57 protein-coding genes, 1 tRNA gene and 1 CRISPR repeat array (1 of these 59 running past the window's edge) are annotated in these 56111 nt (G+C 55.0%); of the genes, 30 read left to right on the plus strand and 28 right to left on the minus strand.

Annotated elements, in window-relative coordinates:
• Nucleotides 1-119: 119 nt before the first annotated feature.
• From ACLQMU_RS06510 to cas3, 8 genes are all read right to left on the minus strand, one after another.
• On the minus strand, nucleotides 120-350 hold the full coding sequence (locus ACLQMU_RS06510) for a hypothetical protein (RefSeq protein WP_443673621.1): 231 nt from the start codon (nucleotides 348-350) through the stop codon (nucleotides 120-122).
• A gap of 68 nt (nucleotides 351-418) precedes the next feature.
• Nucleotides 419-1305: direct repeats of the CRISPR family, unit length 32 nt; unit sequence ATTTCAATCCACGTACCCGCACGGGGTACGAC.
• A 231-nt stretch (nucleotides 1306-1536) separates the two neighbouring features.
• Nucleotides 1537-1827, minus strand: a complete 291-nt coding sequence (gene cas2 / locus ACLQMU_RS06515; RefSeq protein WP_422149059.1) for a CRISPR-associated endonuclease Cas2 — start codon at nucleotides 1825-1827, stop codon at nucleotides 1537-1539.
• A 10-nt stretch (nucleotides 1828-1837) separates the two neighbouring features.
• On the minus strand, nucleotides 1838-2869 hold the full coding sequence (cas1c, locus tag ACLQMU_RS06520; RefSeq protein ID WP_422149060.1) for a type I-C CRISPR-associated endonuclease Cas1c: 1032 nt from the start codon (nucleotides 2867-2869) through the stop codon (nucleotides 1838-1840).
• 51 nt (nucleotides 2870-2920) lie between these two features.
• Nucleotides 2921-3607, minus strand: a complete 687-nt coding sequence (gene cas4 / locus ACLQMU_RS06525; RefSeq protein ID WP_422149061.1) for a CRISPR-associated protein Cas4 — start codon at nucleotides 3605-3607, stop codon at nucleotides 2921-2923.
• Nucleotides 3604-4485, minus strand: coding sequence for a type I-C CRISPR-associated protein Cas7/Csd2 (gene cas7c / locus ACLQMU_RS06530; protein WP_422149062.1), 882 nt, complete (start codon nucleotides 4483-4485; stop codon nucleotides 3604-3606). Before cas7c ends, cas4 begins: the two co-directional genes overlap by 4 nt.
• Entirely contained in the window at nucleotides 4482-6380 is a 1899-nt protein-coding gene (gene cas8c / locus ACLQMU_RS06535; RefSeq protein WP_422149063.1) for a type I-C CRISPR-associated protein Cas8c/Csd1, read from the minus strand. The genes cas7c and cas8c overlap by 4 nt, the downstream gene beginning before the upstream one ends.
• Entirely contained in the window at nucleotides 6377-7060 is a 684-nt protein-coding gene (cas5c, locus tag ACLQMU_RS06540; RefSeq protein ID WP_422149064.1) for a type I-C CRISPR-associated protein Cas5c, read from the minus strand. The genes cas8c and cas5c overlap by 4 nt, the downstream gene beginning before the upstream one ends.
• Nucleotides 7061-7068: 8 nt before the next feature.
• Nucleotides 7069-9264, minus strand: a complete 2196-nt coding sequence (gene cas3, locus ACLQMU_RS06545) for a CRISPR-associated helicase Cas3' (RefSeq protein ID WP_422149065.1) — start codon at nucleotides 9262-9264, stop codon at nucleotides 7069-7071.
• Between the two features lie 1104 nt (nucleotides 9265-10368).
• On the opposite strand from cas3, the gene ACLQMU_RS06550 reads away from it, so the two are divergent.
• A complete protein-coding gene (locus tag ACLQMU_RS06550; protein WP_422149066.1) occupies nucleotides 10369-10707 on the plus strand; it encodes a nucleotidyltransferase family protein in 339 nt (112 codons plus the stop codon).
• Nucleotides 10697-11053 carry a HepT-like ribonuclease domain-containing protein gene (locus tag ACLQMU_RS06555; protein WP_422149067.1) on the plus strand — a complete coding sequence of 119 codons (357 nt, stop codon included), beginning with the start codon at nucleotides 10697-10699 and terminating at the stop codon, nucleotides 11051-11053. The genes ACLQMU_RS06550 and ACLQMU_RS06555 overlap by 11 nt, the downstream gene beginning before the upstream one ends.
• 464 nt (nucleotides 11054-11517) lie before the next feature.
• Here the strand turns inward: ACLQMU_RS06555 and tfrB are convergent, their stop codons facing one another.
• Both tfrB and tfrA read right to left on the minus strand, forming a co-directional pair.
• Nucleotides 11518-12993, minus strand: a complete 1476-nt coding sequence (tfrB, locus tag ACLQMU_RS06560; RefSeq protein WP_443673622.1) for a fumarate reductase (CoM/CoB) subunit TfrB — start codon at nucleotides 12991-12993, stop codon at nucleotides 11518-11520.
• Nucleotides 12990-14618, minus strand: coding sequence for a fumarate reductase (CoM/CoB) subunit TfrA (gene tfrA, locus ACLQMU_RS06565; RefSeq protein WP_422149069.1), 1629 nt, complete (start codon nucleotides 14616-14618; stop codon nucleotides 12990-12992). The genes tfrB and tfrA overlap by 4 nt, the downstream gene beginning before the upstream one ends.
• 61 nt (nucleotides 14619-14679) lie before the next feature.
• On the opposite strand from tfrA, the gene ACLQMU_RS06570 reads away from it, so the two are divergent.
• The 4 genes from ACLQMU_RS06570 to ACLQMU_RS06585 all read left to right on the plus strand — a co-directional run bounded on the left by ACLQMU_RS06570 (nucleotide 14680) and on the right by ACLQMU_RS06585 (nucleotide 21254).
• Nucleotides 14680-16077, plus strand: coding sequence for an aspartate kinase (locus tag ACLQMU_RS06570; RefSeq protein WP_422149070.1), 1398 nt, complete (start codon nucleotides 14680-14682; stop codon nucleotides 16075-16077).
• A complete protein-coding gene (gene purM, locus ACLQMU_RS06575) occupies nucleotides 16068-17066 on the plus strand; it encodes a phosphoribosylformylglycinamidine cyclo-ligase (RefSeq protein ID WP_424040514.1) in 999 nt (332 codons plus the stop codon). Before ACLQMU_RS06570 ends, purM begins: the two co-directional genes overlap by 10 nt.
• A gap of 412 nt (nucleotides 17067-17478) precedes the next feature.
• On the plus strand, nucleotides 17479-19824 hold the full coding sequence (locus ACLQMU_RS06580) for an Orn/Lys/Arg decarboxylase N-terminal domain-containing protein (RefSeq protein ID WP_422149072.1): 2346 nt from the start codon (nucleotides 17479-17481) through the stop codon (nucleotides 19822-19824).
• The gene (locus ACLQMU_RS06585) at nucleotides 19821-21254 is read left to right on the plus strand and encodes an APC family permease (protein ID WP_422149073.1); all 1434 of its coding nucleotides are present in this window, start codon (nucleotides 19821-19823) and stop codon (nucleotides 21252-21254) included. The genes ACLQMU_RS06580 and ACLQMU_RS06585 overlap by 4 nt, the downstream gene beginning before the upstream one ends.
• Nucleotides 21255-21435: 181 nt before the next feature.
• Here the strand turns inward: ACLQMU_RS06585 and ACLQMU_RS06590 are convergent, their stop codons facing one another.
• The 3 genes from ACLQMU_RS06590 to ACLQMU_RS06600 all read right to left on the minus strand — a co-directional run bounded on the left by ACLQMU_RS06590 (nucleotide 21436) and on the right by ACLQMU_RS06600 (nucleotide 22938).
• Complete coding sequence (locus ACLQMU_RS06590) at nucleotides 21436-21975, minus strand: ZPR1 zinc finger domain-containing protein (protein ID WP_422149074.1); 540 nt, start codon at nucleotides 21973-21975, stop codon at nucleotides 21436-21438.
• A 4-nt stretch (nucleotides 21976-21979) separates the two neighbouring features.
• Entirely contained in the window at nucleotides 21980-22348 is a 369-nt protein-coding gene (locus ACLQMU_RS06595; RefSeq protein WP_422149075.1) for a cell division protein SepF, read from the minus strand.
• 92 nt (nucleotides 22349-22440) lie between these two features.
• A complete protein-coding gene (locus ACLQMU_RS06600; RefSeq protein WP_422149076.1) occupies nucleotides 22441-22938 on the minus strand; it encodes an RNA-binding protein in 498 nt (165 codons plus the stop codon).
• A gap of 219 nt (nucleotides 22939-23157) precedes the next feature.
• Between ACLQMU_RS06600 and ACLQMU_RS06605 the strand changes: the two genes are divergently transcribed.
• The 4 genes from ACLQMU_RS06605 (at nucleotide 23158) to ACLQMU_RS06620 (ending at nucleotide 26079) form a co-directional block, all read left to right on the plus strand.
• A complete protein-coding gene (locus ACLQMU_RS06605) occupies nucleotides 23158-23388 on the plus strand; it encodes an LSM domain-containing protein (RefSeq protein WP_011991105.1) in 231 nt (76 codons plus the stop codon).
• An 11-nt stretch (nucleotides 23389-23399) separates the two neighbouring features.
• Nucleotides 23400-23582: a 50S ribosomal protein L37e gene (locus ACLQMU_RS06610; RefSeq protein ID WP_422149077.1), complete on the plus strand. Its 183-nt coding sequence runs from the start codon at nucleotides 23400-23402 to the stop codon at nucleotides 23580-23582.
• A gap of 9 nt (nucleotides 23583-23591) precedes the next feature.
• A complete protein-coding gene (gene purF / locus ACLQMU_RS06615; RefSeq protein WP_422149078.1) occupies nucleotides 23592-25022 on the plus strand; it encodes an amidophosphoribosyltransferase in 1431 nt (476 codons plus the stop codon).
• Nucleotides 25023-25380: 358 nt separating this feature from the next.
• On the plus strand, nucleotides 25381-26079 hold the full coding sequence (locus ACLQMU_RS06620; RefSeq protein WP_424040878.1) for a class I SAM-dependent methyltransferase: 699 nt from the start codon (nucleotides 25381-25383) through the stop codon (nucleotides 26077-26079).
• Here ACLQMU_RS06620 and ACLQMU_RS06625 read toward each other — a convergent pair.
• Nucleotides 26077-26151 (minus strand) — tRNA-Met (locus tag ACLQMU_RS06625). The genes ACLQMU_RS06620 and ACLQMU_RS06625 overlap by 3 nt on opposite strands.
• Before the next feature lie 118 nt (nucleotides 26152-26269).
• On the opposite strand from ACLQMU_RS06625, the gene trxA reads away from it, so the two are divergent.
• Nucleotides 26270-26671 (plus strand): thioredoxin, encoded by a 402-nt coding sequence (gene trxA, locus ACLQMU_RS06630; protein ID WP_424040879.1) that lies wholly within the window; start codon nucleotides 26270-26272, stop codon nucleotides 26669-26671.
• A gap of 86 nt (nucleotides 26672-26757) precedes the next feature.
• On the opposite strand, the gene ACLQMU_RS06635 is transcribed toward trxA, so the two are convergent.
• Nucleotides 26758-27021 carry a hypothetical protein gene (locus ACLQMU_RS06635; RefSeq protein ID WP_422149081.1) on the minus strand — a complete coding sequence of 88 codons (264 nt, stop codon included), beginning with the start codon at nucleotides 27019-27021 and terminating at the stop codon, nucleotides 26758-26760.
• A gap of 130 nt (nucleotides 27022-27151) precedes the next feature.
• Entirely contained in the window at nucleotides 27152-27712 is a 561-nt protein-coding gene (locus ACLQMU_RS06640; protein ID WP_424040880.1) for a hypothetical protein, read from the minus strand.
• Nucleotides 27713-27868: 156 nt separating this feature from the next.
• Between ACLQMU_RS06640 and ACLQMU_RS06645 the strand changes: the two genes are divergently transcribed.
• A complete protein-coding gene (locus ACLQMU_RS06645) occupies nucleotides 27869-29422 on the plus strand; it encodes a class I adenylate-forming enzyme family protein (protein WP_424040881.1) in 1554 nt (517 codons plus the stop codon).
• A 93-nt stretch (nucleotides 29423-29515) separates the two neighbouring features.
• Nucleotides 29516-30136, plus strand: a complete 621-nt coding sequence (locus tag ACLQMU_RS06650; protein WP_422149084.1) for an RAD55 family ATPase — start codon at nucleotides 29516-29518, stop codon at nucleotides 30134-30136.
• Nucleotides 30137-30274: 138 nt separating this feature from the next.
• Here the strand turns inward: ACLQMU_RS06650 and ACLQMU_RS06655 are convergent, their stop codons facing one another.
• The 3 genes from ACLQMU_RS06655 to aspS all read right to left on the minus strand — a co-directional run bounded on the left by ACLQMU_RS06655 (nucleotide 30275) and on the right by aspS (nucleotide 34143).
• A complete protein-coding gene (locus ACLQMU_RS06655; protein ID WP_422149085.1) occupies nucleotides 30275-30517 on the minus strand; it encodes a hypothetical protein in 243 nt (80 codons plus the stop codon).
• A gap of 1434 nt (nucleotides 30518-31951) precedes the next feature.
• Nucleotides 31952-32854, minus strand: a complete 903-nt coding sequence (locus ACLQMU_RS06660; RefSeq protein ID WP_443673623.1) for a methionine synthase — start codon at nucleotides 32852-32854, stop codon at nucleotides 31952-31954.
• Nucleotides 32851-34143, minus strand: a complete 1293-nt coding sequence (gene aspS / locus ACLQMU_RS06665; protein ID WP_424040882.1) for an aspartate--tRNA(Asn) ligase — start codon at nucleotides 34141-34143, stop codon at nucleotides 32851-32853. Before aspS ends, ACLQMU_RS06660 begins: the two co-directional genes overlap by 4 nt.
• Nucleotides 34144-34330: 187 nt before the next feature.
• Here aspS and ACLQMU_RS06670 point away from each other — a divergent pair, with 187 nt between their 5' ends.
• On the plus strand, nucleotides 34331-34840 hold the full coding sequence (locus ACLQMU_RS06670) for a hypothetical protein (RefSeq protein ID WP_422148897.1): 510 nt from the start codon (nucleotides 34331-34333) through the stop codon (nucleotides 34838-34840).
• Nucleotides 34841-34980: 140 nt separating this feature from the next.
• Here the strand turns inward: ACLQMU_RS06670 and ACLQMU_RS06675 are convergent, their stop codons facing one another.
• The 4 genes from ACLQMU_RS06675 to ruvC form a co-directional block, all read right to left on the minus strand.
• On the minus strand, nucleotides 34981-35895 hold the full coding sequence (locus ACLQMU_RS06675) for a polyphosphate kinase 2 family protein (RefSeq protein WP_424040883.1): 915 nt from the start codon (nucleotides 35893-35895) through the stop codon (nucleotides 34981-34983).
• Nucleotides 35896-36271: 376 nt separating this feature from the next.
• Nucleotides 36272-37279, minus strand: a complete 1008-nt coding sequence (gene ruvB / locus ACLQMU_RS06680) for a Holliday junction branch migration DNA helicase RuvB (RefSeq protein ID WP_424040884.1) — start codon at nucleotides 37277-37279, stop codon at nucleotides 36272-36274.
• Nucleotides 37276-37884 (minus strand): Holliday junction branch migration protein RuvA, encoded by a 609-nt coding sequence (ruvA, locus tag ACLQMU_RS06685; protein ID WP_422148900.1) that lies wholly within the window; start codon nucleotides 37882-37884, stop codon nucleotides 37276-37278. The genes ruvB and ruvA overlap by 4 nt, the downstream gene beginning before the upstream one ends.
• A gap of 4 nt (nucleotides 37885-37888) precedes the next feature.
• Nucleotides 37889-38359, minus strand: a complete 471-nt coding sequence (ruvC, locus tag ACLQMU_RS06690) for a crossover junction endodeoxyribonuclease RuvC (protein WP_424040885.1) — start codon at nucleotides 38357-38359, stop codon at nucleotides 37889-37891.
• Between the two features lie 175 nt (nucleotides 38360-38534).
• Here ruvC and ACLQMU_RS06695 point away from each other — a divergent pair, with 175 nt between their 5' ends.
• The gene (locus ACLQMU_RS06695) at nucleotides 38535-39128 is read left to right on the plus strand and encodes a hypothetical protein (RefSeq protein ID WP_422149199.1); all 594 of its coding nucleotides are present in this window, start codon (nucleotides 38535-38537) and stop codon (nucleotides 39126-39128) included.
• Between the two features lie 218 nt (nucleotides 39129-39346).
• Nucleotides 39347-40024, plus strand: coding sequence for a flavodoxin family protein (locus tag ACLQMU_RS06700; protein ID WP_422149200.1), 678 nt, complete (start codon nucleotides 39347-39349; stop codon nucleotides 40022-40024).
• A gap of 61 nt (nucleotides 40025-40085) precedes the next feature.
• On the opposite strand, the gene ACLQMU_RS06705 is transcribed toward ACLQMU_RS06700, so the two are convergent.
• From ACLQMU_RS06705 to cofD, 3 genes are all read right to left on the minus strand, one after another.
• The gene (locus ACLQMU_RS06705; RefSeq protein ID WP_443673624.1) at nucleotides 40086-41273 is read right to left on the minus strand and encodes a HEAT repeat domain-containing protein; all 1188 of its coding nucleotides are present in this window, start codon (nucleotides 41271-41273) and stop codon (nucleotides 40086-40088) included.
• A gap of 191 nt (nucleotides 41274-41464) precedes the next feature.
• Entirely contained in the window at nucleotides 41465-42406 is a 942-nt protein-coding gene (locus tag ACLQMU_RS06710; RefSeq protein ID WP_422149202.1) for a PEGA domain-containing protein, read from the minus strand.
• Nucleotides 42407-42526: 120 nt separating this feature from the next.
• Nucleotides 42527-43429 carry a 2-phospho-L-lactate transferase gene (gene cofD / locus ACLQMU_RS06715; protein WP_424040886.1) on the minus strand — a complete coding sequence of 301 codons (903 nt, stop codon included), beginning with the start codon at nucleotides 43427-43429 and terminating at the stop codon, nucleotides 42527-42529.
• Between the two features lie 39 nt (nucleotides 43430-43468).
• On the opposite strand from cofD, the gene ACLQMU_RS06720 reads away from it, so the two are divergent.
• The 6 genes from ACLQMU_RS06720 (at nucleotide 43469) to ACLQMU_RS06745 (ending at nucleotide 48767) form a co-directional block, all read left to right on the plus strand.
• On the plus strand, nucleotides 43469-44674 hold the full coding sequence (locus tag ACLQMU_RS06720; protein ID WP_422149203.1) for an HD domain-containing protein: 1206 nt from the start codon (nucleotides 43469-43471) through the stop codon (nucleotides 44672-44674).
• A 91-nt stretch (nucleotides 44675-44765) separates the two neighbouring features.
• A complete protein-coding gene (locus tag ACLQMU_RS06725) occupies nucleotides 44766-45251 on the plus strand; it encodes a hypothetical protein (RefSeq protein ID WP_424039080.1) in 486 nt (161 codons plus the stop codon).
• Between the two features lie 11 nt (nucleotides 45252-45262).
• Nucleotides 45263-45715, plus strand: coding sequence for a hypothetical protein (locus tag ACLQMU_RS06730; RefSeq protein WP_422148738.1), 453 nt, complete (start codon nucleotides 45263-45265; stop codon nucleotides 45713-45715).
• Between the two features lie 97 nt (nucleotides 45716-45812).
• Complete coding sequence (locus ACLQMU_RS06735) at nucleotides 45813-46367, plus strand: UbiX family flavin prenyltransferase (protein WP_422148739.1); 555 nt, start codon at nucleotides 45813-45815, stop codon at nucleotides 46365-46367.
• Nucleotides 46360-47598: a UbiD family decarboxylase gene (locus ACLQMU_RS06740; protein WP_422148740.1), complete on the plus strand. Its 1239-nt coding sequence runs from the start codon at nucleotides 46360-46362 to the stop codon at nucleotides 47596-47598. The genes ACLQMU_RS06735 and ACLQMU_RS06740 overlap by 8 nt, the downstream gene beginning before the upstream one ends.
• A gap of 5 nt (nucleotides 47599-47603) precedes the next feature.
• The gene (locus ACLQMU_RS06745; protein ID WP_424039076.1) at nucleotides 47604-48767 is read left to right on the plus strand and encodes an aconitase X; all 1164 of its coding nucleotides are present in this window, start codon (nucleotides 47604-47606) and stop codon (nucleotides 48765-48767) included.
• 18 nt (nucleotides 48768-48785) lie between these two features.
• Here the strand turns inward: ACLQMU_RS06745 and ACLQMU_RS06750 are convergent, their stop codons facing one another.
• Both ACLQMU_RS06750 and ACLQMU_RS06755 read right to left on the minus strand, forming a co-directional pair.
• Entirely contained in the window at nucleotides 48786-49142 is a 357-nt protein-coding gene (locus ACLQMU_RS06750; protein WP_422148742.1) for a DUF5946 family protein, read from the minus strand.
• A 90-nt stretch (nucleotides 49143-49232) separates the two neighbouring features.
• The gene (locus ACLQMU_RS06755) at nucleotides 49233-49562 is read right to left on the minus strand and encodes a hypothetical protein (protein WP_422148743.1); all 330 of its coding nucleotides are present in this window, start codon (nucleotides 49560-49562) and stop codon (nucleotides 49233-49235) included.
• A gap of 181 nt (nucleotides 49563-49743) precedes the next feature.
• Between ACLQMU_RS06755 and ACLQMU_RS06760 the strand changes: the two genes are divergently transcribed.
• From ACLQMU_RS06760 to ACLQMU_RS06795, 8 genes are all read left to right on the plus strand, one after another.
• A complete protein-coding gene (locus ACLQMU_RS06760; RefSeq protein WP_422148744.1) occupies nucleotides 49744-50085 on the plus strand; it encodes a hypothetical protein in 342 nt (113 codons plus the stop codon).
• 109 nt (nucleotides 50086-50194) lie between these two features.
• A complete protein-coding gene (locus tag ACLQMU_RS06765; protein WP_325410395.1) occupies nucleotides 50195-50413 on the plus strand; it encodes an ATPase in 219 nt (72 codons plus the stop codon).
• Between the two features lie 155 nt (nucleotides 50414-50568).
• Nucleotides 50569-51153, plus strand: coding sequence for a V-type ATP synthase subunit E (locus ACLQMU_RS06770; RefSeq protein WP_443673625.1), 585 nt, complete (start codon nucleotides 50569-50571; stop codon nucleotides 51151-51153).
• Between the two features lies 1 nt (nucleotide 51154).
• On the plus strand, nucleotides 51155-52204 hold the full coding sequence (gene ahaC / locus ACLQMU_RS06775; protein WP_422148746.1) for an ATP synthase A1 subunit C: 1050 nt from the start codon (nucleotides 51155-51157) through the stop codon (nucleotides 52202-52204).
• Nucleotides 52197-52517 carry a V-type ATP synthase subunit F gene (locus ACLQMU_RS06780; protein ID WP_422148747.1) on the plus strand — a complete coding sequence of 107 codons (321 nt, stop codon included), beginning with the start codon at nucleotides 52197-52199 and terminating at the stop codon, nucleotides 52515-52517. The genes ahaC and ACLQMU_RS06780 overlap by 8 nt, the downstream gene beginning before the upstream one ends.
• Before the next feature lie 4 nt (nucleotides 52518-52521).
• Nucleotides 52522-54261, plus strand: a complete 1740-nt coding sequence (locus tag ACLQMU_RS06785; protein WP_422148748.1) for a V-type ATP synthase subunit A — start codon at nucleotides 52522-52524, stop codon at nucleotides 54259-54261.
• Nucleotides 54258-55676 (plus strand): V-type ATP synthase subunit B, encoded by a 1419-nt coding sequence (locus ACLQMU_RS06790; protein ID WP_422148749.1) that lies wholly within the window; start codon nucleotides 54258-54260, stop codon nucleotides 55674-55676. The genes ACLQMU_RS06785 and ACLQMU_RS06790 overlap by 4 nt, the downstream gene beginning before the upstream one ends.
• A 6-nt stretch (nucleotides 55677-55682) precedes the next feature.
• Nucleotides 55683-56111 carry the 5' portion of a V-type ATP synthase subunit D gene (locus tag ACLQMU_RS06795; protein WP_422148750.1) on the plus strand. Its footprint extends 231 nt past the window's final position, so the window shows 429 of its 660 coding nt (coding positions 1-429); it begins with the start codon at nucleotides 55683-55685; the stop codon falls past the right edge of the window.

Raw genomic sequence — 56111 nt, forward strand, 5'->3', positions numbered from 1 at the left:
CGCGAACTGGCTCGGCTTCGCGCGCCGCTTCTGACAAAATTGCTGGCGGAGTAACACCCCATTTCACGTTCAAACTTTCACACCTTCGCACTTTCTCACCCTATCACCCTGGCACCTTGTCATTCCTTCCCACCGCCCAACTCGACGTGCCAGCGGTAGGCGACCCAGAACCCGAAGATCGCACCGGCCGGTCCCGCGGCGGCGTAGGCAAGCGGCGTGGGCCGGGCCAGCGCGCCCAGCGTGCCGTTGGGGAAGCCGATCGCCAAGCCGTCGGGATTGAAATAGGCCCAGGCGTATCCGCCCACGCCGACGATCAGGGGGCTGATCCAATACCAGAAGCTGCGCCGCACCGGGAAGGCGATGTGCGACCCGCACGGGGTACGACCAAAAATGCCAACCAGACCAATGGTTACAATTTATTTCAATCCACGTACCCGCACGGGGTTCGCCTTCACTGAAAACCAGGCTCTTTTGCCCGCACGCTTATTTCAATCCACGTACCCGCACGGGGTACGACTCCAGGCCCAGGGTGGTTTGGAGGGACTCGCCAAATTTCAATCCACGTACCCGCACGGGGTACGACCCCCTTTTCCAGCGCATGTATCGTGATCTCCGGCCAATTTCAATCCACGTACCCGCACGGGGTACGACTCCTGCCGTGCTTCTGGAGGATGAGATGCCGGAAATTTCAATCCACGTACCCGCACGGGGTACGACCCAGGGAGCCATGAACGAGTTTCCAAGGTGGAAATTTCAATCCACGTACCCGCACGGGGTACGACGCAGATTCCAACTCCTGCGCCGGTCTATATGGAATTTCAATCCACGTACCCGCACGGGGTACGACTCTCCTACGTCGTCCTCTCGGTGCGGTCGTTCGATTTCAATCCACGTACCCGCACGGGGTACGACGCCCGTTTTCACGCGCATAGAGGAGAGGATCATATTTCAATCCACGTACCCGCACGGGGTACGACACGGGTCCACTGTCACACCGGCCGCGGCCTGTACATTTCAATCCACGTACCCGCACGGGGTACGACCTAATTTTCTTGATCTTCCTGAGGATCCATCTGAATTTCAATCCACGTACCCGCACGGGGTACGACGCCGTAAGACCGCCCGGTGATAGCAACCCATATATTTCAATCCACGTACCCGCACGGGGTACGACGTCCACGACCGATCTGATCTCGCAGATCGATATTATTTCAATCCACGTACCCGCACGGGGTACGACACGATATCATGGAGATGTTCGCCGATGATGTAAATTTCAATCCACGTACCCGCACGGGGTACGACCGCAAATTATCTGATTATGTATATGCAGGAATAAACAGATAATTGTTTTTTATTTGAGAAACCGGGTTCAGAATTTTAGAAATTTCAACCTCTCTGCCGGATTTGGCATGTCTTCTGTATCACAATCATTCACGATAAATTCGGGCGATCCCGGAAAAGTGTTAAATAAAAGATTCAAAAAATCTCCGCGAACCTTCAGGGAGAACCATGGCCGCTTCCGGTTCGCATCCATCATGTTACCAGCAGCCCTTCGGGATCATACCCGGTCTCATTTCCTAGATGTTCAACCCGGTTCTGCCAGTTGGACCCCAGATAATAAAACCGGATGCTGTCCCGGTCCTTATCCATAATCTCGTTCAGGGAATGTTTAAGCTTTGCAAACTGGGTGGGATCGACAAGACACTCGAAGACGGAATTCTGTACCCGCTGCCCATAGTTCACGCACTCCCGCGCAACCTGTCGGAGCCTTCGCCGGCCCTCCGGAGTTTCCGTGTTTACATCATAGGTGACAAGAACCATCATTATCGACACCTCAGTTCATGAAGAATGGAGGATAGCCATCGATATCCCCGCGCAGGAACCGGGCCATCAGGAGGGCTTGGACATACGGCAAAAGACCGATCTCAATCTTCTCGTTGAGGTACGGATGCGTGATCTCGTCCTGCTTCCTCTTCTGCCACGCACCCAGCACGACCTTGCGTCCCTTGTCGGTCAGGATGATTCCCCCACCCTCTTTGTGCAGGAAATCCTCCCCGCATACCTGCTGGAGATTCACCATGCTCAGCGCGAGACGATCCGCAAGAAACGGCCGGAATTCCTCCATCATGTCCAGCGCAAGGCTTGCCCTTCCGGGCCGGTCGGTATGGAAGAACCCGACATACGGATCGAGCCCTACGGTCTCCAGTGCCGATTCCACATCGTGGGCAAGGAGCGTGTAGAGAAATGATAGAAGGGCATTCATATTGTCGCGGGGCGGCCGTCGGTTTCTTTCCCGGACAAAGAACGTATCTTTCTGTTTGAGGATCAGTTCGTCCATTACATCGAAATAAAATTTCGCGCAGTTCCCTTCGATGCCCCGCAACGCATCGGCATTGGGGCACTCCTCAATCTTCGACAGGTTCTCTATCAGGAGATAATCTGCATTCCTGATAGATTCGCACCGGATTGTATCGCCATGATCCCGGATGCTTCTCCCAAGAACCGTCCGGCAATTGACGATCTTCGCAGTGATGAAACATCTGGCGATATCCAGTGATGCCCCGGTGTCATCAGCAATACGGTACTGGGTACGCCTGAGCAGAACATTTCCCCGTACGCGGCCATTCACCCGGCCCATAAATTTTCCATAGGGTGTGAGAAACGAAAGCCCGACATTATTGTCCGTGCACAACTGCATCAGCTGAGGGCTCGCTCCCATGTAGCCAAAACAGACAATTCCTTCGATGTTATGGATGGGGATCCGGAAACGCTCATCGCTGCCGACTTTCACGATAACATTCTCACCGTCGCGGTGCAGGAAGGATTCCGGGGTCGTGACATAGAGGGTGTTGAGCAGTTTTCTCATTGCATCCACACCCCTTGATGGCATCGAATTCCTACTGCAATAGGCAGGCACTCACAGGTCAAGAGCACACGCCTCCCGGATATGTCTCCCGATATAATTCCGTACCGGACTTTTCTTCTTTGTCAGTTTCGGAACACAGATATCGACAAGGGAGCAGAGGGCACAGTTCTTTCCGGCTTCCGCTTCCGGCGTAATCCCATTCCGGAAAATCGTATGCATTTCATCGGCAAGCGATCGTACCGTGCTGCGCAGATCATCCGTGATGGCAAGGTGTTGTCTCCTGCGGATCTCATTGTAATAGAAATCGGCTGAGTCAATCCGGATGCCAAACATCTCTTCAAGGCACATGACCTGTGCACAGAGCTGGACCTCGTCACGCTCATCGATCTTCGGTTTTCCCCGTTTGTACTCCACGGGTTTCATCAGCCACAGCCCTTCATGATCGGGAATCGGGATTCCGTGATCAGATCGGGTGTACTCGATCACATCCGCAATACCGGTAAGTCCGAGCGTGTACGAGACAAGAGGATATGCACGGGAGATAACAACATCTCCCCGTGACTCGTTGAAGAACGGATCATCGACCCGCTCATGAACGAAATGCCCCTCCTGTGTGCGGAGATTTTCCTGCCACTGCTGTTCGACATGGATCAGCGCCCACTGCCGCCTGCAGAAACAAAAATGCTGGATACCGGATAACGAGAGCAGCTCGTCATCGGTATATCGGGGTCCACTCATAACTTTTCGACAACCTCGACTCCCTTGGGAACATCTTTTGCTACCGTGACTTTGTAATCCGCAAACGAACGCGGCGGAAGATCTTTTGATAACCGTTCGACTTTGATCTTGTCGAACAGGATATGCGACTGGCAGCACCCGAGTTCGCTGTCATGCTTGAAGACGATCAGTTTCCTTGCGGACATTTTCCCTCTCGCAGCGGAATGGTCGTGCTCGAACATGTTTACGAGGCTCTCCCAGAGAAGGGCAAGATCTTCTTCGGAGAAGCCGGTACCTACTGTTTTTTTACCTTTGTCAATTTTTGCCAAATTAGCAGAAATATAGCCCTCGGCACGATAGAGACCATACGGTACGATCTGTTTCTTCCCCATTGTCTGATTTTTAGTATCAGTTTCCTTTTCATTGGTTACCGCACAGCGTGTGATCGTGACCTCCTGCTGAAAGATCGGATCCTGACTCCGAGCGAAATTTAGCTGTACTGGACCCCGTACTTGACCGAAATTCGCTTCCTTTCCAACCATTACAGCACCGAAGGTACGAACATCAAAAAAGTTTTTACACATGAATTGGATCAATTCCAAAGCTTCTTCCTTTTTCGGATTTTTTGTATCCTTAACCTTAACTGCTGTATATGCCTTCTTATTTTGATTGTCAAGAACAGATCCAGAACGGACATATATATCATATCCATCTGCGCCCTGTTTCACCAGATCAACATAATCGCGAATCTTCCGCTTAAGACAGACATCAGTTACGATTCCATATCCTGTCTGGGGATCAATTCGTGGCATATTTCCCATATCGGGATCTCCGTTCGGGTTTCCGTTTTCGACATCGAACAATAATACAAACTCATAACGGTTTTTTATTTCACTCATGGTTTTTCCTCCTTTGAATTTTGATCGGTTTCCTCACTTTTCCTGAAGTGCCGCTGATGATAATATCCCAACATGAACATACCTTGATCCTCAAGATTGAGATATGGTGGAACCTTATCAACTGATGAAATAATTTCACTGTTTAATTTTGAGAAATATGTCTCTAATTTGGGTTTTTCGGATTTTATTTTCGACAAATGATGTTGATTGAGTTTCATTAAAATTGGGAAAACAATTGCAGGCGATGATGATGCACTCGCAAAATAACTATCTCGAATTGTTCTCTTTATCCCAGACTTAGGATTATCTGGATCTTTATGTGCTGTAATCTGTGCAAATTCCATGACTGCGAATAATCTTCCAAGACGATACGGTATATTAGTACTTTCTTCGTTAAGACTCACGGTAATCAAATCCTCTTTCAAGTTAGTCAAGCCGGCTCGGCTCATTCTCAACAGGTAGGCTTTGATGAATCCTGCCTGAACGTAATCCGGGCGACTCAAAGATTTTTCATCATCGATCCGAGGAATTTTCACACGCTTCATAATCGAAGTATACATTTGAATTGGGTACTGTCGATTGGTGAGGATCGCTCTGATGAGAGTATCTTCAAGCAATGGGGGGATCTTTTTAAGTTGTGATTCTGAAAAACCCGAATCTTGATTGTCCCCTTTTTTTGTCCGGGATTTATTTCCTTTTTGGTGGGGGAGAGTCGCTAATAACAACCTGAAAAATGAGATGTTCCTTGGGCCCCGATTGCCAATTTCCATATCGAGATGATGTCTGGCGATGTGGGTAATAAAATTCCCAAATGTATCCTGATACCAAAATTGAACGATATTTCTTCCTTTATTGGAAGAAAGGCCGATTATAAAAAAATTTGTTTTTTCTAGGTCAAATTTATCCTTCAAATTCTGGCCCGTCTTCACCTTGATGAGGATATCATTAATCAGCTGTTCCGTATCAAAATCTTCTTCTGTAGCAGAATTATTATTGATCAATCCCGTTACGAGACTTCCGATATTTTCTTTCGTTTCGGCCCAAAAGACAATTACTGTATCACCGATTTGAATTTTGTTCTCGCTTTTCGGTCTCAAGAGATAATTGAGGGCTATCGTATATTTTACCATTGAGTTTTTTCCTACCGGGGCGTTCTCTCCCTGTTCCCTTCCGTACGAACAGAATGCCGGGTCGTTGAAACTTACAAGAGGTGCTTTGACTTTTGGATCCACATTGATCGGGTTATGTCTCCGAGCGATACTTTCAATTTTACCGGTAACAAGACATTGTCCATAGATTTGATTTTCTTCCGAACTTTCATTGAAATAATTCATCCAGACGTTTTGTGAAAATGGTTTTTCATGGAGATATCCCTCTCCTATTCTAAAAACAAAATTGGTATTGTTATCGAATAGTTCAAGATTTCTAATCACTAGAGGATTATCGTGAAAGGATTCGGGTCTCCAATTGTCGAGAAATTTTAAGAAACTGATGATTTCAGGCATACTGTTGTCGTTAAAAAGGTCATGATGAAATTTTTTAAAAGCCTCGAAACATGCCTTCGAATTTTTGGTCACCCTATATTTCGATACTATATCCTCTTTCTGTTGTTTGTCGGTTTCTTGTGTTTTCTCTATTCCGAAAACGTACTTCAGATTATCACGTAGGAAGAAAGGAGTTTTATCCGATGAACGGGATTGCTTGAAGGGAACATTCATTGAAATCGGTTTTGGTTTTTTCCCCCCAGTTCTTTGGTCTATAATTCCTTCGAGCGATCCTTCGTCAGAAATTTCCAGAACGAATGATATCGGCACGCTGCTGTACCCGGGTCGCGGAAGATCAGGATTATTATCACTTAATATATCGTAATAACGACATAACGCTTGGAGGATCATGAGAACGAACCCTCTTGTTTGCATTTGTTAATATCGATCACACCATCGATCATCTTGGCTCTGAAGAAAACTGCACGAATATTATCGGTATTCGTAAAATCCAAGTCCCAAAGCATCACCCCGAAATCTTTGGTTCCTTCCTTCAATCCATGGTATTGTGATTTGGGAACCTCTCCATCAATTAATTCAAAATTCGCCGGGAACTCCCTACATCCGAAATAGGGTTGATGAAAAAATTGACCTTTTCGCATCCTTCTAAGTGCGATATTATAATGTTTCTCCACAGTTTCCTCTCGACCGGCCTTATTTGTCAGCTCAAAATGTGCTTCGATGTAATAGCAGATATCACGAAGAATTATCGATGCTCGTTGAACAGCTTCCTTATCGGGGTCTTGGGAAAGCATAACTTCTTCACCGTTCATCGCTTTTTTTATCTTATCTTTTGGGATTTTTCCCGGGCGTTCATTTCTTCGAATGTTATCAAATTTTATCGGATTCATAACGTGAATCTTATCGATAATCCAAACTATTTCCGGTTTCCAATAGATCGCTTCAAGAATCCCCCTTGCGGACGATGGAGTCATCACATCATAACTGACCCTTTCTGATTTTAATTCCGGTCGCGTAAAGCAAGCATAATCTCCCCAAACTTTAAGGATAATACCATATCCGATATCCATCACCTCCTTCAGTAATTTAAGAATGGCATTTCCATCCGATTATCTTTTGCATTTAATAATCCAACATTCATATCATACCATTTTTTGTCATTCAGAATGTGGAAACGATCTTCAACAAAATCAACTAAGTGTAATCTCTCCAACTCGTTGAATTCTATCGGAAAGATGCTAATTGTATACCCTTGAATTTTCCGGATATTCTGCCAAAGATCTTTTCCTTGACGTAGATTAGTAATTGCTGATTTGGCTTCATCATCATATGGAATGATAAGCTCTTTCGTTCCATCTTCAATCAGTTTAAACGCAGCAGATATATCCTCAAAAGGAAATTTGTAGTTTTTCGATCGTTTCTCAATCATTTTTAGGATGCCCTCTTTATCAAGACCTTCGCCCTCATAGAAATATAGTTCTTTAAAGTAATATTCAACAGAATCTAGGGAAAGAATATCATCATCTTCAAATTTTTTTATCGTTTTTTCTCCAATTGATGCAATTCGTCTTTGCCAAGAGGTTTCAGATATGGCATCATCGTCATTAGACCTGAAAATGAAAACCTCCCCACATGGCAATTTCCCTTCACGGTTGCACCTGCCGGCAGCCTGTGCAACCGAATCGATACCGGTCATGGTCCGGTACACAACCGGGAAATCGATATCGACACCGGCCTCGATCAGCTGCGTTGAGATGACCCGGCAGTCCTTCCCCTCGCGAAGCCGGGTCTTGATCTCTGCGATCTTTTTCCTGCGATGAACCGGGCACATACGGGCACTGAGATGATAGCAATTTTCGGAGTCTTTGATCGCATCGTACAGTTTCTTTGCATGGTTTCGGGTATTCACAATACAGAGAACCTGCCGGTGACCGGTCAGCCGGGTAGAAAGTTCCGCATCGCTGAGCGGGCCAAGATTCGTCACGTTCACCCGCTTGAAAGTTTTATACAATCGATCCGGCGATTGCATGATCTCCCGGGGCCGGGCTTTTTCATCGAGCAGATCCCCCAGTCGCGGTTGTGTCGCGGTACAAATCACGACCGTTGCGCCAAAGTTGCGTACAAGTTCCGACAATGCCGCAAGACAGGGAAGCAGGTACCCGGTGGGGAGCATCTGCGCCTCGTCAAGGATGATGACGCTCTTTGCGAGATTGTGCAGTTTGCGGCAGCGGGAGCGTCGGTTGGAAAAGAGCGATTCAAAGAACTGGACATTGGTAGTGACAACGATAGGCATGTCCCAGTTTTCAGTTGAGAGCATGAGTGACTCGCATACAGGATCATCATTCCCATGCTTCACGGTTGCCGGATCAAAATTGCTGTGATGCTCCAGCACATTCCGGCTCCCAAAAATGTTCCGGAACACTTCCGCGTTCTGTTCGATGATGCTGGTATACGGGATAATATAGAAGATCCGTTTCAGGTCATGGGTCCTGATATGTTCAAGCGCAAAGGCCATTGAGGAAAGTGTTTTTCCTCCGCCGGTCGGGACGGTCAGGCTGAAAATACCGGGTGGCAGCGAGCCGGCATTGACGCATTGCTCAAAAATTTCCTGCCGTTCGCGGTTGATGAGTGTATCTTTCGCATCGGAACGTATTTCCTGCATGTGGGCTTCGAATTTCCTGTTCAGGATCGCAAACGATTCGTAATTCCCACGGGATGAAGATTTTCCAGGAGAACAGAATTTTTCTGTGTCGAGTGAATCTGCATCCACAAGGCAGGAGTAAAGCATCCGCGTAAAGAATGAAACACAAAAGCCGGTTTTATGCGGAAATGGGTGTAACCTGAAAGGCCCGATTGCCTGCGTGTCAATCGAAATCTCCGTGTGGTACGCAGAATAATCCGGAATTTTCACCTTCTGCAATCGTTCGCAAAGTCCTCCTTCAGCGCTCCCGTAATTCAAAAGACCCCCGTGATGACCGGCAACAAGGTAGGCAAACATCAACCCTGCAGGGTACTGGTCATTTTTGAACAGCCGGGTTCCCTCAATCGCTCCGCCTGTTGAGTGATCAACGGAGATCTTCTCTCCTTCGAGACGTTTCTGGAATTCACGGGAATATTTTCCAAGATCGTGAAGGAGCCCGCTGGCATATGCAAGGTCGCCGGCAGAAAAATCATCCGCAAAAGTCCGGGACAAGTGCCCGACATTAATCAGATGATCCCGGAGGTTTTGCCAGTTGGATTTATCCGGGTTTTTGGTTGAGTGGGCGTAGTACATGATTCATTCTTCTATGATGATGTGGTCGGATCATTCGCAGCAGATTATACTATGATGAATAATTTTTTGTGGCTATCCTTAACCTTTAATATTACTTCACGCACCGTGAAAGTAAAAATCATACCAAATGAGGTATCCCGGGAACGATCTCAAAACCCCCCCTTCTTTTCATTTCCCTGTGCCAGAGTCCGATCCGGAGGGAGATCCGCCTCCCAAAAGCGTACATTAGCGTTTAATCGGAGCACGTTTTACCCGTAAATATGGCAATCTGGGGACAATACGACCGAATCCCAAAATTTTGTGCAAAACTGCACCCGTTTTGTACACTTTTTCGCGTATCGCCGCACCGGCAGGGTGGGAGGAGGATCGATTCTCCGACGGAGACTGCCCCCCGGCACCGGTCTTGGTGATCCTGCATATTTCATGAGTCCGGGGCCCTTTTCCCGTTTCCACGTCCTCCAGCCCATCAGGAAAAAGATCGCCCCGCCATTTGGGCCTGTTTGGTCTCTTTTTTACGCCCGCCAACCCGATCAATCCATCAAACTGACGATATTTCGGGGTTTTTGCAAAACAATAGGCCCCCTTTTTCGCGATTTCGTCCCCCAAAATCCACCGGACTGCTTAATCCGGACCCTTTAGAGCCCCCGTTTCCCGGCATTCCCTGGTCGGGCACCGTAGGTTTTCAGGGAGCAGTAATCTGGGGACTGCCCTGGTTCAAACAAAATTCTCCGTTATGAAATCTCCCGGATACCTTTTGCGGCCTCATATCTTCGCTCTGGCGAATCCACATCCAACCGGCACCTTTTAATAAGAAACGGCCGCTGGAAGGCTGCTATTTAGTGCCTCACATCTCCGACGTGAGAATGCCCTTTTGATCCCGAATTAGTGCCTGTTTTTGGGGAATTAGTGTCTCCCGGCCGGAAAATGAGGGTGATCGGAATCCAAAACGGGCCCGGAATACTTCATGTCACAAGGGATCCGGCATTTCGGGATCCCTTCCCCGTTAGCTTCTCCCCTGGTGCCATCCATACCCTTATGTTGACCGGTTGCCCAACAACTACTCAATCACAGAAGATCCGCAGAGGGTTAAGGAAGGGAGTGCGAATGACCGGGCAGCCCGTATCGCAACAAAAAAGAAACCGTGCAGGAACGAGTCGTGCCGTAAAGAGACTCGCAGCAGCAGCCCCGGCCATCCGCCAAAAATTCGGCGTGACAAAACTCGGCATGTTCGGCTCGTTTGCCCGGGGAGAGCAGACAGCCAGAAGTGATGTCGATGTACTCGTTTGCTTTGCACCGGGATGTGCTACGCTCCATAACTTCATTTGCCTCTCGGATTATCTTGAAGCGCTGTTTAAGCGCAATGTGGATCTCCTCACGGAAGATTCGCTCTCGGATCTGATCCGGCCTTATATCGAGCGGGATGTGATCTGGATTGAAGGATGACAGGATTCTTCTTATCCACATTCACCGGGAGATCGTTTTTCTTACCACAATTAGCACCGGTCGGAAGTATGAGGACCTCTTAAGCGACGAATATTATGCCCATGCGGTAATCCGGGCAGTCGAGGTGATTGGTGAAGCCGTAAAGAACCTCTCCGCACCGCTCAAAGAGCGTCATCCCGAAATTGAATGGCGGGAGATTGCCGGCATGAGAGACAAGGTGATCCACCGGTATTTCGAGATCAACTGGCAGATTGTCTGGAATGTCATCAATGAGAATCTTCCGGCAATTGAACCGAAGATTGCCGATCTGATAGAGGAGACTGGTGCCGTTTCCGGTACGTCATAGCCTACCCGCAGGATACTCAGATATGGTACTGCAATGACAAGCCCCTTTTAAAAAATATCAGAAACCTTACGCGGCGGGGGCGAAAGCCCAAGAAGAGCGTCTTATTCCTGCGAGCCACCGTCGATCCACTCCCCTAGGGATCGGTTTCTCCGACGTAAAATTAAAAAACGCTCATAGCGGCCTCCGGGCGGTCGATCTCCCTATCAGATGACCAAATGGTCGATCCCAAAAACCCTGCCAACAGAAGCCCGCTATTGTGCAGGTTTAAGTGGCCTTTAAACCGGGGCTTTTTTAAAAATAAGCGATTAAATCAGGATTTTCCCGGGGCGTGGACATCGGTTCCTGTGGAGATGGGATCCGGGGTCTGGAAACGGGAAATCAGAGACCAGATTGGGTCCGGATTTGGTGAGAGGGGGGTAGGATTGTGGGGTGGTGGTTTAGACTCAGGTTACTGAATAACACCGTTATTCTGTTTTCTTCTTCTCTGCCTGCCGGTCCTTCTCCCGGTACCCTTCGAGCAAAACCGTCATGATGTTTTTCACCGGCTTGTCCGAATGGCTCGCGATATGGAACTCGCAGAACGGGCAGGAGGTGATCACGACATCCGCACCGGTCTTTCTGATCTCTTCGCGTCGCTTCTCCCCGAGGGCTGCCGCTTCTTCGGGAAGGCCGGACTTCACCCCGCCGCCGGACCCGCAGCAGATGGCCGGCATCTCGACAAGATCGACTACCTGCCGGATCAGCTGCCGGGGCTCGTCTTTGATGTCCTGGCCCCGCATCAGGTGGCAGGGGTCATGGTAGGTCGCTTTCACCGGGAGCCGGGCCGGGGGCTCGATCCCGTATTTCGTGAGCACCTCGTTAATATCCATGACCCTGAACGGGGTGACATAATCGTGCTTGAGCGTCGAGCCGCACCCGGCACACATCGTCATCACGGTGTCGATCCCCCGGGTCTGGAACGCATCGATGTTGCGTTTCCTGAGCGTATCGATATAATCCAGCTGGCCGGTACGGATTAAGGGTGAACCACAGCAGATCTGTTCGCGGGGGATGATCACGCGGATGCCGTTTCTTTTGAGTACCTCGATCGCGTCGAGTGCAGACTGCTGCTGGCGCAGGTTGTACATGCAGCCGACAAAGAATCCCACGGTGGCTTTCACCGGCCCGTACGGTTCGATAATCGTGCCTACCTGCTCCATGAAAGACGGTGCGGTCCGGACAACGCTGCGGCCGGTCTCTTTGATAAGGGCTGCGACTTGAAGATGACGGGGGAGCGCGAACCCCTCCTTGTTTGCGAGCGCCCGGAGTTTTTCGATCGCTTTTCCCGGGATCTGGATATTCTTGGGGCAGACCTTCCAGCAGGCCTGGCAGCTCGTGCAGGTGAACAGGCCGTCCCGCACCGCATCCGGCACCCGGCACCCGGTGTCCCGCGGGTCGAGGGCAAGGCGCATCTCCTGCCTCATCGCGGTGGGCCCGAGAAATTTTGTTACGTCCATCGCGGGGCAGACCGAGACGCATGCCATGCATTCGATACAGTCCCTGAGCGGTTTTATTTCATCGATCTCAGCCTTGGCAGGGAGGCGTATTTCCCTCCCGGCTGCGGCCGGTTTCAGCGAAGCGATCTGCTGGATCTTCGGGAGAAGATCAACGATGAGGTCCTGCCTGACCGGCAGGTTCAGCGGCGCAATCGTGATACCGTCTTTTGCCTCCTCCATGCAGGCAAGCACCGGTTCCCCGTTCACCCGCACGGCGCAGCTTCCGCACTGCCCGGAGCCGCAGCAGTACCGGTACGCGAGCGTGGGATCGATGGTGTCGTGGATCGCATGCAGGATGTGGAGGACCCGGGCGCCTTCATGTACGCTGACCGTGTAGGATTCTGGCCGGGGTGCTTTGTCCTTTTTCGGGTCAAACCGCTGGATCGTTACGTGCAGTTCCTTCATGCCGCCACCTTCCGCCCCTCGATCCCCTCGCGGTTTTTCGAGATGTACGTGTGGCCGTAGGGCGAATGCGCCGCGTCCCATTCCTGCACAATGTCGATCCGCATGTGGGCGCCCCGGGATTCGGGCCGGATCAGGGCCGAACGGCAGATGAGCGAGGCCGTCAGGCACATATTCTCCACGATACAGCAGTCCGCAAGGTTCTTTTGCGACACGGCTTTGAGCGGCGCCTGCATGAGCCGGTCTGCAGTTGCCAGCGCATTTTTGAGCCCAGCCTCGTCCCGGAATATCCCGGCACCCTTCCACATCGCATGCTGGAGTTCATCCCGGGCCATGGCCGGGTTTTCCGTGCCGGAAAGGAACCGGTCGAGACGCTTTTCTGCTCCTGCGATCTGCGCCGGGTCGATCTTCTTTACCCGCTTTTCCGTTCGGGCTGCAGATTCCCCGGCGCGTTTCCCGAAGACCTGCGTGTCGGCAAGGGCATTCCCGCCAAGACGGTTCGCGCCCTGCACGCCCCCGGCCGATTCGCCGCAGGCAAAGAGTCCCGAGAGCGTTGTCCGGCATTCTGGCGTGATCTTTAGTCCGCCCATAATGTGGTGGGCGGTCGGGGCAACCTCCATGGGCTCGGTCCGGATGTCCACGCCAAACTTGAGGAACTGTTCGAGCATCACCGGCAGCCGGGTCTCAATCTGCTCTTTTGGCAGGTGGGTCACATCGAGCCAGACCCCGCCGCGTTCCGTGCCCCGGCCGTTTGCGATCTCGGTTGCAATCGCCCGGGCGACCACGTCCCGGGTCGAGAGCTCCATCCGGTCGGGGTCGTATCTTTTCATGAACCGTTCGCCGAGCCGGTTTACAAGGATGCCCCCCTCACCCCGGACCGCTTCGGTGATGAGCCTGCCCCGGGCATCGTACGGGTACACCGCACCGGTCGGATGGAACTGGATCATCTCCATGTCGATGAGTTCTGCCCCCGCCCGGTACGCCATCGCAAACCCGTCCCCGGTCCCGCTCGATGAATTGGTCGAGACATCATACACCCGTGTCCCACCGCCGGTTGCAAGGATCGTGCTGTCGGCTTTGAGAACCACCAGCGCACCGTTCTCGTCCAGTGCCATCGCTCCTGCGACCCGGTCGCCATCTTTAAGGAGATCGATCACGGTCACCTCTTCCAGTTTTGGGACCTCCGCAGCATCGAGCTGCTCGACCAGTGTCGTCATCATCTCGTGACCGGTCCTGTCGCCGGCGTAGCAGGTCCGGGGGAACCGCTGGCCACCGAACGGGCGCTGGGCGACCTCGTTATTTTCCGTGAAGTCAAAAACCGCCCCCCACCGGATGAGGTCGTCCATGCGCAGCGGGGATTCCTTCACGAGAATCTTTACGAGCTCCGGGTCATTGAGGTAGGCCCCTCCCCTGAGCGTATCCTCGTAGTGGATCTCGCAGGAGTCCTCCTCGCGCAGCACCGCGTTGTAGCCTCCTTCGGCCATGGTGGTGCATCCTCCCTTTCCCGCGATGGTTTTCGAAACAAGCACGGTGTCACCGTACGGTGCAGCCTCGATCGCCGCCCGTACTCCCGCACCACCGCTGCCGATCACCAGCACATGGCAGTCCACCACGTCATCTGCACGCATATTATAATTCTTTGCGTCGTATAGTTACATAAATAAATGGTACATGCCAGAGTGAACCGATATGAGATTTCTGATGAAATTCGGCGGAACTTCCGTTGCCGATGCACAATGTATCCGATGCGTTGTTGACATCCTTGAAAAACACCACAAGGCAGGAGACGAAGTGGCAGTCGTGGTCTCCGCGCAGCGTGGCGTGACCGACCAGCTCATCGCGATCGCAGAAAAACTTCCCACCGCAACGGACTGCTCGGAGGTTGCGCCGCTCGTTGCCGCGCTCCGCAAACGGCACATGACCACTCTTGAAGGGGCTGCACCGGATTACCTCGAAGAAGTGGGAGCAGTTATTGAAAAGCGCCTCGCGAGTCTCCAGCACATTCTCTCTGCCATCCACAACCTGCGGGAGCTCACGCCCCGGTCGAAGGATTACGTCATCTCGTACGGCGAACGGTTGCTCGCCCCGATTATCGGTGCAGCTCTTCGCCAGCGGGGCATCCCGTCGACCGTGCTTGACGGCTGCGAGGCCGGTATCCTCACGACCCCCCAGCATGGCGAGGCAACCGCGCTCTGTGAGAGCGACGGGCGGATCAAAAAGAGAATCGAACCGCTCTTAAAGGAAGGGATCCCGGTCATCATGGGGTTCATGGGCTGCACCGGAAGCGGGATCATCACGACACTCGGGCGGAGCGGATCGGATTATTCCGCGTCCATCATCGGTGCCGGGATGGATGCGGACGAGATCTGGATCTGGACGGATGTCGATGGCATCATGACATCAGATCCACGGGTGATTAACGACGCCCGGGTCCTCAAAAGCGTGTCGTACATCGAGGTCATGGAGCTCTCGTACTTCGGCGCCAAGGTGATGCACCCGCGTTCGATCGACCCGGCGATGAGAAAGAATATCCTTGTGCGGGTGAAAAACACGTTCAACCCCGGCGCTCCCGGTACCATGATCGTGAGAAACGGCCACCGGGACAGCCGCGTTGTAAAAGCGCTCACGTATATCGATAAGGTGGCTTCTATCAATATCAACGGCGCCCAGATGATCGGCAGACCGGGGGTTGCCAAGGCAATTTTTACTGCGCTCGCCGATAAGGAAGTGAACGTGATGATGATCTCGCAGGGCTCAAGCGAGGCGAACATCTCGCTTATTGTTGACGAGTCGCACATTGATGCTGCGGTAAACGCGCTTGCTGCTCTCGTTAAAGACGGGGTTGTGCGCGAGGTGACGCACAACAAGGACGTCTGCGCTGTTGCCGTGGTCGGGGCCGGTATGGCCGGCGCCGCAGGAACGGGCGGGCGGATTTTTACCGCACTTGGCCTGGCCGGCGTGAACGTGATGATGATCTCGCAGGGGTCAAGCGAGGCGAATATCTCGTTTGTGGTCAGGCAGGAGGACGGCCCGCGTGCGGTCCGGGTACTGCACGACGAGTTCCGGCTCTCGGAGGAATGCAATTGACTGAGAATGAGTACCGCAACGCGGGAGTCGATATCGACCTTGAAGCGACCGCGATAAAAGCCCTGATAAAGAACCTGAGTTTCCACAGGAAGGGCAATTATACGATGCTCGGGAGCGTCGGGCATTTTGCCGGCCTGATCGATTTTGGCCCCAAAGCCCTTGCCCTCACCACCGATGGCGTGGGAACCAAGATGCTTGTCGCCGACCGGCTGCAGGACTGGAGCACGGTCGGGATCGACTGCATCGCGATGAACGTGAACGACCTCTACGTGATGCACGTGGAGCCGATCGCGTTTGTGGACTATATCGCAACCGACCGGCTCTCGGTGGAAAAGATGGCGCAGATCGGCCTTGGCCTTAACGAGGGAGCCCGGCAGGCAAATATCGACATCGTGGGTGGCGAGACTGCGTCGCTCAAGGGTCTGGTAAACGGCCTCGACCTTGCCGGTACCTGCATGGGGGTTCAGGCCAAGGACAGGATCGTGACCGGGGAGAAGATCCGGCCCGGTGACATGATCGTCGGCGTTCCCTCCACGGGGATTCACAGCAACGGCCTCTCGCTTGCACGAAACGTTGTGGAGAAATACGCGGACTACGATGAAAAGCTGTCCAATGGAAAGACACTTGGCCGGGAACTTCTTACACCAACCCGGATCTACCATGAGAGCCTTAACATCGCCGATACCTGCACGGTGCATGGGATGTGCCACATCACGGGCGGAGGCCTGCTGAACTTCCTGCGGCTCTCAAAATTCGGGTTCCGGTTCGACGCCCCGCTCCAGCCGCCCGGGATCTTCCGGTGGATCCAAGAAACCGGCAGGATTTCCACGGTCGAGATGTACCGCACCTTCAACATGGGGATGGGGTATGCCTATGTCGTGCCACCGGCGTCGGTGGAAACGGTGACAAAGGCAGTCGACGGCGCCCGGGTGGTCGGGGAAGTTATCGAGAAACCCGGTGCGTGGCTCGGGGATGTGCAGGTTACATAAACGGGCAGGTTTTTTCGCCGGAATTTCCCTAAAAAACGTTTTTTTGTCCTTTTCCTGACAAGAGAATTCCCCAAAAGAACTTCCTGTTTTAATTCTCTCTCATTTGTGTCTCCGGAATGCGCTTTTCTCCAGGATCGAAGGTAATTTAATTAACCAATATCATCAAGCCACTAGTATTCAGGTCTGCCCCGGTGAGTACTTCAGGATCCTGATATGGTTGGTTTCGCAGCAGGATCCATTTACCTAGCGCAAATTGTGGTTCGGATAAAAGATTTTGCAGATCTGAACAGGTAAATACGCAATGCTGCACGGAACAATCCTGCAGAGGATGTGTCTGATTGTATCTGGTATTACAAATTCCGCAAACGACCGGCCGGGCAGGCCGTAGGTACCAATTGCACCGGAGTGGATTATGACAGAAGTTCTCAACCCAAAAGAGCAGATGCTGGTCGCGGTTGTCGATGATATGCACATGACCGACACCCCGCAGGGCCGTGCCATCAGGAGGATCATGGACGGGATCCGGCAGTTCGGGATTCGGGTGGGTGACGTTTCCTCTCCGAACGATGCCCGTGCGGCATATTCCGCCCTTGCCGAGATCGATTGTATCCTCATTAACTGGAACGTAGGTGGCGGTTCGCCGAAAAGGCATGCCGAGACAACACGGCTCATTCGGGAAATCAGGGAAAGAAATGAGAAGGTGCCTATCTTTCTCCTGGGGGAACCGACCAATGCCGCCCCGACTGACATGACCATCGACATGGTAAAAGAGATCAATGAGTATATCTGGGTGATGGAGGATACGCCGGCGTTTATCGCAGGCCGGATCACCGCAGCGGCGAAACGGTACCGCGAACATCTGCTTCCACCCTTCTTTGGGGAACTGGTGAAGTTTTCAAAGGACTTTGAATATTCCTGGCATACCCCGGGCCATGCCGGCGGCACCGCGTTCATGAAGTCCCCGGCCGGGCGTGTGTTCCACGATTTCTTCGGGGAGCAGCTCTTCCGCTCGGACCTCTCGATATCGGTCGGCGAACTGGGATCGCTGCTTGACCACTCCGGGCCGGTGGGCGAAGCGGAAAGATACGCAGCGAAGGTCTTTGGCGCCGATCAGACATATTTTGTAACAAACGGCACATCCACTGCAAACAAGATCGTCTTTTTTGGCCGGGTGACCAAAGACGATGTCGTTCTTGTCGACAGGAACTGCCATAAGTCAAGCGAGCACGCGCTCACGATGACCCACTCGGTGGCAGTCTACCTCCAGCCGACCCGGAACCGGTACGGGATCATCGGACCTATCCCTCCTCATGAAATGACACCAGCGGCCATCAAAACAAAAATTGCCGCATGCCCGCTCGCCAGGGGTCTCCCGAGTACAAAGCCCGTCCATGTGATCATCACCAATTCCACGTACGACGGTCTCTGCTACCATGCAAAGCAGGTCGAGGAAATGCTCGGGAAAAGCGTGGACAGCATTCACTTTGACGAGGCGTGGTATGCCTACGCACGGTTCAACCCGCTTTACAAGGACCGGTTTGCGATGCGGGATGGGGCAAAAGACAAAAACGGCCCGACCGTCTTTGCCACCCAGTCCACCCACAAGCTGCTTGCGGCCCTTTCCCAGGCCTCGATGGTACATATCAGGAACGGGAGGATCCCCATCGACCATAACCGGTTCAACGAGGGATTCATGATGCACAGCTCCACCTCGCCGCTGTACACCATCATAGCATCCCTTGATGTCTCCTCAAAGATGATGGAAGGTGCATCCGGCAGGGTGCTCACGACAGAGTCCATTGAAGAGGCGATCCGGTTCCGGCGCACGATGGCACGGGTCAGTCACGAAATCGAAGGGAGCGCGAAAGGAAAGGGTGGCAAGCGAAAGGACTGGTGGTTCGGCATATGGCAGCCGGATATGGTTGTCGATCCAAAAACCAGAAAGAAGATTGCATTCCAGGATGCCCCCATTGATGTGCTCCGGGACAATCCCTCAGCGTGGGTACTCCACCCGGGCGAGAAGTGGCACGGCTTTTCCGGCCTCCCGGACAACTACTGCATGCTTGACCCGATCAAGGTTACGGTGCTCATGCCCGGTGTCAATGATGACGGGTCGCTTGCTGACTGGGGCATCCCGGCGGCAATCGTGGTCAAGTTCCTCGACACCCGGGGAATCGTCAACGAGAAGTCCGGGGACTACTGCATCCTGTTCCTTTTCTCCATGGGGATCACCAAGGGGAAGTGGGGCACGCTCGTCACTGAACTCTTCGAGTTCAAGCAGAAGTATTCGGAAAATGTTTTGCTTGAAGAGATGTTTCCCGACCTTACCGGCGGGTATCCCGATCGTTACACGGGCATGACCATCCAGGATCTTACCAGGGAAATGCACGCATTCAAGAAGGAGCACAAGATGTGCGACCTGCTCCAGCAGGCATATGCCGTCCAGCCGGAACCGGTCGTTACCTATGCTGAATCGTTCTCAAAACTGGTCAGAAACGAGGTCGATTACCTGCCCATTGAAAAGGCGGGAGATCGTATCGCGGCAACCGGCATCGTCCCGTATCCGCCCGGTATCCCCCTGCTGGCGCCCGGAGAAAAGACCGGGAAACTCAAAGAGCCGGTCCTCCAGTATCTCAAGTCCCTCCAGGACTTTGACAATGCCTTCCCGGGTTTTTCGCACGATACCCATGGGGTCGAGAATGTGAACGGGAAGTACATGATGTACTGTATTAAAGATAAAAAGGGGAGAAAAGCATGAGCGAAACGACAAAAGAAGCAACCACCGCCTTACCCCCGAAGAAGATCCTCGGGGTCTTTGCCCTGGCCATGATCAACGTGGCAGCGGTCTTAAGCATCAGAAATTTCCCCTCCATGGCGGAGTACGGATGGTCCAGTATCGGCTGGTACGTTATCGGGACGATCCTCTTTTTGATCCCGATCTCGCTTGCCGGTGCAGAACTGGCGACCGGCTGGCCTGTAGGCGGGGGTATCTATGCGTGGGTGAAACAGGCGTTTGGCGACAAGGGCGGGTTTACCGCAATCTTCTGCGAGTGGTCCAACAACCTCGTCTGGTTCCCGACCGTGCTTGCCTTTATCGCCGCAACGCTTGCGTATGCCCTCACCCCGACGCTCGCGAACAACCCGCACTATATGTTTGTCGTCATGATGGCCGCTTTCTGGGGCACGACCCTTATCGCGCTCGCAGGTCCCGAAGTCACGAGCAGGTTTTCAAATATCGGTGTTATCCTCGGGGGCATCATCCCGTCGATCCTGATTATCATCCTTGGTGTCGTGTGGGTCCTTGACGGTACAAAAACCGTGCTGCCCCCCTTTTCGCTGGGTGCGGTGCTCCCGACGATCAACATTTCGACCCTGCCCTTCTTTGCAACCATCGTCCTGCTCTTCTCGGGTATGGAAATGGCGGGTTTCCACGCCCTTTCGACAAGGAATCCCCAGAAGGACTACCCCAAGGCCATGGCGTTCTCCGCAATCATCATCTTTTTCTGCACCGTGCTTGCCACGCTTGCGATCGCTTTTGTGATCCCGGCCGACAAGCTCAACCTCGCATCCGGCGTGATGCAGGCCATCCAGTACTTCTTTGTCTCTTTTGGCCTGCCCGGTTTTGTCGCACCGATGGCCCTCCTGATTACGGTTGGCGGTATCGTTTCGCTCGCAGCATGGCTGATCGGCCCGGCGCAGGGCCTTGGCGTTGTTGCAGAAGACGGCAACATGCCGCCGCTGTTCAACCGGACCAACAGGCACGGTGCCCCGGTGGCGATCCTGCTCATCCAGGCGATCATCGGCTCGGTCATCGCCCTCCTGTACGTATTCCTGCCCTCGGTGAATGCCGCGTACTGGCTCCTCTCGGCGGTGACGACGGAACTGCTGGCCATCGTGTACCTTCTCGTCTTTGCCGCGCTTATCAAGCTCCGGTACAGCCAGCCTGACGCACCCCGTCCGTTTAAAATCCCCGGGGGAATGCCGGGGGTCTGGCTCGTTGGCGGCCTTGGTGCATTCGGGGTTATTTTTACCTTTATCGTGGGACTGCTCCCCCCGGCTTTCTATTCGAGCGGTCCGCTCTATGTCGGGGCTGTTCTGTTTGGGACATTTGTCCTTGCTGTCCCGCCGCTGGTGTTCCTGAAGTTCAGGAAGCCCTCATGGAAGAAGGGTGCAACAGAGCAGGAATAAGATCTACTTTTTCAGTATACCTCAATGAAATACAGACAAATCATAAGTATCCGTACCCGATTTTTTGTCAGGGCACCTCGTTTCCGTTTTGGGATATGACGGGATCCTGGCATGGGTGGTGCCAGGGAATAACCTGTATCCAGGATCCGACCGGCCGGAAACAATAGGAAAAAGCCCGGTCTTATTCTCCGCATGCATCCGGCTCATCTGCTACATAGACCGTTTTCTCTGCCTTATCCGATACAAGCGCGCTGTTCCCCATCGGATCCTGCAGGATCAGCGTGACTGGCAGCCCGCCGGCTTTGACACTTTCGATCTTTTCGAAGAGCAATCGACCGTTCTCTTTTTCCGTCTCGTCCCCGTCCCTCACTGCGGCCCTGACGGCCTGGGCGATCCGGTCAAGCACACCTTCAACATTGGTCACGAATCCTTCACAGGCCGGGCCCGGGTCGATACGGACGCCAAGCTCCGGGATCTCGATGACACCGGTCATGCTCCGCACCACCCGCACGTCGAGATCCTCCCTGGTCGTCACCGGGAGTTCGTACCGCACCGGCTCGGTGTTTTTCAGGAGCTGGGTATCCACGTACCGGTACCCGCAGGACGGGCATATGGCAGAGATAATAAGAATATCAGAAAAATAGGGAATATTTTCCGTCTGGTAGAGATATTCTATTTCGGTATTGCAGTATGGACACGGTCCCGGAACGATCGTGCGCAAAGGGTTATGCCCCGCCAATCTTGTCGCGCGAGATCTTCACGGACATCGGAGTAAGGACGACGTACCGCTGGTCGCCGAGGCCGATGATATCCCCGTTAACGTCTTTTGCAACTTCCTTTAAGTCCTTTAAGACCCGCTCGTAGGAAATCTTGTCCATCTTCAGGCGCGAGATATCGACGATCACGATGTTCCCGTTGTAGACCTCGTCCTTGACACGGGGCGTATCCTTGAGATCTGCAATAGTTGCGATCTTTACCAGGAGCGCAGGTGAACCGCTTCCGTGCTCCTCGTAGGAACTGAGGTCCAGATCCATGTAATCATCGTCGGAACTGGTGGCATTTTTCCCTAAAAGTGTGTCTATGATCTTAACCATAAAAAAACTGTACGAAGAAACTTATTTAATAGTATCGATGTAAAAGGCAGAAATGGCCTGATTTTCCAGCCGTATTCATCGTTTTGGAAATGTTAAAGTTCAAGGTTCCAGAGTTCATCGCCGACATGATGAAAATTTTTGCACATCTTTCCCTGTGCGCTCGCCCGTATTGCCGGAGCGTCCAGGAGCGCCACACCGATCGCCAGCGGCTTTTTGTGCCGCTCGTCAACGATCTGGACCGGGCTTCCCGCTATGACGTCCTCGCTGACCGCGACAATCCCCGGTCGCATCACATCTGCGCCATTCACCACGTACGGGATTGCACCGGCATCAACGGTGATCATCCGCTCGGGAAACGGGCACTGCACCGCCCCCCGTAACGTGGGAAAAACCCATTTGCCGGCATCCATCAGCAGCGGTTTCTTGTTCACCAGATAGAGCGCGACATCTGCGTTGGTTTCCAGGATCTCGATCATGTCGGCATGAAAGAGCGCAGCAGATGGCCCGATCTGGAGCGCGAGCCGGTCCAGCAAATCTTCAGCCTGGCCCTTCCGGATGGAATGTCGTTTTTTTACAATAATTTTTTTCATTGTCCTGCTCCTATATTCTCCCGGGCAAGGGCTAAAAATTTTCCCCGGTGTCTTACGCGATCCACCACCTCTTCCGAAACAGTCACGAATCCCGGGCAACGGGGCTCATTTTCGAGAGGGACCAGAAACCTTCTTGTCTCTTGCAGATCTACGCTATGTTTAAGTAGAGTGCTCACGCACATATATTACTCCAGAGCGATGGTAACACAGGGTATGAGTATGACCAAGAGACCGTTGGATATTTTAGATCTGGTGCTGAACCGCCAGCCCGTTATCGTCTCCCTCAAAGGCGGGAGAGAGATCCGGGGGGTTCTTCAGGGTTACGACGTTCACATGAACCTCGTCCTTGACAAGGCTGAGGAAACAGAGAACGGGCAGGTTGTCAAGGTAGGCACGCTTATCGTCCGTGGAGATAACGTGATCTATATCTCGCCATCGCTGGAATCATAAGGTGAAATACTATGTCAAAAGGCACTCCGTCAATGGGAAAGATGAACAAGATGACCCACATCGCCTGCAGGCGCTGTGGCAGGATCTCGTTTCACGCCCAGAAGAAAGTCTGCTCTTCCTGCGGGTTTGGCAGAAGCACCAAGATGCAAAGTTACAAGTGGCACAGCAAGAGACCAAAAACTCCGACGCATTAGAGCAGTACCATGTGTGGTATCGTTGGCATCGTCGATGCTGGCGGTGTTTCCATCCAGCTCTACTATGCCCTGTATGCGCTCCAGCATCGTGGCCAGGAGAGCGCCGGGATATCCACGTTTGACGGGACAAGCCTCTGTAAGTTCAAGGGGCAGGGACTTGTCGCTGATGTTTTTTCCCCTTCTGTTTTAAACGATCTTAAAGGCACGGCCGGCATCGGCCATGTGCGGTACCCGACGACCGGTGCGAACCTGCCGGAGAATATCCAGCCCCTGAATTTCCAGTTCAAGGATCGGTTTATCTCGGTCGCCCACAACGGGAACCTGGTCAACACCTGCGAACTCCGGCGGGAGTACGAACAGGCGGGCCAGATCTTTACCACAACGACCGATACGGAGATCATCGCGAAGATCTTAATCGATGAAATCAGTACCTCAGGCTGCGTTGAGGACGCAGTACACCTCTGTATGAAGCGGATGCAGGGCTCATACTCGGTTGTAATCATGATTGATGGTGTCATCTACGCGTTCCGCGACCCTCTTGGCATCAAACCGTTCTGCCTCGGGAAAATTGAGAAAGGATACATCGTGGCGTCCGAGAGCGTGGCGATTGATGCACTGGGGGGAAAGTTCCTCCGCGATATAAAACCCGGGGAACTGATCCGGATGGATGCTGACGGTGTCCGGTGTACGCAGATCGCGGTGGCAGGCAGGCGGGCCCATTGTATATTCGAATACATCTATTTCGCCCGGGCGGACGCGATCATCGACGGAGTACTCGTGTACGATGTGCGCCGGGCTATCGGCCAGAAACTCCACGAAGAGGCACCGGTCAAGGCGGATTCGGTCTGTTCGGTACCGGACTCCGGTACTGCCTACGCGATTGGGTATGCAGAACGATCCCGGGTCCCGTTCGTGGAGAGCCTCATGAAGAACCGGTATATGGGCCGGACGTTTATCATGCCGACGCAAAAAGAGCGTGAGCGGGCCGTCCGGATCAAGCTCAACCCCATCCCGGCGCACCTCAGGGACAAGTCGGTTGTCCTCGTCGATGACAGTATCGTGCGGGGGACGACCTCAAAACGGATTATCGAGATGATGCGGGATGCGGGTGCACGTGAAGTGCACATGCGGATAGGATCGCCGGCGATTAAGGCCCCCTGTTATCTTGGTGTGGATATGCCGACCAGGAAAGAGCTGATCGCAAGCGACAAGGCGGAAGACGATGTCCGGCGTTGCATTACCTCAACCTCGCTCCATCATATCTCACTCGATGCGCTCGTAAAAGCTATCGGGTTTGATCGCGACGATCTCTGCACGGGATGCCTCACCGGCTGCTACCCGCTGCCCATCGATGGCGAGACCGCGAACCCCCGCCAGGTGGATTTTGTTGACGGCACGTTCCAGTCAAAACTTGAGTCCTTCGAAGCGGAGACCACGTAACCTTTTTCTTTTTCATCTTCTGGTGAAAGCCACATTTTTTAAATGCAGCCCCCTTTACGCCAACCCTGCCCCGGGGGGGCGGGGGCGTATGCGATGGACCCGGGATTACCTGTAACAAACGGAAACGTCCCCTGGAGCACATCTGCATACTGGTAATACGGCGTCGTCGCTAGCCGGGGGAGGCCTCTGGCGTGCGGGGGAGGCAGCCCAGGAAGAGCGTTTTATAATCCTCTTTTGGGAGTTCTCCAGAGCATTTTGTTACCTCCATTCAGGCAAACTCATATTTTTGTCCTGGCGCAGACAACCCGGAATACTACAGAACCAATGGAATTTTTCCCGACTAAGGAGGGAGTGTTGTATGGAGCATATCAGGAAGGCCTTTGATGCGGTGGCCGCGGAATATGATGCACAGCGCGAACATGTCATCCCTGACATGCGGAACTACTACAGCGCTGCTGTCTGGGCAGCGGAGAGCCCGTCGCATACTCCTGCGATCCTTGATATTGGGGCGGGAACCGGCCTGTTAACCGCGCTCCTGCTTGAAAAATACCCGGCCGCGAACGTCACCCTGCTCGATATCGCGGAGAAGATGCTTGCCGTCGCACGGGAGCGCTTTTACGGCCGGGAGAATGTTTGTTTCCGGGCCGGGGATTATGCACAGGTGGACCTTGGCGGGCCTTACGACCTTGCCTGTTCCGCACTCTCGATCCATCACCTCGATCCCGGCGACAAGCGCCGGCTCTTCGGGCGGGTGTACCGGGCCCTCGTCCCGGGCGGGATTTTTGTCAATGCCGACCAGACCGAAGGAGAGACGCCTTACTTCACGGAAAGGTACCGCGAGTACTGGAATGATTTCCTGAAAAGCGGGCCGCTTACCTCAGAAGAGCGGACAGAGATCCTGACGCGCCGGGACACGCTGGACAGGAATGAGAAACTATCCGTGCAGCTCCAGTGGCTTCACGAGGCCGGGTTCACCGATGTCGATGTGGTCTACAGGAACCGGACGTTTATCGTGACCGTGGCGAGGAAAGAAAATACGGCAGAAACAGGCCAGTAGCGAGGGATGGATTTGAACCATCGATCTACGGGTTATGAGCCCGTCGGGATATCCTGACTACCCTACCTCGCTTCCGATTAATCAGGGTTATAATATAGACGGCGGGCGCTGATATACTTTACTCACTTGACAGTCGGGGCAGCATCCCTGTTCGCTAGATTCAATTAGCAGCGATGCCCTATTCACAGGTATGGACGATAACGAGCTCAACGAGGTCCGAGAAAAAAGGATGGCGGCACTAAAAGAGAAGCTGGAGCACCAGAGCGTTGCAGGTGGCGTGATCCAGGTCGATCAACTGCACATCAACGACCTGCTCCAGAAACATCCGGCGCTTGTGGTTGATTTCTGGGCCGAATGGTGCGGGCCGTGCCGGAGGGTGGGACCTGTCATAGAAGAACTTGCACAGGAGTTTTCCGGGAAGGTCACGTTCGGGAAGTGCAACACAGACGAGAACCAGCAGCTGGCACTGCAGCTCAATATATCAGCGATCCCGAATATTGTCTTCTTCTCGCATGGCAAGATGGTGGACCGGGTGATCGGGGCATACCCGAAGGAAGCAATCCGGGAAAAAATTATACGGAATTTCCCGTGAGCGGTACGAGCGGGTTTTTTGCGGGAGGGCACTCCTGCCGGATCCCCCTCCATTCCTGATTAAAAAAAAATATTCCTGATCCCGCGTTATTCGCAGTACGGATCGTTTAAGAATTCTTCGTAGACTTTCTTTGGCTGCCTGCCGCCGCGGTGACTCCCGTGCGACCGGTGCTGGGATTCCGCATGTTCTTCCTCGTTCTCTGCCGCATCGAGATTATCCCCGACCGGTTCCTGCGGCCGCTGTTCCGCTGCCGGATGGGGCGGCTGGTTAGGGTGATCCCGCTGACGGTGATAGGTGCCCCGGTCATGGTGCTGGCGGGGTGGTTGTTCCTGATGCGTTTCCTCAGCCATAGATATCAGATATCATACGGGTCAGGATACAGAAAAAACTTATCATTCCCGGTCTGGTCCGGGGATGCGAGGACCGCGGTTCCGTTGAACGCATACTCAGACCCCAATGCTGGTGGATCGAGGGGGAGGCTCATTCTCCTGAATACAGCGTCCCTTCCTGGATTTCGATGATGAGGGCACCCAGCTCCTCGACAACCTTGAGCAGGTTCGGGCCGGCCGTGATTACCGGCCGGGCATTGTCGAATTCGCCAATCGACAGAATCCAGGTATTTCCCCAGATCTCAAACCGGAACAGGCGCTTTTTCCAGAAAATGCCTGCCGGTATCAAGATAACACCGAGAACGCTGCACGTAATTCCGCCGAGCAGGAGTGGTGTGTTCCCGCCCAGACCCAAGAACGCGGTCAGTATCCCCGCGAGCAGGATGACGATCCCAAAAGCGATAAGGCCGGGGCGGTACCGCCCGGACTGCACGATACCGACACCCCGGATGTCTGCGATGCTGACCTGCTGGTAGAGAGATTCTGTTTTCACATCAAAAAAATTCCTGACGGACGAGTAGGCGATAAGCCGTTTGCTGGTCACGGCAATGCCGATCTTTGCCCTGACCGGATAATACATCCGCAGACTGTCATACTCCTTAACCAGGTTCTCATTCTGTGCAAACCCGATAAAATTACGAATATCTGTCATGCCCGCACTGATCCTTTACGGTAATTTTGGTATCCAATTATTACAAAATTGCGGTTGGGAGTTCGATTATCGTTTATCCCACTCCGGCCGGATCCATAAAATGAACACGTATATACATCAACGTCCCATTCGTATCATCAGATCATTCCGGTGGCCATGTCCAACGTTACCACGCTTCTCGATGCAAAAAGCGTTCCCGAGGCCAAGGCAGCGCTCGTCTGCCCTTCGCGAAACGAGACCTACAGTTATAAAAAACTCCGCGAGGAGATGAACCGGGTCGGGAGCGGCCTTTGCAGTCTGGGCATCAGGAAAGGTGACCGGGTCTGCATTTATCTCGATAGTTCGCCTGAGTACCTGATCAGCTATTTTGCGATCTGGCGGATCGGTGCCGTCGCGGTCCCGACCAATATCGTATACCAGGCAGAGGAGCTGCTGCATGCGGCGAGCGACGCCGGCGCCCGTGCGGTCATTACGGATGTGCGGGGTGCCCGTATTGTCGCTGAAGTACAAAAGAAGGCCCCGGCCCTTGCCCATATCATCTGTGTGGGTGGAAACGGCACCGGCAGCGGCGCCGATATCGTCGAATGGGAATCGTTTCCTCCGGCACCGGCATCCATGCGTGCGGTCAACTGCGCGATGGATGACCTCTGCCACATCCAGTACACGGCCGGTACGACCGGCAAGCCCAAGGGTGCAATGCTCTCTCACGGCAACTGGATGACGGCACTCGATGCGGAGCGGGAAGCCCTCCGGCTCCGGCCGGACGATGTGTATCTCGGGATTTACCCCATGGGGCATGTCGGCTTCTCGTGGGGGCTTGCCGTCCTGCGGGCCGGGGGGACCTTTGTGATGATGGAACGTTTCGACCCCGACCGGTATCTCGCTTTGGCCAAACGGCATAAGGTAACCGTCCTTGCCGGCATGCCGCCGGTCATCCATACGCTCGTTCACAGCGCCCCGGCTACAGAGGACTATCTTCGCACAGCCCGGCTCATTATATCGGGAGGGGGGCAGCTGCTGCCTGCGATCTGGGAGGCGTTCGACCGTCGCTACCACATCCCGGTCGCAAACTCGTACGGGCTTTCCGAGACGATCGTGATCGGTTCGGGCACGACCACCCTGCCCGAATACCCGGCACTTACCCGGAACTACCAGAGCGTGGGAGTCGCAGCAGGGTATACGGAGGTCAGGATCGTCGATGTGGACGATCCGGAAAAGGAGATGCCCCCGGAGGAGACCGGGGAGATCGCGCTTCGGGGACCGTCCGTTGCACAGGGGTACTGGAACCAGCCGGAAGCGACAGCCGCCGTGTTCCGCCATGACGGCTGGTTCTTGACCGGGGATATCGGGAACATGGACCGGGACGGTGTCCTTTTCATCACCGATCGGAAAAAGGACATGATCATCATGTCGGGCTGGAAGATCTATCCGACCGAAGTGGAGAACGTGATTATCCAGCATCTGGCAGTTGCGGATGTGGCAGTTTTTGGTATTCCCGATGAGCGCAAAGGGGAAGTGCCGGTAGCCGCGATCGTTTTACGCGCCGGATCCACACTTTCGGAAACGGAATTTGATTCGTTCTGCCGCATGCACCTTGCCGGCTACAAGGTTCCGCGCAAACTCGTGTTCACAGACGAGCTCCCCCGCGTCCACGGCTGGAAACTCCTGCGCCGCACCCTGCGGGAAAAATTCGGACAAATCGGGTCCTGATACAGAATTACGGGAATATTCTGCGACAAAATGCTGCAATCCCCGGAAACTTTTTAAATTCACGGCCGATACTATTAGCCGGAGCATCCCGGCGTGGATACAAAAAGTCAGATTGCAGACGTTCCTGTCACCGGCAGGCCAAAGAAGCGATCGACCGGCATTGTGGGCCTCAACCTCCTTCTGGACGGGGGATTTCCCGAAGGATCCGTTATCATGGTGTACGGGACGCCGCTCGCCGGCGTCGATCTCGCGGCGATGCAGTTCTGGAAGGTGGAAGGCGAAGAAGGCACGTACCTGATGAACGACGGGGAGGTTGAGACGGATATGGTGGACGCAGCTGACCTTCACCCCGAAATGTACCTCACCCAGATGGTGGGGGGCAGGATTGTCATCGATTCTCTCTCCACGATTATCATCAAATACGGCATCGACAGCGCGCTGAAATTTATGAAGCTCGCACGCGAGGAAATGCGCAAGCGCCGTGCGAACCTGCTGTTCATCGTCTATACCAACGTACATACTCCCGTCGAGATGACACGGATCATGCGGGCAGCAGATCTTGTCATAGAACTCAAAACGGAGGTACACCAGAGCGAGATCGAGCGGACGCTTGCGGTGCACAAGATCCGCGATGCCGCCGCCCCCCAGCGTCTCCTGCCGTTTATTATTACCGAGCGGGGGATCGAGGCTTCGACGACGTCGAGAGTGGTGTAAGGGTTTTCTTCTCCTTTTTTCGTGGCTGTTGTTGTGATTTGGGGAGCCGGATTTTTTCATGCGATCTTCCATGGCTACGGAGGACTGCGGAAAGCGATTCACATGCAACTGCGGTAAAATGTAAAATCTAAAGTCCAATCACATACGCAGGAAAATAAAACCGGAAATGATCACGATTAAACACACTATGAGGAGACCTGCAAAATACGTCAAAAACATTTTCTTTAATCTTTTTCCAAGGATGAATTTATCAACATAAGTTGATTCGATTTTTTCAATCTCGACAGCAATTCCCGCAAGGATTCCACCAATAAAACCCCCTATAGTTGATCCCCCTGCAACTATGAGAGCAATACCCCAGTCACTTGGTTGGATGGTCATAATAAAGTGGATTGATTTATAGGAACTAAAAATATTGTTGAATAAATTCCACAGACCAGCATTGGAATGTAGCCCGCCGTGACCAAACGAGCACTCGCCCCCTCCGCCCCCTCGCGCTCGACGGGTGGCACGGCCACACCCGTCTCGCTAGGGGGAACAACCGGAGATCCCAATTCCCAGTTTTCTCAGCTGACACGTTGACCATCGGAAAGCCGCCCTGCCCCGCGAAGCGGGGAACTCTCACAATACGACCGAGCCCCATTCCGCCGACCGTGTGGGTCTAGCGGTGCGACCCGCGAAAGGGAGGCGGTGGTGGCGAAGGGCGGGATCGGCCACCTCGACCTCTCAAAAAATGGGTGGCCCCCCTCCCCCCACTGTGTGGTCCGCAAAAAAAGTGATCGGACCGATCAAATTCAAAACCGGTCGGGGTGACCACTCTTGTTCCAGTATCCCGGCATGCGCTTCCACTGGAGGTTCAGACGAGACAGGGTGGTCGGACCGATCAAATTCAAAATCGATCGGTCTGACCGGTTTCAAAAATGATCGGGGCGACCCTCCGCACAAACGGATCAAAGGTAGCCCCCCATCCCCCACTTTGCATTCCGCAAAAAAAGTGATCGGACCGACCGATCACAAAAGAGATCGCCCCGGCCCTGTATTCATGCGGGTAGGTGGTCCGGGTTTCCTAAAAAAATCTCCGGCTCAGTGATGGAAGATTAAAAAAAAAGATCCGGTCATGAGCTGAGGATTTTCAAAAAAAATCCGGTTGCGATCCGGCGGTTCCGGGAAAATTCCTGTCCATCCCATGGGAGGGGGGTGTACTAACCCCCCATGGACCCTGATCTGAGATATGCTATTCCGGGCCCGTATTGAGCCCGGATTCACCCTTTCGGGATCCAAACGGAGCCCGTATCGGGCTCCGTTTAAAAACAAGCCCATATTGGCCGTATTTCGGCAATCGGACGAAATAAAAAGTTCGCGTATTCGCGTTTGGAGGCCCGATCTCAGGCCCGGATGGGTTTTTGGTTGATCCCGGAAAAAGTGGCCCGTAATGGGCCTCTACGGGCCGTTTACGGGCATTATATGGGGCTCAATTTTGGCGTATTTTGGCAAACGGGGCAATTAAAACACGTATTTTCCATGCGAACCAAAAAGGAGCGTTTTACGGGCGTATTTTTCGGGTATTACCAGGGAAAAGCATAAGCAATTCCGGCATGTGCCATCATCGATCGGTTCCCGCTCGTACGGGAACACCGATCAGCAGTACGTCGATTCTTTTCTTTTTTTTTAGAATAGATCGGATCGCAAGCCCGCAAATTCCGGAAAAAAATCCGGCTCAGCAGCTGATGAGATGGGCGTGATATGCAGAAAGGATGGTGGAAATACCCGGGAATTTTTTTTACCGGCCAGCAAATCTTAAGCTGCTAACCAAAGTTACAGAGCGAGCCGCACTTCCCGGGCAGCCTCAGCCATGTTCTTGAGTTTCCAGAACGCGGACTCCCGGGACCGCATCCGCAGGCCGCAGTCGGGGTCCACGAGCAGGGATTTCGCCCCGAAGATTTCGACTCCTTTCTCAATCCGCTTTTTGATCTCTGCAACCGGCTCAACCGCCTCGACACCTGAATCCACGCAGCCGTAGCCGATCATCCGGCCCGCAAGGTCCCGGGAGCCAAAGAGGGCGAGGTTCGCGGGGTTCTTCGAGAACTCGAAGTCCAGAACGTTCACGTTGATTTTGAGGATATCGTCGATGACGGTTTCGAGCCCGCCGCAGACATGCATGCAGGTCGGGATTTTTACCGCGCCCGCGATCAGTTCCACGGCTTGCTTTCCCACGGCAAGATCGGCGACCCCGGTCGAGAAGATCGGCTCGTCGATCTGGATGAGCGTGGCGCCGGCCGCTTCGAGGTACCGGGCCTCAACGGCAAGGGCCGCCGCGAGGTCGAGGGCCAGCTCTTCCTTGTTCCGGTACATCGGCGTGCTGATGTGGAGGCCATGGGCGAGCGTGGACGGGCCGGTGATGATGCCCTTGACGTACGGCGATTTGGACCGGGCGTATTTTGTGTCCGCTGCGGTGATCGCCCCCGAGGCCGGCTGGATCTTCCCCACCACATCCTGGCCTTTGATCCCGGGCAGTTTACCGGAGAATGCCTGGATCATGTCGCCCCGGACCTGGCCGTCAGAGATAATGTCGATGCCGGCTGCGAGCTGGTCGGCAACAGCGGTCTCGACCGCAGGTTTCAGGGTATCAAAAAGGGCTTTGAGTCCGGTGCCTTTGACCACCGGGTAACTCCCCACCACCGTTGTCGCAAGGACCTTGTTGATGAAATACGCTTTCATGGCACGAGCCGGTGCATGTCTCGCGGGAAGAGGACTGCTTCACGGACGTTTGACAGCCCGAGCATGGTCATGATCAGCCGTTCAGCGCCAAGCCCCCATCCCGCGTGGGGCGGCATCCCGTACCGGAACGGGCGCAGGTAGAACTCGAAACTCTCGGGGTTGAGGCCCTTCTTTTTGATCTGCTGCACGAGCAGGTCGTACTGGTGGATGCGCTCTGCGCCGCTCGAGAGTTCCATCCTCGGGTGCATGAGGTCGAATGCCTTGCAGACGGACGGGTCGTCCTCATACGGCATCGCGTAGTAGGGCCGTATTTCGGTCGGCCAGTCGGTGATGAAGTAGTGGGCGCCCATCTCGTCGCCGATCGCGTGTTCTGCGGCGGCGGAAATGTCATCGCCATACTTGATCGGTTCGCTGCACGATCTCTGTGCGATCCCGATCGCCTCACTGTAGGGCAGCCGTGTGAACGGGGCTTTGGGCACGGCAAAGTCAGTGCATTCGAGGTTTGCCAGCTGGTCGCTGCAGGACCGGTTCACGTACTCGTAAATCTTCACGATCAGATCTTCGAGAATCTTCATGACCTCGTTATGATCTGCGTACGAGACCTCGATGTCGATACTTGTTGCCTCGTTGAGGTGCTTGGTGGTGTTGTGCTCTTCTGCCCTGAAAATCGGCCCAATCTCGCAGACCTTCTCAAAGCCGCCCGCCATCATCATCTGCTTGTAGAGCTGCGGGCTCTGGTTCAAAAACGCCTCTTTGTCGAAGTACGCGATGGGGAAGAGCTCGGTGCCGCCCTCGGTTGCGGCGGCCACGATCTTCGGGGTGGTGATGCTGATGTAGCCTTCCTTGTGGAAGAAATTGTGGGCCGCGTGCATCGCAGCGCTCCGGATCTGGAAGACTGCGGCTACCCGGGGCCGGCGCACATCGAGGAACCGGGCATCCAGCCGGGTATCGAGCTCCGCCCCGACTTTCTCAGAGACATCAAGGGGCAGCGGGGTTTCGGCAAGGCTGATGATCTCGAACGAGTCCGGAACGATCTCCCTGCCACCCGGCGCTTTTTCTACGGCTTTTACCGTGCCGGCAATCCTGACCACGGATTCCCGGGACACTTTCTTTGCAGCGTCAAGAACCGCTTCTGATACTTTCTTTTTCGGGATAGTCACCTGGATGATACCGGTCCGGTCGCGGATCAAAAAGAATGCGAGTCCCCCGAGGTCTCTCTCCTCATGGACCCATCCGCAGACTTCTGCATGGCCGGTATCGGGCGTGACTGATTGTATGGGTATACGCATCAAAATCGTAGTACAATAGGAAGGGAGGGATAATGGATTTTATGGGAAAGAGCCGGGTTCGATCGTTTGCGTACGTATGCCAAAGGGGAGCGATCCGGGACGCAGGGAGCGTGTGCGCTTCTGGCCGGAACAGGCTCCGGCCGACCTATCCTCCATGTTTATCGCCCGTCCCGGAGAACATGATAGTATGACGGACCGATCTCCCCACCCGGCCGGCCGCAGCGATGGCGGTTTGCAGAACAGAACGAAGATCATCCTGGGCATTCTTGCCGGCCTCGTGATCGTGATCGCTGTTGCCGCGGTCCTGACATTCACGATGACCGTCACCACCGGCACCTCCGGGGTGTCGCTCCCGTTTGAGACGCACTATGCGGTCTCCTTCCCGGACGGGAATGCGGTCACGATCGGGAGCAGCCGGATCGCGGTGATGGCATACAACGGCTCGGTCATCACCGAGGCAGATGGCAACCGCGAGCAGCTGGCCGTTGGCCAAACCCGAATCATCAGCCCGCGGCACGCGACGATCTCGATCTTCGGTATTCCCCTCTATAGCGCCGATTTCCAGATCACGCTGCAGTACCTGGGCTCGACCGGCACGAAGGATAATTTCGACCTGACCGTGGCGGCATCGCAGAAGATCCCGTCCTTCCTGCTTGACCGGCTGGTGCCATCGACCGTAAAGGCAACGCCGGTCTGAAGGTGTTTGCGTAAAAAAACGATCCGATATTTTTGATCTGTTCGTGGATGCCGGGACACCTCTTTTTTGGGATGTTCTTACCCATACGAGGACCGGTTCAGGCAGGCCTGGGGGAGGGACCGGGGGGACTTTAAGTCCGGCTATTCCTTCTCCAGGGTCTCCTTTGCGTCCATCAGGTGCCGGATCTGCTCATCAGAGTACTTCGGATACGAAAGATTCAGCCCTTCGATGGCCGAAGTGATAGCCTCGGCGACAATAGTGCGGGCCATCCACTTGTGATCGGCAGGCACGATAAACCACGGGGCATATTTTGTTGAAGTGGCGGCGAGCATCTCCTCGTAGGCAACCAGGTAATCGTTCCAGTACTCGCGCTCTGCGATATCCGAGACCGAGAATTTCCAGTATTTTTCCTTGTGGTCGAGCCGGTCGAGCAGCCTGAGTTTCTGCTCGTCTTTTGAGATGTGAAGGAAGAATTTCAGGACTATCGTACCGTTACGCACCAGGTGCTTTTCAAAGGCGTTGATATCCTTGTAACGGTCGTCCCAGAACCCTTCCGCATCCGGGCCGATCGTTTCCGGGAGTTCTTCCATGCGTTCAGGATGCACGTGGACGACGAGCACGTCCTCGTAGTAGGAACGGTTGAAGATGCCAATCATCCCGCGTTCGGGCAGCGCCCTCTCGTACCGCCAGAGGAAATCGTGCAGGTGATCTTCGACATCCGGCACCTTGAACGAATGCACATCGCACCCCTGGGGGTTCACACCGGACATCACGTGCCGGATCGTGCCGTCTTTTCCTGCCGTGTCCATCCCCTGGAGCACGATCAGGATGCCGTACTTGTGGGATGCGGCAAGGAGCTCCTGTGCTGCAAAGAGCTCTTTTTGATCTTTTTCCAGGACCTCTTTGAGGAGATCGTCTACCACCTCTTCAGGCTTGTTCCTGAACGATTCGTGCTGCACCCAGCCGGTTTCAAAATTTTTCAACCGGATTTTCTTTTCCGGCCCGACGATGAATTTTTTCAGGTACTTTCTGACCGCTGGCCCGCTGATGTCCATATCCCGATACCCCGGTCATCTGTTGTCTGTGAAGGTTCAAAGGATTTCTTATGCGATCCGCCTGGTGCACGTACGCACGCCCCATGGTGCCGGTGATCGGGATGAACGACCCAAAGGACAGATTAAAAAAAAAAGCCGCAAACCGGTCCGGTAATTTTTTTAAAAGTTCATGTGTGGTTCCGGCATTTTTTTTATCCCGGTTCTGACGTGACACTGGTCGTAATTGTTTGTAACCTTACCGCTGGTCGGTAAAGTTACCGCTGGGCTGCAAAGTTAAGTAGTGTGGATTTGGGGTTTTTCAGAAAACTCCGGGACCCATCCCGGGCTTTTTTGCCAAGCTGGCCCGGAACAAAACGATGGATCTCCCATCCCCCTTTCAGAACAGGGTTTTCTGGGTGTGGTTCAGCCTGAGGTGCTGTTGTGCGGCGGGCGTGGTCTCCCGGCCCTGCGGTGTCCGTTTTACAAACCCGATCTGGATGAGATAGGGTTCATAGACCTCTTCTATCGTCCTGACTTCTTCACCTACAGAGATTGCGATCGTCTTCGCCCCGACCGGGCCGCCACCGAAATCCTCTGCAATGACCGAAATGATGCGCCGGTCGATATCGTCCAGCCCGAGTTCGTCGATCTGGAGCAGTTCAAGCCCGTCCTTTGCAATATCAGCGGTGATCGTCCCGTCACCTTTTACCACGGCAAAGTCCCTCACCCTCCGCAGGAGCCGGTTACCGATTCGAGGCGTGCCCCGGCTCCGGGCGGCGATCTCTGCCGCCCCTTCCGGCGTGATCGGGATTTTTAAGATCGCCGCGCTCCGGGTCACGATCCTGACAAGGTCTTCAGGAGAATACAGGTTCAGGCGCACGATGATCCCGAACCGGTCCCGGAATGGCGAACTTAAGAGGCCCTGGCGGGTCGTCGCGCCGATCAGCGTGAAGTGTTCGAGCGTCAGCTTGATCGAGCGGGCGCTGGGCCCCTCCCCAATCATCACATCGATAAAGAAATCCTCCATTGCAGGGTAGAGGATCTCCTCGACGACCGGGTTCATGCGATGGATTTCGTCGATGAAGAGCACATCGCCCCTCTTGAGCGCGGTGAGAAGAGCTGCCATGTCCCCGGGTTTTTCGAGCACAGGGCCGGTGGTGGCCCGTATCGCCGCGCCCATCTCGCGGGCGATGATATGGGCAAGGGTGGTCTTCCCCAGGCCCGGCGGCCCGGCAAACAGGATGTGATCGATCGGCTCGCCCCGCTGCCGCGCGGCCGCGATCGCGATCCGCAGCGCATTCTTCGCCGGTTCCTGCCCGACGAATGCATCGAGCGTTGCCGGCCGTAACGTAATGTCCTCCGGATCGTCGGTGACCGGTTCCGGGGAGATCACCCGTTCGCTCACCGCTGTCCTCCCTCCCTGAGGCGCAGGAGTGCCGCCTTGATGAGGTCCTGTATCGGGGGTGAGGAGGCGAGCCCTTTGGCCGCATCCTTTACCGCATCATATGAGGCGTTCTCCTCAAACCCGAGCGAGACAAGGGCACTGGCCGCGTCCCGGATGGCCTGCTCGTTTTTCCCGGTCATGGTCGGTGCCATGGCGGCCTGCACTTTTTTCATCTTATCCCTCAGTTCGAGGATCAGCCGTTTCGCCCCCTTTTGTCCGATGCCCGAAATCCTCGTCAGGCTTTTTTCATCTTCGGAAAGGATGGCAAGGACGAAGCCCTCAAGCGTGATCTGGGAGAGGATGTTGAGGGCAATCTGCGGGCCGATGCCGGAGACACCCAGAAGGACGGCAAACATCTCGCGCTCGCTCTCGTACAAAAACCCGTACAGCGTTATTGCGTCTTCGCGTACGGCCATGTACGTGTGAAGTTTTACCGTCCCGGGCGCATGGGCGATCTCGCGGACCTCCGGTTCCGGCACGTTTACCCTATAGCCGATACCATTGACTTCCAGCACTACCCACCGGTCACCGGCCATGACAGGTTTTCCGTCCAGGTACGCGATCATTGTACTATCTCATGACGTGGATATGACATAAGGCAATCGAAAGGCCGTCTGCGGCGTCGTCAGGCTGCGGGACCTCGTCAAGGTGGAGGAGCCGGGTAATCATCTGTTGCACCTGGGCTTTGTCCGCACGGCCCGATCCGGTGACAGCCTGCTTGATCTGATTGGGCGTATACTCCGTTACCGGGATCTGCCGCTGCTCCGCTGCAAGGAGGACAATCCCCCGCACTTCGCTGACACCCATGGCCGAAGTGATATTTCTGGAAAAAAAGAGTTTCTCCATCGCAAGAGCATCCGGTGGATAGCGATCGAACAGGGACTGGAGGCCGGTGTAGATCGCGAGCAGGCGCTCTGCCGGGCGGGTCCCGGCCGGTGTCTCGATACACCCGTAGCAGACCGGAACGGTACTGCCCCGGTCCACCCGGATCACACCGTACCCGAGTCGTGCAAGCCCGGGATCGATCCCTGTGACGATCATGAACCAACGATCTCCTGGTAGTACCTAGTGTTACGACACCCGCCCATAAAACATTCTGTACGGTCACCCGTTGTAAAAGGATGGCGTTGGGCGCAGTCCCGGGGATGTGCACCGGGACATGATGAAGGATAAATTCTATCTAGGGTGGAGTATAACAGGGGAATAGTGGTGATTTATGAAGAATATCAGGCGTCCGACCTATTCATTCCTCCTCCTTGTGATCGGGCTTATCCTCGTCAACACGCTGCTGGCATGGTTTTCCCTTAAGGTTTCCCGTTTCATCAGTCCCTCTCTTCCCACCGGTGTCGCGGCAATCTATATTGCCGCCGCTTTCATGCTGATCTTTGCGCTCTGGTTTGGCATGTACGGCGTGATTGCCGCGTACGTGGGATGCTTCTTTGGCTCCGGGCTCCTTGCCGGGATGCCGGCGAGTGTAGCAGTCTACTTCTCGCTTGCAAACCTCTGGCAGGTCCTTATCCCCCTTGCCGCATTCCGCATTTTTGACGTGAATGTGGGCATTGAGTCCCGCCGCGACCTCTTCCATCTCGTCCTGTTCGGGGTGGTTCTCAACAACATTATCGGGGCGGCGTGGGGTTCGGCAGCGCTGGCAATCGGAGGGCTTATTGCATGGTCCCAGGTTGGGTCCGCGTTCACCTCATGGCTGGTGGGAAATGCTCTCATAACGATCATCATCGTCCCGCTGGTGCTCCACTATGGTACATCAGGGGTCGGGAAATCGAAAGTCTTTGTAAAAAATTACTGGTTTTAACCAGTCTTTTTGTTTTTAATATAACTGCCACGGGAACCTTGTCCGGGTGCAGGAGTTCGCAGAGCATGGAGTGGTCCATGACGCGGGTGTGCGGGCAGGCAGAACTGTCCCGTATGAGCATGATCAGATCTCAATCTGATGGTTTTTAGTGCTATCCCGATCCGGCCCCCACCTCGTGACTCATAACTTTATGTAGCCCCGGGCAGACCATTAATCCGGTGAAAACCCCTGTGAAGATTATCGGTATTAACGGGAGCCCCAAAGGAGAAAAGAGCCAGACACGCCGGCTGGTCCTGGCTGTGCTTGAAGGGGCACGGGCAGCGGGTGCTGATGTGATGTTTGTCGATATCTGCGCCCTGAAGATCCGGTATTGCACGGCGTGTGCAACCTGCTATGCAAAAGGCGAGTGTGTCCATGATGACGATATGCCGGCCCTGTACGAGAAACTGCTCGATGCCGATGGTATCGTGCTCGGCTCGCCGGTGTATATCAATTCGGTCACAGCGCAGCTCAAGACCATGCTCGACCGGATGGCAGACAGCGTCCACTGCCTGCACTTTACCGGGAAGTACGGCTGCGCGGTTTCCACTGCAGGCGGAGCGATGGCGGATGAGACTGCAGACTACATGAACTCAGCAATGCGGATGCTTGGAGCAACAACGGTTGGCACCGTGGGAGTCAACTTCATGGGAAACCCCGACCTGATTGTTCCGGCCGGGAAGAAGGCAAAGGATCTGGGCAGGAAACTGGCCGAAGCCATCCGGACTGAGTGGAAGGATCCGGCCCAGCAGGCATATTATGCAGACAGGAAAGCCCGCATGAAGCAGCTCGTGCTTGCAAACAAGGACGTGTGGACGCACGAGTTCGATCACTGGAAGGCGATGGGCTGGATCTGATATTTTCTTTTTTTATGGTATCAATAAAAATCCGGCAGGAGGAAAAAGGAAAAATTGCGATTTATGGGGGATTTCGCTTCTTGATCATTTCCAGTGCTTCGAACGCTTCGCGTCTCACGGAGACATTCTCATCAGATAAAAGGCCGGTCAGGTGGTCGGCAGCTTTCTGGTCGCCGATTTCCCCGAGAAGAAGGGCCGCCCGTTTCCTCACGTCACTCTGATCGTCCTTGAGCACCATGATGAGCGGTGTTGTTGCCGGCTGGCCAAGCATCCAGAGCGCTTCCATTGCTCCCGTTCTTGTACGGACATCCCCGTCACGGAAGACCTGCATAAGCGGGGCAATTGCAGGCACGCCAAGCGCTGCCAGTGCCTTGACTACCTCTATCCGGACTATCCGATCGGGGTCCGCAAGCGTCTCAATGAGTGAGGGAATGGCCTTCGTATTCCCTATCTGGCCCAGCACCGCCGCGGCCTCCCTGCGGATGCCCGGGTTCTGGCTGGTCAGGGAAGCGATAAGCGGCTCGACCGATGCCTCGCCAATGGTGACAAGCGCCAGTGAAGCACGGCGGGAAATATCCTCGTTTTTATCGACAAGGGCCTGGATAAGGGAAGGGATCGATGCCTGCCCCAGCGAGCAGAGTGTTGCCATCGCCGCCATCCGCACATGCTCCAGAGGATCGTTAAGACTCTCGATCAAGGGTGCTACCGCACGCTGGTCGCAAATCCTGCCCAAAGCGACGGCGGCTTCATGGCGGACCCATGGGTCGGCATCTTTAAGCGCTTCAATGATGTTGGGCACTGCATGATCCACTCCCATGACGCCGAGAGCCTGCACGGCTCCCCGGCGGATGAACGGATGGTTGTGCTTGAGCGACTGGATAAGCGGATTGACTGCAGGTTCGCTGATGAGCTGGAGTGCCCGGATGGTCTCCTGCCGGACATCCTCGCCCGGATCGGAAAGCGCCCCGATCAGCGGTACCACCGCAGGTGAACCTATCTTACCCAGAGTGTCCGCGGAGCCCCTTCTTATGATCCAGAATTCGTCTTTAAGTCCGTTGATAAGCGGCTCGATAAATGGTTCCCCGAGGTCGCCGACCGAACGGACTGCATTCCAGCGGGTGTCAAGATCACCGCTGGTGAGCGCCTTGAGGAAATTTTCGTAGCGTTCCCGCTGGGCGCGCAGTCGTGCTTCTTCCTCCTCGCGGCTTCCGGACTTGAATATGTTAAGAATTTTTTTTATGATCGCCATGGATTATCTCCCACGGGTTCAGTGTTTGTATAAAATCCTTCAAATAGGTATCGCATGCCCATTTTAAAGCCAGATCTCCCGAACCGGGTAAAAATACCCAAGTGAAACCTCGTTTACACGATTTTTGTAAATTTTTTTACGATCAAAAGCAGAAGATTTTTTTTTATAATCCCTGCGATGCACATTAACCGCTATCCACCGGTCAGCGAGATTAGCACTGAAGCAGATGCCGTGTTCTGAGCATCAGTGACAAACATAGTATAGGAGCCGGCAGGTTTTGACGGATCGAACGTATATTTATACGACCAGGTATTGTCCGCATTCAAAGGCAGGGTCGCGACACTCGCACCATTGGTATATTGTTGAGGCCCGTATAATGTCAGGCTGACACTTGTCGCGCCGGTTGTACACATCCCGGAAAACGTTACCGTGCCTCCCGGGTTTACTACAGGTGTGCTTGCAACGATGCTGACCGTCCCACCACCGACGACGGAGAATGTCGCTGTAGCTGAGGTTATTTTCTGCTGGTCGTACGCGATCATGGTATACGCCCCGGAGATCACTTTATACCCGGGGTTCCACGTGTAATTCCATGCATTCATCGCGCGGACCGGCACCTGGGCCACTTGTACGCCGTTTGTGTAGGCACCCGGCCCATAGAGCACCAGCAGGACAGAATTGCTTCCCGTACAGGTTCCGGAGAAGGCCTGTGAACCGCCAATGACGAGAAGGGTCTGGCTTTCCAGGATCGTCACGGTCGGCTGGGATACCGGGGCGGTTGTCGCGGATGCCTGTCCCTGTGAGGTTGTTCCCCCCGGGCTTTGGGCAGGCTGGACTGTCTGGGAGGCAAGTGGCGTCAGCGCGGCATAATATGTCGATGTTGCTGTTGAAACGGTGATATTTGCAGACCAGCTCTGGTAGCCGGGATCGCGGAATTCCAGCGTATGTGCCCCCACTGCTATCCCCGAGAGGGTACTTGGCGTGGTCCCCTGGTACTGGTTGTCGAGATATATCTGGGCACCTTCCGGCGAGGTTGAAAACTGGAGTGTGCCTTTACCGGATGTCTGGCCCGATGTGCACCCGGCGATGAGGATGCAGACAATTAACGCTGAAATAATGAGAATCCGCTTCATTCCGTCTCCCTTATAGTGGAGAGGTTATCATGATTATCAATTAAAATACTTGTGCAATGGTTTTTGGCCGGGATGACGGGTGGATGCGGGTGATTTTTGAAAAAATTTTCAGAAGAACGATCAGCTCTTTTGTGCCAGGTGCAGGATTTTATCCGCAAGTTCGATACTTTTTTCTTCCCCGGTCATCAGCGTATCCAGACGGATCGCGCCGTCCACCTCAACGGGATCACGGATATCATGGATAAAAAGGTCGACAAGGTCCTTGTAGCACGCCGCAGTGCCTGCTGAGGTCGCTTCAAAGCCCGAGGCTTTCATCAGGGCCGCAGCGGGACCGCTCACCGGGGCGTCCCCGATAAACGGACTTACGGCAATGACAAATTTGTCCATGAGTGCGTCTTTGATCCCCCTGCATTCAAGGATGGGCGTGATACTTGTAATAGGATTTGAAGGCCCGATAATCACGGTCCTGCTTGCTTCAAGCGCCTGCAATACCTCTTCTGAACTTGCCGGGGGCTCCTTTGAGCAGCGGACGATGTCCTGGATCGGGATATTGCCCTTGCCCCGCACCCAGTATTCCTGGTAGTGTATGAGCCCCAATTCCGTTTTTACCCGGGTAGTAACTTCGGTATCCGACATCGGAAGGACATTCTCCCGTACACCGAAACGATCGCAGAGGTTTTTGGTAATATTGGTCAGCCTCATGCCGTCACGGAGCATATCCCCCCGCACGATATGCACCGCCCGGTCCCGGTCCCCGATCCTGATAAACTCCTCAAGGCCCATCCGGGTGATCTCCTCGTGGGTGGTAAACGTGTCGTTCCTGATCCCCCACCAGGTGTCGGTGTTAAGCACACCGGCAAAGAGATACATAACGGTATCAAGATCCGGCGATATGTGGTTACCGGAGATCCAGATGTCCTCGGCAGTGTTTACCACCACCGAGATCTCGTGCCTGTCCATCACTTTCTGCATCCCGCGCAGCAGCTTCGGGGTGCCGGTCCCGCCAGAAAGGAACGTAATCATTACTCAATACTTTTATGCGATGTATATGAAGATTCTTTAGTGAATCCCAAGATCATCAAGGATCCTGTCCATGGCTATGTGGAAGTGGATGAGGAGATCCTGCCGCTCCTTGACTCTCCAGCGGTTCAGCGGCTGCGGTACATCCGCCAGCTTGGATTCTCCTACCTGGTGTATCCCGGTGCTAACCACACTCGTTTTGAACATTCGGTAGGAACGATGCATCTGGCCGGTGTCGCCTGCCGGCAGTTCGGGCTCTGCACGGAAGACCGGCAGCTGGTGCTGGTCGCGGCTCTCCTCCATGACGTGGGTCACGGCCCGTTTTCCCATGCAAGCGAACCGCTGATGGAAGCCCGGCTCGGCCGAACCCACGATGATATCGCGGAGATCGTAACTGCGCAGTTCGGCACGCAGCTGGATATGCTGGGAATTAATACATCCGATCTGTGCGCAATTGTGAAAGGAAGCCATCGTCTCTCGGGAATCATCCACGGCGATCTCGATGTAGACCGGATGGATTACCTGCTCCGCGATGCGTACTATACCGGGGCACCGTACGGCACGGTCGATGCACATCGCCTGATCAGGAACATCCACCTGACACCGGAGGGGATCGTTCTTGACGAGAACGGCATCAATGCAGCAGAATCGCTGCTCATCGCAAGGACCCTGATGCGCCCGACTGTCTACTTCCACCATGTGAGCCGGATCGGTGAATGCATGTTCCAGGTTGCAATGCTTGATCATCTGGCTACCGATCCGGCCGGCGGTCTTGAGCGGATCTGTACGCTCGATGATGCGGAATGCCTGCACGAGCTCAAACACTCAAAAAGCCCCGTTACCTGTGAGATAGCCGACCGGCTTTACAGCCGGCGGCTCTACAAGCGGGCCGTTTATGCCGGGCAGGACCAGATCAATGTGGCGGTGTTTCAGTCCGGCTGGTCGGTTGAACAGTCACGGCAGGTTGCAGAGGATATTGCCGGAATGGCAGGGTGCCGGGCGACCGATGTGCTTGTTGATATTCCTCCGGTGCCCGGGGATATGTCCCTGGAAGTTCAGGTAAAAAACCGGCATGCCATTGTGGGTTTTGCCGAGTTATCCCCCCGGCTCCGGACCCTCAACCAGACCCGGCGCGAGCAGTGGCGGTTAGGTGTGTACACCCTTCCGGCGCACCGCGATGCGGTTGCCGATGCAGCGGCCGAAATACTGCATATAAAAAAGCCTACCCGGCAGGATACCCTTTTCTGATCACCTCCTCTCGGTGCCTGACGGAGGGTCCTGTCAAATCCTTTTGCAAAACAAGAAACTCTAATACCCGGCATTTCCAACACTTTCCGTTATGAAAATATACCTGGTCTCTGGCATGTTTCTTGTCATCATGGGCGTTATGGTTGCAGGGTGCACGACCGGCAGCCCGGGCGGGCAGAGCATGCCGGTAACCCCGGTACCGTCTGTCCGGGTTGAAGAGACAACAGCGGCCTTAACCGCAACTCAGCCTACCTTTGCCCTCGGGGATCACTACCTCCAGAAAACCTATAATTTTCAGAATGAGAGCGATACTGTTACCGAGCAGGTACGGATTGACAATCAGTCGTGGGGTATCGGGTTTAACATTACCGCACTCAGCAAAGATCCCAAGTCTTGCTGGTTCGAAATGACCGTGACCAGTATTGATTCCCGGAAGAACCAGACATTCGGCTATGGCCGGACATATCCTTATGATACCCTCCAACAATATCCGATGTACAATCCCGGTCTCTACAAAATTGAGATGACGGGAAACCTTGTCAATGTGAAACTGGATGTGGCAAAAAGGCTCCCCTGAGGTGAAGTGAAATGGTTGATAGTAGCGGCGACTTGTTTGTTATTACTGGCGGTGTAGTCATCGTCATTGTCGTACTGGTGGTATCCTTTCTCAAGCTCCGTACTGCGGAACGCAGGATGCATGAAAGCAGCTACAAACTTAAGGCTTATACGGATCTGTTGAATGCCGTGACCGAGATCAACCTTTCCGGTGGGGACAGCTACAAGATGGATATCGCGAAAAAGAACCTGGCACTCACGCTCAACCGGCTCAACCTGATCGCAAGTTCCGGCGTGCTCAAAAGCGTCAATGACCTTCTTGACTTCCTCAACGAGCACAAGGAAAAGGACTTTGATACCCTCCGGCTCCATAATATCCTTAATACCCTCGTTATTGAAGCCCGGCGGGATCTCAATCCATCACATGCCCGCAGGGTAGAGGAGTCCCGGGTACGGTACCGCTTCTTTGCGCCGGTGCGGAAGTAAATTCACCTTTTTTTCGGATTTTCTCCAGCCATTTTGGCATAAACACTTTTTACTTCAGGCTCCGACATTGGTATCACAGGAGAGCCCGGAGGAACATATGAAAAAAGAATACGTGGTCGCGGTGACCGGTGCAAGCGGGATCTGCTATGCCCGGCGCCTGCTCGAGGTATTGTGCCGGGATGCCCGTGTGCATCTCATCATCTCTGATGTTGCGCAGGAGCTGGCGCATCATGAGGGGGTTGACCTTTCAGGTTTTGATGCAACATACCACGATATCGGTGCGATCAGCGCGGAGATTGCCAGCGGATCGCACCGGCACGACGGGATGGTCATTATACCCTGCAGCGCAAAGACCCTTGCAGCGCTTGCATCCGGCTACGCGGATAACCTGATCACGCGAACCGCGGATGTCTGCCTGAAGGAGCGCCGGAAATGCATCCTTGTCACCCGTGAGATGCCACTCTCAAAGATTCACCTGACAAACATGCTTGCGGCGCACGAAGCCGGGGCGACCATCATGCCCGCATGCCCGGGGTTCTATAACCACCCGGAAAAGATTGACGATCTCGTGGACATGGTGGTGGCCCGGGTGCTCGACCACCTCGGGGTCGATCATACGCTCGCCCGGCGCTGGAGTGGTTACGATGCGTGAATTTATTGAAAAGATGCGAAAAGAGGGTTTTGTCATCGATGTGGACGAGCCGTGCTCCCCGGGTATGCAGGCGGCAAAGCTGGCGGCTTCCACGGACAGGATCCTGTTCTTCCACAACATGGACGGCGCACGGGCGGTCATGAACCTGACTGCAAACCGCCACGCGCTTTCACGGGCGCTTGGCATCGATGAGAGAGAACTGGTAAAAAAACTTGCAGATCCAGCCTTTGACGGGAAGATCGTAAACGAAGGGAAATTCGTGATGAAAAAGCCGGATCTCTCCTGTATCCCGGTCATGCATTTTTTCCCGAAAGATGCAGGGAAATACTTTACCGCCGGCATTGTATTCTCGAAATGGGACGGGGTGGAGAATGCGTCCATCCACCGCATGCTGGTCCTTGACGACACCAGAGTTGCCGCCCGGCTCGTGGAAGGACGGCACACCCATGTGATGCTCAAAAAAGCCCTGGCCTGCGGGGAGCGCCTGCCTGTTGCTATAGTCATAGGGGCGCACCCGGCAGTGATTTTTGCCAGCTGTACCCGTGTCCCGGCCGGCAAAGAACTGGCGTACGCGGCAGAGCTGCTGGGCGGGAAGATCCGGGTCAGGGAGTGCAGCAACGGCGTGCTCGCCCCTGCCGACGCAGAGATTGTCCTTGAAGGATACATTGGCGCCGATGTCACCGATGAGGGCCCGTTTGTCGACATTACGGGTACCTACGATCCGGTGCGACTCCAGCCGGTGATCGAGTTCACCGGTATGTATACAAAACCGGATTTCATCTACCACAGCATCCTGCCCGGGGGAGACGAGCACAAGATCCTGATGGGTTGCCCCTATGAGCCCAAGATCTATCGCGCGGTTGCCGGTGTGACCGAAGTGAAAAATGTCGTGCTCACCAAGGGTGGCTGCGGGTATCTCCACGCGGTGATCCAGATCAAAAAGAGCACGCAGGGGGACGGGAAAAATGCGATCATGGCGGCATTTGCCGCCCATACATCGCTCAAGCATGTAGTGGTCGTGGACGAAGACATCGATCCGTCAGATCCGTACGATGTCGAGTATGCGGTCGCGACCCGGGTGAGCGGCGACCGGGACGTTATGGTGATCACCGGGGTCCGGGGATCTTCGCTTGATCCCTGCCAGAAAGAGGATGGCACGAATGTCAAAATCGGGGTCGACGCGACCATGGTGCTGGGGCATGAGGACGGGTTCCGGCGTGCCACATGGTGACCGGCATGCAGCTTGAGCCGGAAGACGAGCGGATCCTTGCCGGCGAAGAGGGCGAGACCCGGCAGAAGATGCTCGAACTCCTCGTTGCACTCGGGAAAGTGTTTGGCGCAGAACGGCTGGTCGAAATCAAAAGTGCGCAGGTAAGCGGGGCGTCCTATAAGACGATCGGAAAATACGGTCTCGAATGGCTTACGAGTCTCGATGCAAAGGCGGTCGTTCCCGCTATCCTCAACCCGATCGGCATGCCCCGGGGCCGGTGGGAAGAGATGGGGATCGATCCGGACTTTGCAGAAAAACAGCAGGCTGTCGTCGCCGCATACGAACGGCTGGGCATCAGGCTTGACTGCACCTGCACTCCCTACTACCTGTACGAGACCCGGTACGGCGATCACCTTGCATGGTCGGAATCGTCCGCGGTCAGCTATGCAAATTCAGTCCTTGGTGCCCGCACCAACCGCGAGGGCGGCCCGAGTGCTCTTGCCGCAGCTCTCGTGGGAAAAACTCCCTGCTATGGCCTGCATCTGGCAAAGAACCGCGTGCCGCAGATGGTGATCGATGTCCATGCCGACACCTCCGGCTGGGGTATCGCCGAATACGGCGCCCTCGGGTTTTACGCAGGCAAACTCGCAGGCAACCGGATCCCGTACTTCAGGAGTATCCGGCCGGAGCCCGACCAGCTCAAGGCGATCGGCGCTGCGATGGCGGCAACCGGGGCGGTTGCGCTCTACCATGTCGAGGGAACGACTCCTGAGGCGCAGAAAAACCGGTTCGATCTTTCCGGACTTGATACCGTCCCGGTCGAACAGGCCGAGATCGCGGGCCTGTTTTCAGATATCCCGGTGGACGCCGTGGCGGTCGGCTGCCCGCACTGCTCTCCCGCGGAACTTGCAGAGATCGCCCGGCTCCTCACCGGGAAAGTCGTGACAAAACCCTTCTACGTCTTTGCAGCGCAGGGCGTGATCGACCGGAACGCGAGAGTGGTCGATTCCATTGAAAAGAGCGGGGCCCGGGTCTTTGCCGACACCTGCATGGTCGTCTCGCCGGCAATGGAGCAGTACCGTTCGATCATGGTAAACTCCGGCAAAGCCCTTGCCTACGTACCCAATATGTGCGGCGGACATGCACGGATCGGGACGATCGCCGATTGTATCCGGGTCGCAACAGAATAACCTCCCGGGTCCCTGCCGTTAGAAAAGCAGACTGCTGGTGATCTCCCTCACCCAATCCTTCCGGTCTGCCCAGCTCTCCCAGACCGCCACCATCCACCGATGGATCATACTCTCCCTTTCTGCCCCGGTTTTTGTCTGGAGGATCTCCCTCACGGTCAGGTCTGCCGGGTGCACGGGTGGCTCCAGCCGGGGCCAGTCTTTTCTGGCTTTTGCAATCCTCGTATGCGCCCGCTGTACCTGCCTGCCGGTGTGCCCTTTTTCCAATGCCAGGTACATCCCGATCAGAAACCGAAAGCGACTGCACTGTTTTTTGCCAGCCCGGCGGCTCGCAGCAGCGATCCGGCATTCCGGATTGCAGCCGGGGCATACGCTCATAACTCCTCATATATCATACAACATCGCCACAAAAAATGCATCCTCCTTCCCGTTCCGGTATAACCGGAACCCGGGTAAAAAGAAAAAAATTCAGGAGATCCCCAGCAGGATCTTTTTAATCTCTTCAACCGCTTCCGGTGTTGGGTTGCGTCTCGGCCTGACCCCTTCCCCGTACGAAAGGATCTGCCGGACATCACTCATCTTTATGCTGGCAAAGGGAATCTTATCCCACCTGTCCTGGTCGATGACATTCCAGGTGCACTGCAGCAGATGGGACAGGAGGCGGATATCCTCCTCGGAGAACGACTTCCACTCAGGCCCTGTCCCCTGCTGCATATGCTTGATTGCACGTTCGACTTTCTTTTCACGGTGGACATGGTACAGGCGCCGTCCCACCTCGGACTGGGTTGCTTCCGGCATTAATAATCCTCCCTCCCCATGAGGGGGATGATGAGTGAATCCCGCTGTGCACCCATATACTTTGTGGTGCTCTGAAAGCACCAAGGGAGAACCTCTTTTCCTGTCAGATGCTGTTTCGGGCCGGTCCTGGTGGGGGAAAATTCTATAAACCGGAACAGAATAATTGCGATACACTACACGTATGTCCCGTACCAGTAAAGAGGAGCTGGGCCGGAGGCGGTTCCAGCTCGGCAGGGAACAGGCGGTCGAAAACGCCGTGGAGAAAATACGACGCGCCCCGGCTGTCGACTGGCCTGCTCTGGGTGTGGCGGAATGCATGCTGCTCCGTGATATCCTCGGCGAACTCTGGACCTGCCTTGAACGGGAGAGATGGGAACAGTATACTTTTTCCATCCTCACGCAGCAGGACATCCTCGATCTCCTTGCCCTCGGGGCAGGAATGCGAGGCCATACGCTGTCCTGTGCAACCCTCGAAGAGATGGACGCGATCCTCTCCCATAAAAAACATAACCCTCCGGCATAATGATCGCATTGCCCGTGATCAGGTAGAAAAAATCTTCCACCTGCCGAATGCGCAATACCTTAATATATCAGCGCTTGTTTAGGTTCTATTATTGGGAGGAGGTATCGACATGGTTGGTTGGGAAGTTCCGATAGGTGCTGCCATTGCATTTGCCGGTGGTGCCATAGGCACCGGATGGGCGCAGTCCCGGATTGGTGCAGCAGGGGCGGGAGCGATCGCTGAACGGCCCGAGACTGTAGGATCCATCATCATTCTTGAGGCCATACCCGAGACACTGGTCATCCTCGGTTTTGTCGTAGCCGCGATGATCATCCTGATGGTCACGTAATCCGGGCCGCGCATACTACGTGCAGGGGATTGCCGAAAGAATACTCTTTGTTCCCCCGGCATTATTCTTCAGTCCCTCTCCCGGATCGGGAACATCCGGGTAAGGCGGGCCGTACGTATCGTTTCACTGGCTGTACAAGAGAGGATGATATTGCCATGCCCTATGAAAATCTTTTGAAATCCGTGGAGGAGAGTGCCGAGGAAAAGGAGCGGGAGCTCCGGGAGGGTGCGCAAAAACAGGCAGACGCGATACGGTCGGAAGCAAAGAAACTGGCGGAAGAGATTCAGGTGCGCACCGTACAGGAAGCAGAAAACGCCGCCCAGATCGAGAGGAACAAGCAGCTGTACCTCGCGAGAGGCAGGATCAGGGAGCAGGCTCTCCTGAACCGGGAGAAGATGTTCGAGGCCGCCTTTAAAGCGGCAGGGCAGCGCCTTGCTGGATTGCGCGAGGACGATACCTACCCCGCCATTTTCAGGCGGCTTGCGGAAGAGACGATCAGGGCAATGGGGGACCGACCGTTTGTCATCCATGTTGACAAGCGGGACATTGATCTCTGCAAAAAAACGCTGGCGACTCTGAAATCCGGCTGCGAGATCGTTCCTGATCTGGAGTGCATGGGGGGACTTGTGGCCAGCTCAACGGAGGGACTCATCATCATCTCCAATACAATCGAGTCCCGGCTTGAACGGGTGCGGGAGCACAAGAGACTCGAGATCCACGCCACACTCTCCGGTGGTTGATATGGACTGGGGGTACATCAATGCCAGGATGCGGGGGATGAAGAGCCGCCTGCTGGACCACCGCACGCTCGACAACCTGATTCTCCAGCCGGACCTCGACTCCCTGATCGGGGAGCTTGAGAAAACTCCCTACCGCGACGATATTATCGAGGCCCGGGGCAGGTATACCGGAATTTCCTGTATCGAGTATGCCCTGCGGAAGAATTTTGTCCGGACGTTCCGGAAGATCCTTGCCTTTGCCGGAAAAGAGGAAGCGGAACAGTTCATTAGGATCTTCCTCCACCGCTGGGATGTCCAGAACATCAAGACGATCCTCCGCGGGAAAAATATTCATGTGACAAACGAGGAGATCCTCGACTGCCTTGTACCCGTGGGCGAACTCGACGAGGTGACATTAACCGAGCTCGTGCGGCAACAGGACCCCAAGGCAGTAATCGATCTGCTTGGCACGTGGCGCATCCCCTGGGCAAAACCACTCACCACGGCATTCCCGGAGTTTGCCCGGAGCGGAGATCTCGGCACACTCGAGTGTGCCCTCGACCGGTATTATTACGGGGAAGCACTCCGTGCGGTTAAAGCCCCTGATGCCAACCACACGATGATCCGGAACATCCTTTCCATCGAGATCGATGTCGTGAACATCAAGACGGTGCTGCGGATGATCCGGGACCACGTCGATCCTGAAGAGGCGAAGAAATTCCTGCTCGCCGGGGGGTCTGAGTTCGATCTCAAAAATCTCGTCCGGATGCTCACCCTGAATACGATCGACGACGCGCTTGTGCAGATGTCCGCATCCCGGTACCGCATCCTCTCCGGCATACCCGAGGCCGCCGTGAAGGCACAAAAGATCTCGGTGATCGAGAAAGAACTGGAGCGGTATCTTGTCATGCAGGGCACCAAGGCGTTTCGTGGGGATCCCCTGAGCGTCGCCTCCCTCATCGGGTACTTCTGGGCGAAGTACAACGAGATCACTAATATACGGGTCATCTCGCGCTGCAAGACCGCTGATTTCCCTGTGGAACACCTACGGGAGGAACTCGTGTATGTATAAGTTTGTCATCGTCACGGACAGCGACCGGGCATCGGGTTTCCGGCTTGCGGGAGCCGAAGTGTTCGAAGCGAAGGATATCGAGGAAGCAAAGGCCATCATCCCACCTCTGCTCCACAAGGACGACATCGGGATCGTTGCAGTGAACGAGGAATACATGCTTTCGCTCGATGAAAAACTCATGGACCGGATCGAAAAGATGCACCGCCCGCTCATCATCCCGATCCCCGCAAAGAAAAAGGAACTTGACCGGCGGACCTACATCGAGCGGCTGCTCAGGAAGGCGATCGGGTACAACATCGTCTTGAAGAGGTGATGGTATGATTACGGGAACAATCTCACGGGTGTCGGGCCCGGTGATCATCGCAAAGGGCATGATCGGGTCCAGGATGTATGACGTAGTGAATGTCGGGACCGAGGCGCTTCGCGGCGAGATCATCCGGCTCGAAGGTGATGAGGCGGTTATCCAGGTATACGAGGACACCACCGGCCTTACGCTGGGGGAGAATGTAGAAAACACCGGGAAACCGCTTTCCGTTGAGCTGGGCCCCGGGCTCCTCACCTCAATCTATGACGGGGTCCAGCGCCCGCTGCCGGTCCTTCTCAGAAAAAGCGGGGACTTTATCGGCCGGGGCATCAGCGCCCCTGGTCTCGACCGGTCGAAGAAATGGAAGTTTGTTCCTGCAGTAAAGATCGGGGATGAGCTTTCCTCCGGGGACATCATCGGGACTGTCGCGGAGTTCCAGTTCGAGCACCGGATCCTCGTTCCCCCGAAGGTATCCGGGAAGGTCTCGGATATCGGTGCAGGCGAATTCCGGGTCGATGAAATTGTCTGTACGCTCGATAACGCAGTACAACTCACCCTGATGCACACCTGGCCGGTGCGGATCCCCCGCCCCTCTCAAAAGAAGCTCGATCCTGTCCAGCCGCTCATCACGGGACAGCGGGTTTTCGACTGCATGTTCCCGGTAACAAAAGGCGGGACGGCGATGATCCCGGGGGGCTTCGGGACCGGGAAGACCGTCTCCGAACAGACGCTTGCCAAGTGGTCGGACACCCAGATCGTCGTCTATATCGGGTGCGGGGAGCGGGGGAACGAGATGACGGACGTGCTCGCGGAATTCCCCGAGCTCATCGATCCCCGGACGAATCTTCCCCTCATCCAGCGGACAGTCCTTATTGCCAACACCTCCAACATGCCGGTCGCAGCCCGGGAGGCCTCGATCTACACCGGGATCACCATTGCCGAATACTTCCGGGACATGGGATACGATGTAGCACTGATGGCAGATTCAACATCCCGCTGGGGCGAGGCGTTGAGAGAAGTCTCCGGCAGGCTCGAAGAGATGCCGGGTGAGGAAGGCTATCCTGCCTACCTTGCGACCCGGCTCGCGGCATTCTACGAGCGGGCCGGCCGGGTTATCTGCCTCGGCGCCGGTGAGCGGACAGGGTCGGTTACGGTAGTCGGTGCGGTCTCGCCGCCCGGCGGGGACTTCTCCGAGCCAATAACCCAGAACACGCTCCGCGTGGTCGGGACATTCTGGGCGCTGGATACAAACCTTGCCTACCGCCGGCATTTTCCCTCGGTAAACTGGATCAAGAGCTACTCGCTCTACCTTGACAGCATTGCCGACTGGTACAGCCGGACAATTGCCCGTGACTGGCGGGAACTCCGTGACCGGGTGATCTACCTGCTCCAGAAGGAGGTGGAATTACAGGAGATTGTCCAGCTGGTGGGTCCGGATGCGCTGCCCGACAGCGAGAAAGCGATTCTCGAAGTGACCCGGATGGTTCGCGAGGACTTCCTCCAGCAGAGCGCATATTCCGACACCGACTCTTTCTGCCCGGTCGAGAAGCAGTACCTGATGCTCAGGGCGATCATGTCGTACTACGAACAGGTGAACCTCGCGATGAACCGGGGTGTCAGCCTGCGTCAGATCCAGGCACTCCCGCTCAGGGCGGCCATCGGGAGGATGAAGGAGGCCGGGGACCTGGATACGATCAGGAGCCTGACCGGCGAGATCAGTGATAAGCTGACTGCACTGGAGGTGGAGAAATGAGAGAGAGATCACTGCTTACGAGGGAATACCGGACGATCGGGTACGTATCCGGCCCGCTAATCTTCGTCACCGGCGTGAAGGGGGCCTCCTTCGGCGAAATCGTAAAAATAACGCTCCGTGACGGGGAGAAGCGGAACGGGCAGGTGCTTGATATCTCGGAAGACCACGCCGTTGTCCAGGTATTTGAGGGCACGCGGGGGATCGATCTCACCGGTACCACAGTCCGGTTCACCGGTGAGCCCGCCCGGATCCAGGTGTCGAAGGACATGCTGGGCCGGATATTTTCCGGGGTGGGGACTGCCCGGGACGGCGGCCCCGACATCATTCCGGAAGCTGTGCTCGACATCGCCGGCATGCCCATCAACCCATCCGCACGGGACAAGCCTGCCGATTTCATCCAGACCGGCATGTCGGCAATCGACGGCCTCAACACGCTCGTGCGGGGGCAAAAGCTGCCTATCTTCTCCGGGTCAGGTCTTCCGGCAAGCAAACTTGCCGCCCAGATCGCGCGGCAGGCAAAGGTCAGGGGAGAGGATGAGCAATTCGCGGTCGTCTTCGTCGCGATGGGAATCACCCACAAGGAGGCCTCGTTCTTTATGCGGGATTTCGAGCGGACCGGGGCGCTCGACCGCGTGGTCTTCTTTATGAATCTCGCTGACGATCCAACCGTCGAGCGTCTGGCGGCCCCGCGATGCGGGCTTTCTGCAGCGGAGTTCCTCGCGTTTACCCACAACCTCCACGTTCTTGTAATCCTGACCGATATGATCAATTATTGCGAGGCCCTGCGCGAGATCTCGACTGCCCGCGAAGAGGTGCCCGGCCGGCGCGGATATCCGGGGTATATGTATACCGACCTCGCCTCTATCTACGAACGGGCCGGCCGGCTGAAGGGCAAGCGCGGGTCGATCACCCAGATCCCGATCCTGACCATGCCGGACGATGATATCACTCACCCGGTGCCCGACCTGACCGGTTATATCACCGAAGGCCAGATCGTTCTCTCGCGGGATATCTTCCGGCGCGGTGGCGACCCGCCGGTCGACGCCCTTCCCTGCCTGTCCCGGCTCATGAACCTCGGTATCGGCCCGGGCAAGACCCGGGAGGATCACCGCGGGGTGGCAGACCAGCTGTACGCCTCGTACGCGTACGGGCGCGACCTGCGCAGGCTCGTCTCTATTGTTGGCGAAGAGGCGCTGACCGACCTTGACCGGAAATACCTGAAGTTCGCTGATGTCTTTGAGCGGCAGTTCATCACGCAGGGTAATGAAGACCGGCCGATCGAAAAGACCCTCTCCATTGCGTGGGACCTCTTTAGTATGCTGCCAGAGGACGAGCTGAAGCGGATAAAACGGGAGTACATCCGGAAATACCATCCGGCAGCGCAGGAAGCGGCAGGAAACAACGCAGGGAGCTGAAAAGATATGGAGCAGGTCCGGCCGACGCGGATGGAGCTGATGAAGTTGAAGGCCCAGATCAGGCTTGCAGAGCAGGGCCGGGACCTTTTGCGGCAGAAGATGGACGCCCTGATCCAGGAATTCTTCAGGATCTTAAGCACGGTTTCGGAGTCCCGCGACGAGCTGGAGCAGGTCTCCCGGGCAGCAGACCTCGCCCTGATGATCGCGGAGGCCGTCGATGACCCGGTCACGCTGCGGTCCGCATCGTTTGCCACCCGGCGGTCCATCACGGTCGATATCAGCGGGAAGAACATTATGGGCGTGCCCGTCCCGGTGATCGAGAAGAAACGCGTCTCCAAGACCATGCTGGAGCGGGGCTACGGTATCATCACCACGAGCGCCCGGATCGACGAGACTGCCGAGCGGTACGAGCTGGAGCTGGACCTCCTCATCAAG

Source organism: Methanoregula sp., assembly GCF_052325125.1.
GTDB lineage: Archaea > Halobacteriota > Methanomicrobia > Methanomicrobiales > Methanospirillaceae > Methanoregula.

Bases quoted from the DNA above. Each gene is read 5' to 3' on its own strand.
- cas2 (WP_422149059.1), bottom strand. From the start codon at position 1,827: ATGATGGTTCTTGTCACCTATGATGTAAACACGGAAACTCCGGAGGGC.
- ACLQMU_RS06725 (WP_424039080.1), top strand. From the start codon at position 44,766: ATGAAAATATACCTGGTCTCTGGCATGTTTCTTGTCATCATGGGCGTT.
- cas3 (WP_422149065.1), bottom strand. From the start codon at position 9,264: ATGTACTACGCCCACTCAACCAAAAACCCGGATAAATCCAACTGGCAA.
- ACLQMU_RS06670 (WP_422148897.1), top strand. From the start codon at position 34,331: ATGACGGACCGATCTCCCCACCCGGCCGGCCGCAGCGATGGCGGTTTG.
- ACLQMU_RS06735 (WP_422148739.1), top strand. From the start codon at position 45,813: ATGAAAAAAGAATACGTGGTCGCGGTGACCGGTGCAAGCGGGATCTGC.
- ACLQMU_RS06660 (WP_443673623.1), bottom strand. From the start codon at position 32,854: ATGAAAGCGTATTTCATCAACAAGGTCCTTGCGACAACGGTGGTGGGG.
- ahaC (WP_422148746.1), top strand. From the start codon at position 51,155: ATGGACTGGGGGTACATCAATGCCAGGATGCGGGGGATGAAGAGCCGC.
- purM (WP_424040514.1), top strand. From the start codon at position 16,068: ATGCAATTGACTGAGAATGAGTACCGCAACGCGGGAGTCGATATCGAC.
- ACLQMU_RS06750 (WP_422148742.1), bottom strand. From the start codon at position 49,142: ATGAGCGTATGCCCCGGCTGCAATCCGGAATGCCGGATCGCTGCTGCG.
- ACLQMU_RS06550 (WP_422149066.1), top strand. From the start codon at position 10,369: ATGACCGGGCAGCCCGTATCGCAACAAAAAAGAAACCGTGCAGGAACG.
- ACLQMU_RS06655 (WP_422149085.1), bottom strand. From the start codon at position 30,517: ATGACCATCCAACCAAGTGACTGGGGTATTGCTCTCATAGTTGCAGGG.
- ACLQMU_RS06780 (WP_422148747.1), top strand. From the start codon at position 52,197: ATGTATAAGTTTGTCATCGTCACGGACAGCGACCGGGCATCGGGTTTC.
- ACLQMU_RS06595 (WP_422149075.1), bottom strand. From the start codon at position 22,348: ATGGTTAAGATCATAGACACACTTTTAGGGAAAAATGCCACCAGTTCC.
- purF (WP_422149078.1), top strand. From the start codon at position 23,592: ATGTGTGGTATCGTTGGCATCGTCGATGCTGGCGGTGTTTCCATCCAG.
- ruvA (WP_422148900.1), bottom strand. From the start codon at position 37,884: ATGATCGCGTACCTGGACGGAAAACCTGTCATGGCCGGTGACCGGTGG.
- ACLQMU_RS06760 (WP_422148744.1), top strand. From the start codon at position 49,744: ATGTCCCGTACCAGTAAAGAGGAGCTGGGCCGGAGGCGGTTCCAGCTC.
- ACLQMU_RS06710 (WP_422149202.1), bottom strand. From the start codon at position 42,406: ATGAAGCGGATTCTCATTATTTCAGCGTTAATTGTCTGCATCCTCATC.
- ACLQMU_RS06585 (WP_422149073.1), top strand. From the start codon at position 19,821: ATGAGCGAAACGACAAAAGAAGCAACCACCGCCTTACCCCCGAAGAAG.
- ACLQMU_RS06620 (WP_424040878.1), top strand. From the start codon at position 25,381: ATGGAGCATATCAGGAAGGCCTTTGATGCGGTGGCCGCGGAATATGAT.
- ACLQMU_RS06645 (WP_424040881.1), top strand. From the start codon at position 27,869: ATGTCCAACGTTACCACGCTTCTCGATGCAAAAAGCGTTCCCGAGGCC.
- ACLQMU_RS06730 (WP_422148738.1), top strand. From the start codon at position 45,263: ATGGTTGATAGTAGCGGCGACTTGTTTGTTATTACTGGCGGTGTAGTC.
- ACLQMU_RS06635 (WP_422149081.1), bottom strand. From the start codon at position 27,021: ATGGCTGAGGAAACGCATCAGGAACAACCACCCCGCCAGCACCATGAC.
- cas4 (WP_422149061.1), bottom strand. From the start codon at position 3,607: ATGAGTGGACCCCGATATACCGATGACGAGCTGCTCTCGTTATCCGGT.
- ACLQMU_RS06765 (WP_325410395.1), top strand. From the start codon at position 50,195: ATGGTTGGTTGGGAAGTTCCGATAGGTGCTGCCATTGCATTTGCCGGT.
- cas8c (WP_422149063.1), bottom strand. From the start codon at position 6,380: ATGATCCTCCAAGCGTTATGTCGTTATTACGATATATTAAGTGATAAT.
- ACLQMU_RS06740 (WP_422148740.1), top strand. From the start codon at position 46,360: ATGCGTGAATTTATTGAAAAGATGCGAAAAGAGGGTTTTGTCATCGAT.
- tfrB (WP_443673622.1), bottom strand. From the start codon at position 12,993: ATGAAGGAACTGCACGTAACGATCCAGCGGTTTGACCCGAAAAAGGAC.
- ACLQMU_RS06610 (WP_422149077.1), top strand. From the start codon at position 23,400: ATGTCAAAAGGCACTCCGTCAATGGGAAAGATGAACAAGATGACCCAC.
- ACLQMU_RS06770 (WP_443673625.1), top strand. From the start codon at position 50,569: ATGCCCTATGAAAATCTTTTGAAATCCGTGGAGGAGAGTGCCGAGGAA.
- ACLQMU_RS06785 (WP_422148748.1), top strand. From the start codon at position 52,522: ATGATTACGGGAACAATCTCACGGGTGTCGGGCCCGGTGATCATCGCA.
- ACLQMU_RS06790 (WP_422148749.1), top strand. From the start codon at position 54,258: ATGAGAGAGAGATCACTGCTTACGAGGGAATACCGGACGATCGGGTAC.
- ACLQMU_RS06605 (WP_011991105.1), top strand. From the start codon at position 23,158: ATGACCAAGAGACCGTTGGATATTTTAGATCTGGTGCTGAACCGCCAG.
- ACLQMU_RS06600 (WP_422149076.1), bottom strand. From the start codon at position 22,938: ATGAAAAAAATTATTGTAAAAAAACGACATTCCATCCGGAAGGGCCAG.
- cas1c (WP_422149060.1), bottom strand. From the start codon at position 2,869: ATGAGAAAACTGCTCAACACCCTCTATGTCACGACCCCGGAATCCTTC.
- ACLQMU_RS06570 (WP_422149070.1), top strand. From the start codon at position 14,680: ATGAGATTTCTGATGAAATTCGGCGGAACTTCCGTTGCCGATGCACAA.
- cofD (WP_424040886.1), bottom strand. From the start codon at position 43,429: ATGATTACGTTCCTTTCTGGCGGGACCGGCACCCCGAAGCTGCTGCGC.
- ACLQMU_RS06580 (WP_422149072.1), top strand. From the start codon at position 17,479: ATGACAGAAGTTCTCAACCCAAAAGAGCAGATGCTGGTCGCGGTTGTC.
- cas7c (WP_422149062.1), bottom strand. From the start codon at position 4,485: ATGAGTGAAATAAAAAACCGTTATGAGTTTGTATTATTGTTCGATGTC.
- ruvC (WP_424040885.1), bottom strand. From the start codon at position 38,359: ATGATCGTCACAGGGATCGATCCCGGGCTTGCACGACTCGGGTACGGT.
- cas5c (WP_422149064.1), bottom strand. From the start codon at position 7,060: ATGGATATCGGATATGGTATTATCCTTAAAGTTTGGGGAGATTATGCT.
- ACLQMU_RS06695 (WP_422149199.1), top strand. From the start codon at position 38,535: ATGAAGAATATCAGGCGTCCGACCTATTCATTCCTCCTCCTTGTGATC.
- ACLQMU_RS06705 (WP_443673624.1), bottom strand. From the start codon at position 41,273: ATGGCGATCATAAAAAAAATTCTTAACATATTCAAGTCCGGAAGCCGC.
- tfrA (WP_422149069.1), bottom strand. From the start codon at position 14,618: ATGCGTGCAGATGACGTGGTGGACTGCCATGTGCTGGTGATCGGCAGC.
- aspS (WP_424040882.1), bottom strand. From the start codon at position 34,143: ATGCGTATACCCATACAATCAGTCACGCCCGATACCGGCCATGCAGAA.
- ACLQMU_RS06640 (WP_424040880.1), bottom strand. From the start codon at position 27,712: ATGACAGATATTCGTAATTTTATCGGGTTTGCACAGAATGAGAACCTG.
- ACLQMU_RS06675 (WP_424040883.1), bottom strand. From the start codon at position 35,895: ATGGACATCAGCGGGCCAGCGGTCAGAAAGTACCTGAAAAAATTCATC.
- ACLQMU_RS06745 (WP_424039076.1), top strand. From the start codon at position 47,604: ATGCAGCTTGAGCCGGAAGACGAGCGGATCCTTGCCGGCGAAGAGGGC.
- trxA (WP_424040879.1), top strand. From the start codon at position 26,270: ATGGACGATAACGAGCTCAACGAGGTCCGAGAAAAAAGGATGGCGGCA.
- ACLQMU_RS06755 (WP_422148743.1), bottom strand. From the start codon at position 49,562: ATGCCGGAAGCAACCCAGTCCGAGGTGGGACGGCGCCTGTACCATGTC.